Source organism: Streptomyces sp. NPDC003284 (assembly GCF_053589675.1).
Genome location: NZ_JBSFSI010000010.1, coordinates 112,174 through 167,630, shown reverse-complemented (window position 1 = coordinate 167,630; position 55,457 = coordinate 112,174). Strand labels below are relative to the sequence as shown.

Genomic DNA, 55,457 nt, shown 5'->3' with positions numbered 1-55,457 from the left:
ACGACTCGCCGTTCAGCCTGTACCGCACGGACGGCATCACCCTGCACAAGGCGGACGTCAAGACCACGGTCAAGTCGTCGAAGGGGGTGCCGGTCTTCAACGACCACGCCAGCACCTACTACGACGCCTCGAACCCGACCGGCGGTGTCAAGGTCACTGACACCAACACCCGGATCCAGATCACCAAGGAGGCCCACGACGGCTCCACGATCGAGCTGGAAGTCGGCCGCGCGGTGAAGTAAAGGTAAAAAGCCCAGGTCAAAAGCGTATCGGCGGCAACCCCCTGGCGGGTTGCCGCCGATCGTGTTTAGGTGCCTGCTGTGGCTCTCTTATTGACACCGACCGGAACGGGGAAGTGACCGCATGGCCGCAGGAGGCTTCAGCAAACTGCCGAACGGCACCGTCGTGGTCGCCCTCAACCTGCCCAGTCCCGCCCCCGGCGGCACCGGCGGCGTCCGGGTGCTCGTGCTCGCCCGCAACCGCGCCCGCGCCCTGACCCGGCTGCGCAACCTCGGTCTGCGCGCCGTCTACCTGCGGGGCAACGCCGCCCCGCCCACCCCGGACGAGATCACCGCGGTGCTGCACCACCCCGACGGCCTCATCTGGCGCACCTCGCCCGACGACGGCGGCGCCCCCGCCGGCCCCCCGGAGCTGTGGCACCCGATCAGGGCCCTGCTGCGCCCGCGCACGCCCGGAGCGGGCGTCAGCCCCGCTCAGGTCTGAGCACGCCCGGGACCGTACGCCCCTGCGTCACCGCCTAGGCGACGACGGGCTTGCCGGTCAGCTCCACGCCCGCCCGGCGCAGCTCCTCCAGGGCCCGCTCGGTGGTCTCCCCGGCCACGGCGGCGGTGAGGTCCAGCAGCACATGGGTACGGAAGCCCTCGCGGGCCGCGTCCAGGGCGGTGGCGCGCACACAGTGGTCGGTGGCGATCCCGACCACGTCGACCTCGTCGACCTCCCTGGCCCGCAGCCAGTCGGCCAGGGACACGCCGTTCTCGTCGAAGCCCTCGAAACCGCTGTAGGCCGCCGAGTAGGCGCCCTTGTCGAAGACGGCGTCGACCGCGCCGGAGGCGACGGCGGGCGCGAAGTTCGGGTGGAAGCCCACGCCCTCCGTGCCCGCCACGCAGTGCGGGGGCCAGGAGTCGACGTAGTCGGGGTGCTCCGAGAAGTGCCCGCCGGGCGCGATGTGGTGGTCGCGGGTCGCCACCACGTGCCGGTACCCGGCCGGGGCCTGCCCGATCAGCTCGGTGACCGCGGCGGCCACGTCGGCGCCGCCGGTCACCGCGAGGCTGCCTCCCTCGCAGAAGTCGTTCTGCACATCGACGACGATCAGGGCGCGGCGCATGTCGGGTGTCCTTCGGTTCCGGGGATCAGCGGGCTGGGCGGGGTCTGAGGGTCCTGGTCGGGGCGGAGACGGCCATGCGCTCTAGCTACCCGACGCTCCGGTGGCGTACTCCGTCGGAAGGACGGGTTCCCCGCGCGAGAGCTGGGTGGCCGACAGCGGCAGCCCCGCGCGGGCCGCCACATGCCGGTCCCGTACGGCGTCCAGCGGCTCCCGGCGGACCACCTCGCCGCCCTTGACCAGCTCGACCTGGAGCTGCTGGTCCGCCAGTGCGACGGGCACCGGCCCGGTGCCCACCACCTCGGCCTCGGCGACGCCGTACGCGTCCAGGCGCCGGGCCGCCCACTTGCGGCCGCCGATGGAGGTCTTGCCGCCGCTGGACCGTTTCGCCACCGGCTTCAGCGGCGCCCCCGGGTCGGCGGACTCGGCACGGGCGACCAGCTTGTAGACCATGGAGCAGGTCGGGTGGCCGGAGCCGGTGACCAGCTGGGTGCCGACGCCGTAGGCGTCCACGGGCGCGGCGGCCAGCGAGGCGATGGCGTACTCGTCCAGGTCGGAGGTGACGACGATCCGCGTGTCGTGCGCACCCAGCTCGTCGAGCTGCTGGCGCACCCGGTGGGCGACCAGCAGCAGATCGCCGGAGTCGATGCGCACCGCGCCCAGCTCGGGCCCGGCCACCTCCACGGCCGTGCGCACGGCCTCGGCCACGTCGTAGGTGTCCACCAGCAGCGTCGTGTCCCGGCCCAGCGACTCCACCTGGGCGCGGAAGGCGTCCCGCTCGTTGTCGTGGACCAGGGTGAAGGCGTGGGCGGAGGTGCCGACGGTGGGGATGTTGTAGCGGAAGCCCGCGGCCAGGTCGGAGGTGGAGGCGAAGCCGCCCACGTAGGCGGCGCGGGAGGCGGCGACCGCGGCCAGCTCGTGGGTGCGCCGGGCGCCCATCTCGATCAGCGGCCGCTCCCCGGCGGCCGAGGACATCCGGGAGGCGGCGGCCGCGATCGCGGAGTCGTGGTTGAGGATCGACAGGATCACGGTCTCCAGCAGCACACACTCGCCGAAGGAGCCCTCCACCCGCATGACGGGGGAGCCCGGGAAGTAGACCTCGCCCTCGGGATAGCCCCAGATGTCACCGCTGAACCGGTAGTCGGCCAGCCACTGGAGCGTCGGCTCGTCCACGACCTGCTTCTCGCGCAGATAGCCGAGGACGTCCGCGTCGAAGCGGAAGTTCTCCACCGCGTCCAGCACCCGGCCGGTTCCGGCCACGACGCCGTAGCGGCGGCCCTCGGGCAGCCGCCGGGTGAAGACCTCGAAGACGCTGCGCCGCTCGGCCGTCCCGGCCTTCAGGGCGGCCCGCAGCATCGTCAGCTCGTAGTGGTCGGTGAAGAGCGCCGTAGAGGGAACATCCACCGGCAGCCCAAGGTCCGCTGTGTTCATGACCGAGAAGCGTACTCCCATTTCGTCAGTCTGACGATTTAAGGATGCGGCCAGCTCGTTTGTGCTCCCGCGCCCCGGTAGTGGCAGCATGGGCCTTGTGACGTCAGCCGCACCCATCGAGATCGAGAAGACCGAGTCGGCACAGGAGGTCTTCGCCGTACCCGAGCCCGACGTCCCCTGGGTGACGATCGTCCACAACGATCCCGTCAATCTGATGAGCTACGTCACCTATGTCTTCCAGACGTACTTCGGGTACTCGAAGGACAAGGCGACCAAGCTCATGCTCGACGTCCACCACAAGGGCCGGGCGGTCGTCTCCAGCGGCACCCGCGAGGAGATGGAGCGGGACGTTCAGGCCATGCACGGCTACGGCCTGTGGGCCACCCTCCAGCAGGACCGCAAGTAGCCAAGCGGCCGGTGGCGCACGCGCCGACGACGGCCCGGACCGGAAGCAGCGAATCCCCTCCATGCCCGGACACTTCGAACCGCTCCCCGGCGGCGGCGCCGCCGTCGCCCTCGACGACGTCGAGATCTCCATCATCCGCTCGCTGGCGATCCAGCTCCTGGAGCTGATCGGCCCCGGGCCCGCCGAGGAGGAGGGCGCCGACCCGCTCGCCGAGCTGTTCGCCGAGGGCCCGAGCGAGCCGCCCGCCGACCCGGTGCTCAGAAGGCTCTTCCCGGACGCCTACGGCGACCCCGGGCAGCCGCCGGCCAGCGCCGAGGAGGCCGCCGAGCAGCGTGCGCACGCGGCCGAGTTCCGCCGCTTCACCGAGAACGACCTGCGGGCCGGCAAGCGCGAGAACGCCCTCGCGGTGATCCACTCGCTCAACGCCCTCGCCGCCTCCGGTGAGGGCGGCGCGGTGCTGAAGCTGTCCCCGGAGGAGTCCCGGCGCTGGCTCGGCGCCCTGAACGATCTGCGCCTGGCCATCGCCTCCCGGCTGGAGATCGGCGCCGAGGACGACGCCGACGACCTCTACCGGCTGCCGGACGAGGACCCGCGCAAGCCGATGGTGATGGCGTACCTGTGGCTGGGCGGCCTCCAGGAGACCCTGGTCTCCACCTTCATGCCCTGAGGTGTCCCGAGGCGCCCCGGGTGTCCCGGGGTGTCCTGGGCGCTCTTCCCCCGCCTGCCCGGATCGTCCCGTTCCGGGCTGATTTCCCGTCCGCTCAGAGGATGCTCAAATCCGGATAACGATCGCGTCACCGCGACCGGCCCATTTCGGCCGGTCGCTTATGTTTTGTCCGCTTCTCCTGGTGTCGTGAACCACACGTACGTCCTGCGATCAGTGGTTCGAGCGTGATAAATCTTCACGACCGCCCGGCGAACACCACCCACGTTCGCCCGGGTGCGCCACCGAGCCGCCCACCAGCGGCCAGGCACAACTCCATTTCAGTCCGGGGGGATCGCGACCCGATCCGCGGCCGACAGACGGCCCGGGTCGGCATGGAGAAAGGCGCACGACACATGACCTCAGCGCGGGTCGAGAAAGAACGCGCCGGCACGGAGGCCGTGCCGGACGGCGAGGGGTACCAGCGCGGGCTCGGTGCCCGGCAGATCCAGATGATCGCCATCGGCGGTGCGATCGGCACCGGTCTGTTCCTCGGCGCCGGCAAGAGCATCTCCAAGGCCGGACCCAGCATCATCCTGGCGTACGCGGTCGCCGGTTTCGTCATCTTCCTCATCATGCGGGCGCTCGGCGAGCTGCTGATGTACCGCCCGGTCTCCGGTTCCTTCTCGGAGTACGCGCGCCAGTTCATCGGCCCCTTCGCGGGCTTCGTGACCGGCTGGACCTACTGGCTGTTCTGGGTCGTCACCGGCATCACCGAGGTCACCGCGGCGGCGGCGTACATGACGTACTGGTTCGAGATCCCGCAGTGGGTCTCGGCGCTGGTCTTCACCGTCGTGCTCTACGGCGCCAACCTGATCTCCGTGAAGCTCTTCGGCGAGCTGGAGTTCTGGTTCTCCATGGTCAAGGTCACCGCCATCATCGGCATGATCCTGATCTGCGTGGGCGTCCTCACGATCGGCTTCTCCGACGCGGGCGACACCGCCTCCGTCTCGCACCTGTGGAACGAGGGCGGCTTCTTCCCGCACGGCGTCGGCAACACGCTGATGACCCTCCAGATGGTGATGTTCGCCTTCCTCGCCGTCGAGCTGGTCGGTGTGACCGCGGGCGAGTCCAAGGACCCCAAGACCGTGCTGCCCCGGGCGATCAACACCGTGCCGTGGCGCATCGCCGTCTTCTACGTCGGCGCGCTGATCATGATTCTGTCCGTCGTGCCGTGGACCGCCTTCCACGCCGGTGAGAGCCCCTTCGTGGTCGCCTTCCAGAAGATGGGCCTGCCCGCCGGGGCCGGCATCGTGAACTTCGTGGTGCTCACCGCCGCCCTGTCCTCCTGCAACTCGGGCATGTACTCCACCGGCCGCATGCTGCGCGACCTCGCGCTCAACAGCCAGGGCCCGCGCTTCTTCACCAGGCTGACCAGCAGCGGCACCCCGCTGATCGGCACGACGTTCTCCGCCGCGCTGATGCTGGTGGGCGTCTGGATCAACTACCAGTGGCCGGGCAAGGCGTTCGACTACGTGGTGTCCTTCGCGACCATCTCCGGCATGTGGGCCTGGATCGTCATCCTGGTCTGCCAGATCCGCTACCGCCGCAAGTCCGACCGCGGCGAGCTGCCCGTCTCGGAGTTCCGCGCCCCCGGCGGCGTCTGGGCCAGCGTGTTCGCGCTCGCCTTCATCGGCATGGTCATCGTGCTGATGGGCATCGACAAGGACGCCCGGGTCTCGCTGTACTGCGCGCCGGTGTGGGGCCTGGTCCTCGCCGTCGCCTACCTGGTGCTCAAGCGCCGCAACCCGGAGGCCGCCGCCTTCAGCAGGCGCTGACCTCCTCCCGCAGGACGTCCGGCCGGAGCGGCCGCTCGTGGGAACCGCTCCGGCCGCCGCTCAGGGCGTCCGGCATATGGGCCGTCCCGTACCACTCACCGGTACGGGGCGGCCCGTCCGCCTTCCGCCGGGCGTGACCGGCGCGCCGCGGGCCGTTCTGCTTTCCTGCTTATCCTGTGGCCCATGCTGACCATCACCCAGTCGCTCCACGACCAGATCGTCGCCCACGCCCGCGCGGACCACCCCGACGAGGCGTGCGGAGTGGTCGCCGGACCCGCCGGCACCGGCCGCCCCGAGCGGTTCGTCCCGATGCTGAACGCGGCCCGCTCGCCCACCTTCTACGAGTTCGACTCGCAGGATCTGCTCAAGCTCTACCGCGAGCTGGACGACCGCGACGAGGAGCCGGTGATCATCTACCACTCCCACACCGCGACCGAGGCGTACCCCTCGCGCACCGACATCTCCTACGCCAACGAGCCCGGCGCCCACTACGTCCTGGTGTCCACCGCCGACACCGACGAGGCGGGCCCGTTCCAGTTCCGCTCGTTCCGCATCGTGGAGGGCGAGGTCACCGAGGAGGAAGTGACGGTCGTGGCGGCGTACTGACGGGGCGCGTCTCGCACCGCGGATGCCGACCGTCCGAAGGATGAGATCACATTCCAGGGTGCGGACCGGGAATCGATACGATGAGCCCATGGTTCTCCACGACGTGAGCGACGAGATCCCGGGCACGCTGCTCGTGGCGCGGCTGCACGTCGACCTGTGCAGGTTGAACAGCGCCATCTGTTGACGTTCCCTGCCGCCGCCGTACGGCCGTGAGCCGCGGCGCTCCCCGGGGCCGACGCCCGGGGGGACCTCCCTCGCGCGCCCCCCGATCCGACGACATCTTCCTGACAGGAGCCCGCACCCATGGCCATCGAGGTCCGCATCCCGACCATCCTCCGCACCTACACCGACGGGCAGAAGGCCGTGGAGGGCAACGGGGAGACCATCGCCGCGCTCTTCGCCGACCTGGAGGTCCGGCACCCGGGCATCCAGGCGCGCATCGTGGACGGCGAGCAGCTGCGCCGCTTCGTCAACGTCTACCTGAACGACGAGGACGTCCGCTTCCTGGACGGCATCAGCACCAAGCTCGCCGACGGCGACAACGTGACGATCCTGCCGGCGGTCGCCGGCGGCATGCGCTGAACGGCCGCTGAGCAGCGATGCGCTACGACTCCCCGCTGGCCGCGGTGGGCAACACCCCTCTGGTGCGCCTGCCGCGGCTCTCGCCGTCCGCCGACGTCCGTATCTGGGCGAAGCTGGAGGACCGCAACCCGACCGGCTCGGTCAAGGACCGCCCCGCCCTGCACATGATCGAGCAGGCGGAGAAGGACGGCCGGCTCACCCCGGGCTGCACGATCCTCGAACCCACCTCGGGCAACACCGGCATCTCGCTGGCCATGGCGGCGAAGCTCAAGGGCTACCGCATGGTGTGCGTGATGCCCGAGAACACCTCCCAGGAGCGCCGCGACCTGCTCGGCATGTGGGGAGCGGAGATCATCTCCTCCCCGGCGGCGGGCGGCTCCAACACCGCCGTGCGCGTCGCCAAGGAGCTGTCCGCCGAGCACCCCGACTGGGTGATGCTCTACCAGTACGGCAACCCGGACAACGCGGGCGCGCACTACGCGACCACCGGCCCGGAGATCCTGGCCGACCTGCCCTCCGTCACCCACTTCGTGGCGGGCCTGGGCACCACCGGCACCCTGATGGGCGTCGGCCGCTATCTGCGCGAGCACAAGCCGGACGTGCGGATCGTCGCCGCCGAGCCGCGCTACGACGACCTGGTGTACGGCCTGCGCAACCTCGACGAGGGCTTCGTCCCCGAGCTGTACGACGCCTCCGTGCTGACCACCCGCTTCTCGGTCGGCTCCGCCGACGCCGTCACCCGTACCCGGGAACTGCTCCAGCAGGAGGGGATCTTCGCGGGCGTCTCCACCGGCGCCGCGCTGCACGCCGCGATCGGCGTGGGCCGCAAGGCGGTCACGGCGGGGGAGAGCGCCGACATCGTCTTCGTCGTCGCCGACGGCGGCTGGAAGTACCTGTCCACCGGCGTCTACACCGCGGCCACCACACAAGAGGCCATCGAGACGCTCCAGGGCCAGCTCTGGGCCTGACCACCGCGTCGGCGCCCCGCCCGCAGGAGCCGTGAGGCCGGTCCCGCAGGAGTCGTGAGGCCGGTCCCGGAAGGGCCGTGAGCCCGGTCCGGACCGGGCCCGGCCCGTCTCAAGCACGTCCCAGCCCCCTCCCACGAGGGGGCCAATCTCATCCTATGGAGGGGCAAAGAAATCCCTCCGGTACTGCCGTCCCCCGGCGGCCCGGGGCTACGTTCCTGGCGCACCCTGTCATGTCACGATCACGCGGCGTACAGGGTGTGGAGTGTCATGCTCATGACTGCGCGGCTACCGCCGCCACGCGCGTCACGGGCTGCCCGACCAGTGCGATCCCCACGTCAACGGAGGCAGTACCCCCATGCGTGAGTCACGCCCGAGCAGCCGGAGACGGAGTCCGCGCCGACTCCTCGCCGTCGCCTTCCCCGCCCTCGCCCTCACGGTCACCGGGTTCGTCGCGGCACCGACCGCAGGGGCGGCCCAGCCCGCCGCCGCGCACCCGGACACCGGCAGGACCGCCCAGAACGCGCACGCCCTCACCGCCCCCGAGCGGCAGGTCCTGCACAGCACCGGCACGGCCGGACAGAAGGTCCCCACGACCCGGCTGTGCGCCGACGCCCGGCCCGGCGAGGCCAGTTGCTTCGCCCAGCGCCGCACCGACATCCAGCAGCGGCTGGCCTCGGCGCTCGCCGCCGCGCCCTCCGGCCTCTCCCCGGCCAACCTGCACAGCGCCTACAACCTGCCCTCCTCGGGCGGCTCCGGCCTGACGGTCGCGGTGGTCGACGCCTACAACGACCCCAACGCCGAGTCCGACCTGGCCACCTACCGCTCGCAGTTCGGGCTGTCCGCCTGCACCAAGGCCAACGGCTGCTTCAAGCAGGTCAGCCAGACCGGCTCCACCACCTCCCTGCCGACGAACGACAGCGGCTGGGCCGGTGAGGAGGCGCTCGACATCGACATGGTCAGCGCGGTCTGCCCCAACTGCAACATCATCCTGGTGGAGGCCAACTCGCCCACCGACGCCGACCTCGGCACCGCCGAGAACGAGGCCGTCGCGCTCGGCGCCAAGTTCGTCTCCAACAGCTGGGGCGGCGACGAGGAGTCCTCGCAGACCAGCCTGGACAGCCAGTACTTCAAGCACCCCGGCGTCGCGATCACCGTCTCCTCGGGCGACTCCGGCTACGGCGCCGAGTACCCGGCGACCTCCCAGTACGTGACCGCCGTCGGCGGCACCGCGCTCACCACCGCGTCCAACTCCCGCGGCTGGAACGAGACCGTCTGGAACACCAACTCCACCGAGGGCACCGGCTCCGGCTGCTCCGCCTACGACCCGAAGCCGAGCTGGCAGACCGACACCGGCTGCGCCAAGCGCATGGAGGCCGATGTCTCCGCGGTCGCCGACCCGGCCACCGGCGTCGCCGTCTACGACACCTACGGCGGCAGCGGCTGGGCGGTCTACGGCGGCACCAGCGCCTCCGCGCCGATCATCGCCGGCGTCTACGCCCTCGCGGGCACCCCGGGCGCGAGCGACTACCCGGCGAAGTACCCCTACGGCCACACCGCCAACCTGAACGACGTGACCAGCGGCTCCAACGGCTCCTGCTCCACCGCCTACTTCTGCCGGGCGGCCGCCGGCTACGACGGCCCGACCGGCTGGGGCACCCCCAGCGGCACCGCCGCCTTCACCGCGGGCAGCTCGACCGGGAACACGGTCACCGTCACCGACCCCGGCAGCCAGTCCACCACCGTCGGCGGCTCCGTCAGCCTCCAGATACATGCCACCGACAGCGCGGGCGCGGCCCTCACCTACACCGCCACCGGCCTGCCGTCCGGCCTGTCCGTCAACGGCTCCACCGGCCTGATCACCGGCACCGCCTCCACCGCCGGCACCTACCAGGTCACGGTCACCGCGAAGGACTCCACCGGCGCCACCGGCTCCGCCTCCTTCACCTGGACCGTCGGCACCGGCGGGGGCGGCACCTGCACCGCCGCCCAACTGCTCGGCAACCCCGGCTTCGAGTCGGGCGGCTCCTCCTGGACCGCGTCCAGCGGCGTCATCACCACCGACAGCGGTGAGGCCGCGCACGGCGGCTCCTACAAGGCGTGGCTCGACGGCTACGGCGCCACGCACACCGACACCCTGTCCCAGACGGTGACGATCCCGGCCGGCTGCAAGGCCGCCCTCACCTACTACCTGCACGTCGACACGGCGGAGACCAGCCGCACCACCGCCTACGACAAGCTGACGGTGACCGCGGGCAGCAAGACCCTGGCCACCTACTCCAACCTGGACGCGGCCACCGGCTACACCCAGAAGACCGTCGACCTGTCGTCCCTGGCGGGCTCCAGCGTCACGCTGAAGTTCAGCGGCGTCGAGGACGCCTCGCTCCAGACCAGCTTCGTCGTCGACGACGCGGCCCTGACGACCGGCTGACCGTCCCGCCGGTCACCCACCGGCACACCGCTGGTCACGCACCGGCACACCGCTCGTCACGCATCCGTACACCTGCTGGTCACGCACCCGCACACCGCGACCCCGGCCGGAGCCACCGGCCGGGGCCCCGGCGTGCGCGGGGCCGGGGATCCTGATGTGCTGGAGAAACGTCTCATCGGCACCAGGGCACCGGCCACCGGGAACGGGACAGCAGAAAGGCGGCCCCCATGCGCCGTACGACGCTCCACCGCACCACCCTCGCCACCGCCGCGACGGCGACGGCCCTGCTTCTGGCGGGCTGCGGCACATCGCAGGACGGCAAGGGCGGCGGCGGCTCGCCGGGCACCACGGCCCCCGCCTCCTCACCCTCCTCACCGGCCGCGACAGCCCCCACGACCCCCACGACCCCCACGAGCCCCACGGTCTCCGCGAGCGGCGGGAGCACCGCGCCCTCCGCCCCGGCCTCGCCGCCGGTCTCCGCCTCCGCGCCGCCCCCGCCCGGCTGCACCGGCCACGCCGACCTGACCGCCGCCGACTCCGGCCGCACCGTCTGCCTCACCGTGGGCGGCTACCTCCGGCTCACCCTGGACGGCACCAAGGACCGCCCCTGGACCCCCGTGACGGTCAGTGGTGGCGGTGGCGTCCTCAAGGGCGCCGACGCCGGCATCGTGATCCTGCCGGGCGACGCGCTCGCCGCCTACACCGCCACCGCCCCCGGCACGGCCCGCCTGACGTCCTCGCGCCCGATGTGCGCGGCCTCGCCCGGGACCGTGGCCTGCCAGGGCATCGCCCGATGGACGGTCACCGTACGGGTGACCCGGCCGTGAGAGCGTCCCGCGCGGCGCCGGTTCCGGGCCCCGGCCCGCGCCTCACCCGGCCAGGTAGCGCACCTGGTCCCAGAGCACCGGATCCACGACCCCCACCCGGCGCCGGAAGTCCCACACCGGCACCTCCCGCACCTCGTCGGTCTCCAGGAAGCTGGTACGGCCCCGCGCGTCACCCACCGAACCGGGCGGCAGCGGGATCACCCCGGCCCGCTCCTCGTGGTACCGGCTGGTGATCTTGGCGACCCGGGCGCGCTTGCCGTGCACGGACAGCACCAGGCAGGGCCGGTCCTTCGCCCCGGGGCCGTCCTCGTAGGGCACGTTCGCCCACCAGATCTCCGCCGGGCGCGGACGCGCGGGCGCACCCCGGTCCTCCCGGCCCCTCGGCCGCGCCGGCGGACGCGACCTGCGCCCCGCGGGCCGGCGTCCCCGGCCCCACCCGTCGACGAGCGTGGCGACGAGCGCGAGCAGCACCACCGCCGCGAGCGCCAGCCACCAGGACGTGTCCATGAGAACGACGTTACCGGCGCGCGAGCGTCCCTGCGCGCCCTCTTCCGCACCTCGTGCGCCCCACGTCCAGCCGAACCGGTGACACCACAGGTGAGTTCGCCCACAACCCACCTGTGCAAAGGAGCGACCGGCCGTCGCGCGCCGTACTCTCGACGGACCGCACGACCCCCGTCACCTTCTGTATCCACCCGCCAGCGGAGGTTTCTGCTCCATGAAGCTCACCGTCGTCGGCTGCTCGGGGTCGTTCCCGTCCGCGGAATCGGCCTGTTCGAGCTACCTCGTAGAGGCCGACGGCTTCCGGCTGCTCCTCGACATGGGCAACGGCGCCCTCGGCGAGTTGCAGCGCCACTGCGGTCTCTACGACCTCGACGCGATCTTCCTGAGCCATCTGCACGCCGACCACTGCATCGACATGTGCGCCTACTTCGTGGCCCGCTACTACCGGTACGACGGCGGACGCTGCGCCCCGCTGCCGGTCCACGGCCCCGAGGGCACCGAGCACCGGCTGACCACGGCCTACGCCGACACCCCCTCGGCCTCCTCCATGAGCGAGGTCTTCGACTTCCACACGGTCAAGCCGGGCACGTCCGAGATCGGCCCCTTCACCGTGCACACCGAGCGGGTGGCCCACCCGGTGGAGGCGTACGCCATCCGCCTGGAGCACGGCGGCCGGTCCCTCACGTACTCCGGTGACACCGGCGTCAGCGAGGCCCTGGACGAACTGGCCCAGGGCGCGGACCTGTTCCTGTGCGAGGCCGCCTTCACGGACGGCAAGGAGAACATCCCCGACCTCCACCTCAACGGCCGCGAGGCCGGCGAGTCCGCCGCCCGCGCCGGGGCCCGCCGCTTGGTCCTCACCCACGTCCCGCCGTGGACCGACCCGCAGATCAACCTCGCCGACGCCCGCGCGGTCTACGACGGACCGGTGGAACTGGCGGCGCCGGGAGCGGTGTACGAGATCTGACGGACATGATCTGACGGGCATGAGAAGACGGACATGAGAAGGAGGAGGCCCCCCGGCCTGACGGCTCGGGGGGCCTCCTCACGTCCTGCGGACCCTCACGCCTTGGTGAGGTCCTCGACCTCCTCCTCGGGCTCGCGGCCCGGGGTGGGGAGGTTGAACTTGGTGATGGCGAAGCGGAAGGTCACGTAGTAGATCGCCGCGAAGACCAGTCCGATCGGGATGATCAGCCAGGGCTTGGACGCCAGGTGCCAGTTGAGCGCGTAGTCGATGAAGCCGGCCGAGAAGTTGAAGCCGTCGTGCACGCCCAGGCCCCAGGTGATGGCCATCGACGCGGCGGTGAGCACGGCGTGCAGCACGTACAGGATCGGCGCGATGAACATGAACGAGAACTCGATCGGCTCGGTCACACCGGTGACGAACGAGGTCGCGGCCAGCGAGATCATCATGCCGAGGACGGCCTTGCGGCGCTCGGGACGGGCGCAGTGCGCGATGGCGAGCGCGGCGGCCGGCAGACCGAACATCATGATCGGGAAGAAGCCGGACTGGAACAGACCGGCGGACGGGTCGCCGTGCAGGAAGCGCGGGATGTCACCCTGCCAGACCTGGCCGGAGGCGTCGGTGAAGCTGCCGAGCTGGAACCACGAGACGGTGTTGACGAACTGGTGCATGCCGACGGGGATCAGCGCGCGGTTCACACCGCCGAAGAGCGCGGCACCGCCCGAGCCGAGGCCGGTCATCCAGTCGCCGAAGTTGGTGATGCCGGTGCCGATGGGCTTCCAGATCAGGGCGAAGACGACACCCATCACGATGCCGACGAAGGCCATGATGATCGGCACCAGACGGCGGCCGTTGAAGAAGCCGAGCCAGTCCACCAGCTTGGTGCGGTGGAACCGCTGCCACAGGACGGCGGCCAGCAGACCCATGATGATGCCGCCGAGCACCCCCGGGTTGTTGTAGCTGGCCTCGACTATCTTCCCCTTCTCGATGTGCTGCTCGGTGAGGGGGAAGGCCTCCAGGACCTTGCTGTAGACGAGGAAGCCGACCACCGCGGCCAGAGCGGTCGAGCCGTCCGACTTCTTGGCGAATCCGATGGCCACGCCGATGCAGAACAGGATCGGCAGCGAACCGGTCAGCGCGCCGCCCGCGTTGTTGAACACGGCGGCGACCTTGTCCCAGCCCAGGCCGTCCTTGCCGAAGATGTCGTCCTGGCCCAGCCGGACCATGATGCCCGCGGCCGGCAGCACGGCGATCGGGAGCTGCAAGCTGCGGCCGACCTTCTGCAGGCCCTGGAAAAGGCCAGATCCCCGCTTCTTCGCGGGTGCCGCCGTCGATTCGGCGGTGGCGGTGCTCATACGTCCGTCCTCCATCGGGTGGTGGTCTACACCACTCAGTGGTGTAGACCTGTTGTAGCACGATGAAGGTGGCGTAAGGAACCCGCGAAAACGCGACCGGACCACTACGCGCCGTGTGGACTCCGACCGCCGGTGACAAGCCGATTTCACGCCGGTCTCAGACCGATATCAGCCCCTGACAGCCCCTGTCCGAGAGCTGTGCGCATCCCCGCCGAGGGCCCGCCGTGAGCCCCCGCCACCCGCCGCGGACGTCAGGGCTTCGTGGTGTCCTCGACCTCGTCCGCGGGCTCCCGCCCCGGAGTCTTCAGGTCGAACTTCGTGATGGCAAATCGGAAGACCGTGTAATAGACGGCGGCGAAGCACAACCCGATCGGGACGATCGCCCACGGCCGGGTCGCCAGATTCCAGTTGATCACGTAGTCGATCAGCCCCGCCGAGAAGCTGAACCCGTCGTGCACCCCCAGCGCCCACGTCACCGCCATCGACACCCCCGTCAGCACCGCGTGCACCGCGTACAGCACCGGTGCGATGAACAGGAACGAGTACTCCAGCGGCTCCGTGATCCCCGTGACGAACGACGTCAGCGCCACCGACAGCATCAGCCCGCCGACCTCCTTGCGCCGCGCCGGCCGCGCCGTGTGCGTGATCGCCAGCGCCGCCGCGGGCAGCGCGAACATCATGATCGGGAAGAAACCCGAGGTGAACTGCCCCGCGTTCGGATCGCCCGCCAGGAACATGTTGATGTCACCGTGCACCACCGTCCCGTCCGGCTTGGTGTAACTGCCGAACTGGAACCAGATGGGCACGTTCAGGAACTGGTGCAGCCCGATCACCAGCAGCGCCCGGTTGGCCAGCCCGAACACCCCCGCGCCCCACGCGCCCGCGTCGCTCAGCCAGTCGCTGAAACTCTCCAGCCCCCGCCCGACCGGCGGCCACACCCACAGACACAGCGCCGCGAACAGGATCGCCACGAACGCCATGATGATCGGCACCAGCCGGCGCCCGTTGAAGAAGCCCAGCCAGTCCACCAGCCTCGTCCGGTGGAACCGCCGCCAGAAGAAGGCCGACAGCAGCCCCATCACGATCCCGCCGAAGATTCCCGGATTCTGGAAAGCGAACGCCGTCACCGTCCCGTCGGCCGCCCGGCACCCGGCCGCCGTCGCCACCGCACCCGCCCCGCAGCCCACCGGGAACTGATGCAGCACGTTGTAGTAGACGAGGAAGCCCGCCACCGCCGCCAGCGCCGTCGAACCGTCCGCCTTCTTCGCCATGCCGATGGCCACCCCGACACAGAACAGCAGTGGCAGCCCCAGCGAGCCGTCGAGCAGCGCGCCCCCCGCCCCCGCCATCACCTTCGAGACGTCGATCCAGCCCAGCCCGTCCTTGCCGAACACATCCGGCTGCCCCAGCCGGTTCAGGATCCCGGCCGCCGGGAGCACCGCGATCGGCAGCTGAAGACTGCGGCCCATCTTCTGCAACCCCTGGAACAGGCTGTTCCAGTGCTCCCGCAGGGGCGAGACCCCCGTCCCCGCACCACCCGCGCTGTCGGCACTCATGGCGTCCTCCCGAGGCTCCGCTCCGTCGTGCGGCACCGCGTTTGGCCACCGCGCCAACGGTGGTGTAGACCAGTTGACGGACGGTTCCGCTGTCGTGAACGCCATCATCGGCCACCCACGGCACGACCGCTCGCGAAGATGGGCCAACTGTGGGTTACTGCGACAAAGCGGTTCGGATCAGGGAGACAGAACATGGCCAGCAAGGCTGAGAAGATCGTTGCCGGTCTCGGCGGCATCGAGAACATCGAAGAGGTCGAGGGCTGCATCACCCGCCTCCGCACCGAGGTCATCGACCCCAGCAAGGTCGACGAGGCCGCCCTCAAGGCCGCCGGCGCCCACGGCGTCGTCAAGATGGGCACCGCCATCCAGGTCGTCATCGGCACCGACGCCGACCCGATCGCCGCGGACATCGAAGACATGATGTGAACCACCGGTCCCCACGGGACCGCGATTCACCCCCCAAGGGGCTCTTCCCGACGCGGGAGGAGCCCCTTGACCATGGGGCACTACGCTCGACCCCATGTCTCGAACCGACGGCCGCACCGCCGAACAGCTCCGCCCGGTCACCATCGAACGCGGCTGGAGCAAGCACGCCGAAGGCTCCGTCCTCGTCTCCTTCGGCGACACCCGGGTCCTCTGCACCGCCTCCGTCACCGAAGGCGTCCCGCGCTGGCGCAAGGGCAGCGGCGAGGGCTGGGTCACCGCCGAATACTCCATGCTGCCCCGCGCCACCAACACCCGCGGCGACCGCGAGTCCGTCAAGGGCCGCATCGGCGGCCGCACCCACGAGATCAGCCGCCTCATCGGCCGCTCCCTGCGCGCCGTCGTCGACTACAAGGCCCTCGGCGAGAACACCGTCGTCCTGGACTGCGACGTCCTCCAGGCCGACGGCGGCACCCGCACCGCCGCCATCACCGGCGCCTACGTCGCCCTCGCCGACGCCATCACCTGGGCCCAGGGCCGCAAGCTCGTCAAGGCCGGCCGACAGCCCCTCACCGGCACCGTCAGCGCCGTCTCCGTCGGCATCGTCGGCGGCGCCCCCCTCCTCGACCTCTGCTACGAGGAGGACGTCCGCGCCGACACCGACATGAACGTCGTCTGCACCGGCGACGGCCGCTTCGTCGAGGTCCAGGGCACCGCCGAGGCCGAACCCTTCGCCCGCGACGAACTCAACGCCCTGCTCGACCTCGCCGCGGCCGGCTGCACCGACCTCGCCGCCATCCAGCGCGCCGCACTCGACCAGCACCGCGAGAAGTAGAGAACGGACCGAAAGTAAAGAGCAGACCAAGGAAGGGGCCGCCGGGGCGCAACCCGCACCGCACACCCGGCGTCCCTACCGGTACGGGCGTACGGCACGACAGCCGCACGCCCGGCCACCGACCGGGGAGGGAACCCAGCCATGGCCGCGAGCCGACGCCGACGACCGGGCCGCACCACCGCCATCGCCGCCACCACGGCCGCCATCGCACTCGCCACCGCCGCCCTCACCGGCTGCGACGCGGTCGGCAAGGCCCTGGACTGCGTACAGACCGCCGACGCCATCGCCGACAGCGTCACCGACCTCCAGCAGGCCGTGCAGAACGCCGCCGACGACCCGAGCAGGACCGACGACGCCCTCCGCGCGATAGAGGACAAGCTCGGCAAGATCGGCGACAAGACGGACGACACCGACGTCAACAAGGCCGTCGACGACCTCGACAAAGCCGTCGGCAACGTCCGCACCGCCGTCAAGAACGGCGACCACACCCCCGACCTCACCCCCGTCACCGACGCCGCCGGCGAACTCACCAAGGTCTGCACCCCCTGACCCGCCCCCGATACTGGTGACCATGACCCGCCTGATCCTCGCCACCCGCAACCCCGGAAAGATCACCGAACTCCGGGCGATCCTCACCGACGCGGAACTGCCCCACGAACTCATCGGCACCGACGCCTACCCGGAGATCCCCGACGTCAAGGAGACCGGCGTCACCTTCGCCGAGAACGCGCTGCTCAAGGCACACGCCCTGGCCCGCGCCACCGGCCTGCCCGCCGTCGCCGACGACTCCGGCCTCTGCGTCGACGTCCTCGGCGGCGCGCCCGGCATCTTCTCCGCCCGCTGGTCCGGGCGCCACGGCGACGACCAGGCCAACCTGGACCTGCTCCTCGCCCAGCTCTCCGACATCGCCGACGGCCACCGCGCCGCCCACTTCGCCTGCGCCGCCGCCCTCGCCCTCCCCGACGGCACGGAACGCGTCGTCGAGGGCCAGCTCCGCGGCACCCTCCGCCACACCCCCGCCGGCACCGGCGGCTTCGGCTACGACCCGATCCTCCAGCCCGACGGCGACACCCGCACCTGCGCCGAACTGACCCCCGCCGAGAAGAACGCCATCAGCCACCGCGGCAAGGCGTTCCGCGCGCTGGTACCGGTGGTAGGGGAGCTGTTGGGCTGAACTTGCACAGAGGCCCCGCACCTTGGAATCCAAGGTGCGGGGCCTCTTCTGTCTGTGCGCCCGGTCGGATTCGAACCGACAAACACGACCACCTAAAGATCGCCGCTCGGCCGTTGGCGTACGGGCGCGTGAGTCGGGCCCACTCTACTGCGCTGTGCCGGTCGGCGTCCGCCCCTGCACCAGGTACTGGTGACCGCATGGCAGTTGGGACAGAGCAGCCGCAGGTTCTCCCGCCGGTCGTCACTCCAGTCGCCGTTGATGTGGTCGATCTCCAGCGTCATGGGCTTCCCGAGCCACTCGGGTCCGACACCGCATTCGGCGCACTCCTCCGGTACACCGGTCTCGCGGAGCGCGCGGCGCAACGGCGCCGTCCTGGTCCGGCGCCGGCCCTCGTGCTTGACCAGCACCTCCTCCGGGCGTCTGGCAGGCACCGGCCCCGGCTTGCCCCGTCCATGGGCCTGCCCGAGGAAGTGCGCGGTCGACAGCCGCTCCTCGGCGATCCACTGCCGCAGCAGGGAGCGTTGCCTGGAGTTGTCAGGGCACCCCAGGCGGCGGAGCGCCTCCGCGATCGAGACCGATGCGGCGACCGCCGTACGCAACTGCTCAGGCCCGGGACGGCCGCGCCGGGCGCTCACCGGGTGCCCCCACGGGCGCGTCCCTTGCCGCGCCCACGGTAAGTGTCCGTCGTGGAATGGCAGTTGGGGCAGAGCAGGCGCAGGTTCTCGATGCGGTTGTCACGCCAGTCGCCGTCGATGTGATCCACTTCCAGTGGCAGCGGGCGGCCGCGCCATACCGCCTCCGTACCGCACAGGGCGCACCGCTCCCGCACGCCCGTCGTCGTCATCGCCCACTTGAGGCGGTCGCTCGGGATGCGCCGCGCTTGTGCGGCCGGTTGCTCGACGAGAACGTCTTCCGGTGTCCGGGGTCGCCAGGGCCGCCCGCGCCGGGTCGGGATCACGAAGTGCGACGTGTCGATGCCGTACGCCTTGATCCGACGGCTGATGTGGGTGTGGTGCCCGCCGACCACTTCGAGGCCGAGCCGCCGCAGTACCTCGCACATGGTCGTGGAGGCCGCCACCGCCTGCTCGAGGATCTCCCGGGTCCACTTCACGCCCTCCGGCTCGAAGTGGGAGACGTCCACGCCCAGCTTTCTCATCCGCCCCAGCACGTAGCGCCGCGTGGTGCTTCGCGGATCCACCCCCAGTCTCTCCAGCGCCTCCGACAGCGTCCGCGCGCCGCGTGCCGCTTCCTCCAGGCGGTCCCTGGTGTACGCACTGGCCCCCATCGAGTCCCCTCCGGTCCGGTGCCGGGCGTGTGTTCTTCGCCCGTACGGAGCAACGAACCGGATGCCGGGTGGTCACGCACGGCACACGGCAGGGGAACGGCCCGTGCCGGGGTGCCGGGACGGGCCGTTCGGGAAGGGACGGCAAGGGAGGGGTGGGGCGGGGGCCGGGTCAGATGCCCAGGTCTCGGATGATCTTGGCGACGTGGCCGGTGGCCTTGACGTTGTAGAGGGCGCGTTCGACCTTGCCGTGCTCGTCGACGACGACGGTGGAGCGGATGACCCCGGTGACCGTCTTGCCGTAGAGCTTCTTCTCGCCGAAGGCGCCGTACGCCTCCAGGACCTTCTTGTCGGGGTCGGCGAGCAGGGTGACCTTGAGGGACTCGGTGTCGCGGAACTTGGCGAGCTTCTCGGGCTTGTCGGGGGAGATGCCGATGACGTCGTAGCCCGCGCCGGCCAGCACGTCGAGGTTGTCGGTGAAGTCGCAGGCCTGCCTGGTGCAGCCGGGGGTGAGGGCGGCCGGGTAGAAGTAGACGATGACCTTGCGGCCCTGGTGGCCGGCCAGCGACACCTCGTTGCCGTCGGCGTCGGGGAGGGTGAAGGCGGGAGCCGTGTCCCCGGGCTGGAGTCGCTCGCTCATCGAAGGTGCTCTCCTCGTACATGTCCTCGTGGGGCCAATACCGTGTCGGTCCGAGGGTAACCGGGGGTGCCGACGGTGCGGTCGCGGCGAGAGCTGACAGACTGTTCCGGACACGCACCAGTTGACTTCGGAGGCGCTACGGTGGCGGACACGGCGGACACCAGGACCCCGGCTGAGATCGAGGCGGACATCAGGCGTCGCCGCGCAGTGCTGGCCGAGACCCTCGACGAGATCGGGGTGCGCGTGCACCCGAAGACTCTCGTGGGGGACGCCAAGGCCAAGGTCGCCTCGAACGTCGACCACACCCTCGGGCGGGCGTATGTGCAGGTGAACCGGGTGGTGAGCGAGGTGCGGGCGCAGTTCACGGACGAGGCGGGCGCTCCCCGGCTGGAGCGGATCGTGCCGGTCGCGCTCGTCGCCGTGGGTGTCGTGGGCCTGCTCGCGGTGAGCGGGCGCAGGCGCCGGGGCTGACCCGCTGAGCAGGGACATCGGTCGAGGCAGGTAGGTTTCAGGCGTGAGCGCCAACAGAAACGAGCACAGCACCCATCAGGACAAGCTGCCCATCCGCATGCTGCACGACCGGGTGCTCGTCCGGCAGGACACGAGCGAGGGCGAGCGGCGGTCGGGCGGCGGGATCCTGATCCCCGCGACGGCCGCGGTGGGCCGTCGCCTGGCCTGGGCGGAGGTCGTCGCGGTCGGGCAGAACGTACGGACCGTGGAGCCGGGTGACCGGGTGCTGTTCGACCCGGAGGACCGGGCGGAGGTCGAGGTGCGGGGCACCGCGTACGTGCTGATGCGCGAGCGCGATCTGCACGCCGTGGCCGCGGACCGGTTCGAGGGCTCGGAGGACTCCACAGGTCTGTATCTGTGACGGAGTGAGCTGTTTCCCCAAGGGGCCGGTGACCAGGGTCACCGGCCCCTTGGGCGTTCCTTTGCTAGCCTCGGTGGGGAACCCGACGAGACGCGCCGTACCGGGACGAAGGCAAAGACGACGCACCTGGTGTCCGTCGCAACGCCCGCCCGTGGGGCAGGTGTTGCCAGTGTCTCGGAGGTGCCCGTCGTGGCCTGGGTTCTGCTTGTCGTCGCCGGTCTGCTGGAGGTCGGCTGGTCGATCGGGATGAAGTACAGCGAGGGCTTCACCCGTCCGGTGCCCAGCGTCCTGACCGGCGCGGGGATCGTCGTGAGCATGCTGCTGCTGTCCTACGCCGCCCGCTCCCTGCCCATCGGTACCGCCTACGGCGTGTGGGTGGGCATCGGCGCGGCCGGTGCGGCGGTGCTCGGCATGGTGGTGCTGGGGGAGCCGGCGACCGCCGCCCGGATCTTCTTCGTCTGTCTGCTGCTGGTGTCCGTGGTGGGCCTGAAGGTCACCTCGGGGCACTAGCGGCGGGCGTCACCCGGCGTCCTCACCGGCCGGTGCCGGGGTTCGTCCCGGTGTTCGTGCCGGTGCCGCCCGCGGCCGGTCCGGTGCCGGTGCCGCCGTCGGCGCCCGCGCCTCCGCCGCCGGTCCCGCCCGTGGTGGGGGTGCCGCCTCCGCCGGGTGTGCCGCCGCCCTCGGTGGTGCCGCCGGTGGTCGGGGTGCCGCCGGTGCCGTCCGTGGCGCCGGTGTCGCCGCCGCCGGGACCGCCCGGGGTGCCGCCGTCGGTGCCGCGGTCCGTGGGGGTGCCGCCGGTGGAGTCGCCCGGCGTCCCGGTGGTCTGTCCGGGGTCCTGGCTCTGGCCCTGGGTGCTCTGCCCGCGGGTGTCCTGGCCGTCGTCGCCGGTCCCGGGGCCGGTGCCGGTGTCGTCGCCGGTGCCGGGGCTCTGGGCCGAGCCGCTGGGCGGTGCCTGGGACTCGTCGGCGCCGGGCTGGAGCTTGAGGTCGAAGTCGCTGACCGGGGTGCCCTTGAGCGCGTCGCCCATGTACTGCGCCCAGATGCTGCCGGGCGCGCCGCTGCCGTTGATGCGGGGCAGGCCGAGGGCGCCGTAGAGCGGCTTGTGCTTGGCGGTGTCGGGGTCCTGGCCCATGACGGAGACGACGGTGGCGAGGTCGGGTGTGTAGCCGGCGAACCAGGCGGCCTTGTCGTCCTCGGCGGTGCCGGTCTTGGCCGCGGCGGGGCGGTCGATGGCCTGGGCGGGGGCGCCGGTGCCGTTCTGCACGACGCTCTGGAGGACGGCGGTGGTGGTGTCGGCGGCCTCGCGGCTGACGGCCTGCGACTCGGTGCTGCCGTGGCCGGGCAGGGCCACCGCGTTGGCGCCGTCCTTGGTGATCTTCTTGATGATCGTGTAGGTGCCGTGCTTGCCGTGGTTGGCGAGGGTCGCGTACGCCTGGGCCATGTCGAGGACGCTGGCCTGGGCCACGCCGAGCGCGATGGACGGGGAGCCGATCAGCTCGGGGGTGTCGGCGGGCAGGCCGAGGGCGAGCGCGGTCTCCTTGACCTTGTCGGAGCCGACGTCGACGGCCATCTGCGCGTACACGGCGTTGACGGACTTGTCGGTGGCCTCGCGGACGGTGATGTCGCCGTAGGACTGCTGGTCCTCGTTCTCGGGGGCGTAGTGGCCGCCGTTCCAGCCCTGGACCGGCCGCTTGTTGGTGCCGTCGTAGAGGGTGTTCGGGGTGATGGTGCGGGAGTCCTGGGTGGTGGACTCGTTCTGGACGGCGGAGGTGAGCACGAAGGGCTTGAAGGTGGAGCCGACCTGGAAGTCCCGGCGGGTGGCGTTGTTCGTGTACTGCTTGACGTAGTCGATGCCGCCGTACATGGCGACGACCTCGCCGGTCTTCGGGTCGACGGAGGCGCCGCCCGCGCGGACGTAGCGGTCGGTCTTGTTGTTCTTCTTGTCCAGCTTGTCGATCAGCTGTTCGTCGACGGCCTTGACGAAGGCGTCCTGCTTGCTCTTCTGGAGCGTGGTGGTGATGCGGTAGCCGCCCGCGGACAGCTCGTCCTCGTCGAGGATCTTGTTCTTGGCGAGGTAGTCCTTGACCGCGCGCACGAGGTAGCCGCGCTGGCCGGACATGCCGGTGGGCACGGTGGCGGATCTGGGCGCGGGGAACTTCAGCCCGGCCCGTTCGGAGGCGCTGAGCCAGCCCTTCTTGACCATGCCGTCCAGCACGTAGTTCCAGCGGGCCTCGGCGGCGCGCCGGTTCTCCGGGTGGGCGCTGACGTCGTACTCGCTGGGCGCGTTGACGAGGGCGGCGAGGTAGGCGGCGCGGGCCGGGTCGAGGTCCTTGGCGTTGACGCCGTAGTACGCCTGGGCGGCGGCCTGGATGCCGTAGGCGTTGCGGCCGAAGAAGCTGGTGTTGAGGTAGCCCTCCAGGATCTTGTCCTTGGACTCGTTGCGGTCCAGCTTGATCGAGATGAAGAACTCCTTCACCTTGCGGGTGACGGTCTGCTCCTGGCCGAGGTAGTAGTTCTTCACGTACTGCTGGGTGATGGTGGAACCGGACTGCTTGCCCTTGCCGGTGACGGTGCGCCAGCCGCCGCGGAGCACGGCCTTGGGGTCGATGGCGGACTCGCTGTAGAAGTCGCGGTCCTCGGCGGCGAGCACGGCGTGCTGGGCGGCCTGGGAGACCTGGTCCAGCGGGACGCTCTCGCGGTTGACCTCGCCGTCGCGGGCGATCTCGGTGCCGTCGGCGTAGAGGTAGATGTTGGCCTGTTTGACGGCGAGGGCGTTGGCGTCGGGGATCTTCACGAGGGAGTAGCCGAGGAAGAACAGGCCGACACCGACGAGGACCAGGGTGAGGAACCCGCCGAGCGTCATCCGCCAGGTGGGGAACAGCCGCCGCCAGCCGGTCCGCCTGCGCCGGGGCTTCTTGCCCTTGCCGCCCGCGCCGGCCGTGGCGGCGGAGGCGGTGGTGACGTCGCGGTCGGCACGGCCCGCGCCATCCTGGCTCTGGCCCTGGCCCTTGCTCTGGCCCTTGCTCTGGCCCGGGGCGGGGGAGGGCGTGGCGGTGCGGGGGGCCGCGGGTCCGGCGGTGACCTCCCGGCGGCCGGGGGTGCCGGGGGTGCCGGGGGTGCCGGGGGGCGTCGGCGCCGCGCCGGAGCCGGTGCCGGTCTCCTTCGCGGCCCAGGCGGGCGTCGTCGTACGGCGGTCCGCCGCGCCCCCCGCGGCGGTCTCCGACGAGTCCCGGCCCGAGTCCCGGCCCGATCCTCCGTCCGATTCGCCGCCCGTCTCCGGTCCCGCGCCGGGTCGCGCTCCTGACTGCGCCCCCGGCTTCCCCTCGGGTTCCCCGGCGGGACGCGGTGCCTCGGCCTTCGGCTGCGGCTCGTCGCTCATCTCGTGCACGGACTCCGTTTCGCGTGTTCACGTTTCGCGGCATACGTTCGCGTACGCCCTCATGCGCCTTCTGCGCCCCTCGATGAAGACTCTCGCACCAAGCGTTCCGTTCCCGTGCCCGGGAACTTCTCGTCCGCGGAAAATGCGTGGCACATCACGTCCGGCGCGCACTAGGCTCCTGCGCTTCGGTGTCGGCTTGGCGGGAGGGGCGTGGCGTGGGCGCTGGACGGTTGTACGCGGCCGTCGCGGCGGGCGGATTCAGACGGTACGCGACGTATCGGGCGGCCACCGCGGCCGGGGTGTTCACCAACACGGTCTTCGGGCTGATCCTCGTGTACACGTATCTCGCCCTGTGGGACATCCGGCCGCATCTGGGCGGCTACGACCGCTCCCAGGCGGTGACGTACGTATGGCTGGGGCAGGCGTTCCTGGCGACCCTCGCGATCGGGGGCGGCGGGGCCGAGGAAGAGCTGATGGAGCGCATCCGTACGGGGGACATCGCGACCGATCTGCACCGCCCGGCCGACCTCCAGCTGTGGTGGCTGGCGGCGGACGTGGGCCGGGCGACGTTCCAGCTGCTGGGCCGCGGGGTGGTGCCGTTCGTGTTCGGGGCGCTGTTCTTCCCGGTGGCGCTGCCCACGGACCCGGTGACCTGGGCGGCGTTCCTCGGCGCCGTGCTGCTGGCGATGCTGGTGAGCTTCGGGATCCGCTTCCTGGTGGCGCTGAGCGCGTTCTGGCTGCTCGACGGGTCGGGGGTGACCCAGATCGCCTGGCTGGCCGGTGTGTTCTGCTCGGGGATGCTGCTGCCGCTGAACGTCTTCCCGGGCGCCCTCGGCGAGGTCGTCCGGGCACTGCCGTGGGCGTCGCTGCTCCAGGCCCCCGCCGATGTCCTGATGGGGCAGGCGCGGCCGCTGGGCACGTACGCCCTCCAGGGGGCGTGGGCGGTGGTGCTGCTGGCGGCCGGACGGCTGCTCCAGACGGTGGCGACCCGACGGGTGGTGGTCCAGGGTGGCTGAGCGGTCCACCGGGGCAGCGGCGGCCGGAACGACGGCCGGTGCGACAGCTGATACGACGGCCGGAACGGCGGCTGGTACGACGGCTGGTACGACGGCCGGGGCCGGCTTCCGCGCGGAGCACGGCGGGCGGGGCGGCGCGCGCGGGCGGCTGGCGGACGGGCTGCGCGCCTACCGCATGATCGCCGGGATGTGGCTGCGCTCCACGATGGCCTACCGGGCGTCCTTCGCGATGACGACGCTGGGCAACTTCGCGGTGACCGCGCTGGACTTCGTCGCGATCCTGCTCATGTTCTCCCGGGTGGACGCGCTGGGCGGCTACTCGCTGGGGGAGATCGCCCTGCTGTACGGGCTGTCGGGCACGTCCTTCGGCCTGGCGGACCTGGCGATCGGCTCGATGGACCGGCTGGGGCGGCGGGTGCGCGACGGCACGCTGGACACGCTGCTGGTCCGCCCGGTGCCGGTGCTCGCGCAGGTCGCCGCCGACCGGTTCGCGCTGCGTCGCCTCGGCCGGGTGACCCAGGGACTGCTGGTCCTCGGGTACGCGCTGGCCACGCTGGACGTGCACTGGACGGTGCTCAAGGTGGTGCTGATGCCGGTGATGGTGGTGAGCGGCTGCGCGATCTTCGGCGCCGTGTTCGTGGCGGGCGCCGCCTTCCAGTTCGCGGCGCAGGACGCCTCCGAGGTGCAGAACGCGTTCACCTACGGCGGCACCACGCTGCTCCAGTACCCGCCGACGGTGTTCGGCAAGGAGCTGGTGCGCGGGGTGACGTTCGTGCTGCCGCTGGCCTTCGTCAACTGGCTGCCCGCCGCCTATGTGCTGGGGCGGCCGTACCCGCTCGGGCTGCCGCACTGGACGGGGTTCCTCTCGCCGCTGGTGGCGGTGGTCTGCTGCGCGCTGGCGGGGCTGGCCTGGCGGGTGGGCCTCAGGTCGTACCGGAGCACGGGAAGCTGAAGGGACAGGGAGGACGGCATGGTGGCGGACGGACCGGACGGGACGGACGGGACAGGCGGGGCGGACGGGGCGTTCATCGAACTCGACCGGGTCGAGAAGGTCTTCGACGTGCGCAAGAAGACCGGGTTCCTCAAGCGGGAGCGGCGGCAGGTGCGGGCGGTCGACACGATCTCCTTCACCGTGGCGCGCGGCGAGATGGTCGGCTACATCGGCCCGAACGGCGCGGGCAAGTCGACGACGATCAAGATGCTCACGGGCATCCTCACCCCCAGCGGCGGCCGCCTGCGGGTGGCCGGCATCGACCCCGCACGCGAGCGCACCCGGCTCGCGCAACGTATCGGGGTGGTGTTCGGCCAGCGCACGACCTTGTGGTGGGACCTGCCGCTGATCGACTCCTACCGGCTGATGCACCGCATGTACCGGATCCCCGACGCCCGTTACCGGCAGAACCTCGACCGCTGCGTCGAACTCCTCGAACTGGCCGACCTGCTGGACGTCCCGGTGCGCCAGCTCTCGCTGGGCCAGCGCATGCGCGGTGACATCGCGGCGGCGCTGCTGCACGACCCGGAGGTGCTGTATCTGGACGAGCCGACCATCGGCCTGGACGTGATCAGCAAGTCCCGGGTCCGCTCCTTCCTGCGCGACCTGAACGCCGAGCAGGGCACGACGGTGCTGCTGACCACCCACGACCTCCAGGACATCGAGCAGTTGTGCTCGCGGGTGATGGTGATCGACCACGGGCGGCTGATGTACGACGGCTCGCTGCCCGGCCTGCACGAGGCGGCCCAGGGCGAACGCACCCTGGTGGTCGACCTGGAGCGGGAGCTGCCGCCGCTGGAGGTGCCGGGCGCGCGCGTGGTGCGGGTGGAGGGGCCGCGGCAGTGGCTGTCCTTCCCGGCGGGCGAGTCGGCCGCGCCGCTGGTGGCCCGGGTCGCGGAGCACTACCCGCTGGTGGACCTGTCGGTGCGCGAACCGGACATCGAGGCGGTGATCGCCGAGATGTACGCGGCGGGCGCCACTCCCGCGGACGCGGTCGGCGCGGCCGACGGGGACGGTGCGGACGGCGTGGAACGCGCGCTCTCATAGCCTGCGGCGCGGGGATTTCGTAGGCTGCTGCACATGACCGACGATGCCCCCGAACTGCGCGCCTCAGACGCCGATCGCGAACGGGTCGCCGAGACCCTGCGGGACGCCCTCGCCGAAGGCCGCCTGGACATGGCGGAGTTCGAGGAACGGCTGGACGCCACCTACAAGGCACGCACGTACGGCGAGCTGGCGCCGATCACCCGTGACCTGCCCGTCGCGGGGGGCGTGCCGGCGGCGCCCGCGGTGTCCCTGCACAAGGAACCGGCCGAGCCGGGCAGCTGGGCGTCGCGGATCACCGGCGGCGAGGGCTCGTCGTCGTGGGCGGTGGCCGTGATGTCGGGCTTCCAGCGCAAGGGGCGGTGGACGGTCCCGAAGCGGTTCAGCTGCTTCTCCTTCTGGGGCGGCGGCGAGATCGACCTGCGGGAGGCGAACTTCGCGGACCGCGAGGTGGAGATCAACTGCATCGCGATCATGGGCGGCGCGCAGGTGATCGTGCCGCCCGGCGTCGAGGTCGTCGTCCGTGGCATCGGGATCATGGGCGGCTTCGACCACCGCGAGGAGGGCGTACCGGGTGAGCCGGGCGCCCCGCGCGTGATCGTCACCGGGTTCGCCTTCTGGGGCGGGGTGGCCGTCGAGCGCAAGCTCACCAAGGCCGAGCGGCTGCTCCAGAAGGAGCAGCGCCGCCAGGAGAAGCTGGACCGCCGGACGGAGCGCCGCGAGCTTCAGTCCTCCCGGCACGAGGAGATGCGCGACCGCTGGGAGCGGCACTGGGACCGCCAGGAGGAGCGCATGGAGCAGCACCGGCAGCGCCACGAGGAGCGCTGGGAGCAGCACCGCGAGCGCCGGGAGCAGCGCCGGGACCGCCGCGGGCACCGGGACTACTAGCGGGTTTCCGGCGGGCGGGCACGAGGGCTCTCCGGGCCCGTGAAGCTGCCCCGGCCGCCCCCGGGCGCCTGCGGCCCGCCCCCGCGGGAACTCCTGGTCCGTTCCGGGAGTAGGTCAGAGGGGACAATCGGGTACGGGGTGTGCGCCGGGCGCGCGCCGCCCGTGCGGACCGCTCACCGGAGCGGCGCGTACGGGAACGAAGCGGCGCGCACGGGAACACGGAACGGGTGGAGCGGATGGAACGCACGACGGAGGCCGAGCCTCGGACGGATCCCGCGGCGGATCCCGCGGCGGGTCCGGCGGCGGAGCCCGCCACGGCCCGCCGCACGATGACCGTGTTCAGCCCCGCCGACGAGGAGCGCCGGCGCGGGGTGCGCCGGATGAAGCTGACCGCGACCGGACTGCTGCTGTTCGTCGCGGTGGTGTACGTCCTGGCCAAGTGGGCCGGGCACAGCGGCGCGGGCCCCTGGGCGGGCTATGTCGCGGCCGCCGCGGAGGCGGGCATGGTCGGCGCGCTCGCCGACTGGTTCGCGGTCACCGCCCTCTTCCGCCACCCGCTCGGTCTGCCCATCCCGCACACCGCGATCATCCCCACCAAGAAGGACCAGCTCGGTGTCTCGCTGGGCGAGTTCGTCGGCGAGAACTTCCTCTCCGAGGACGTCGTACGCCAGCGGCTGCGCGCCGTCGGCATCGGCGGCCGGCTGGGGACCTGGCTCGCCCGGCCGGAGCACGCCGACCGGGTGACCGCCGAACTGGCCACCGCGCTGCGCGGCGCGCTGACCGTGCTGCGCGACTCCGATGTGCAGGCGGTGGTGGGGGAGGCGATCACCCGCCGGGCCGCCGTGCAGGAGATCGCGCCCGGCCTCGGCAAGATGCTGGAGAAGATCGTCGCCGACGGCGGCCACCGGCGCGTCGTCGACCTGGTCGTCACCCGGGCGCACGACTGGCTGGTGCTGCACGGCGACTCCGTGATGGACGCGGTGCAGGGCGGCGCGCCCGGCTGGACGCCGAGGTTCGTGGACCGCAAGGTCGGCGAGCGCGTCTACAAGGAGCTGCTCCGCTTCGTCACCGAGATGCGCGACATGCCCGGCCACCCCGCGCGCGGGGCGCTGGACCGGTTCCTCGGCGACTTCGCCTCCGACCTCCAGTCCGACAGCGAGACCCGGGCCCGGATCGAACGCCTCAAGAGCGAGGTCCTCGGCCGGGGCGAGGTCCAGGACCTGATCGCCTCCGCCTGGACGGCCGTACGCTCCATGATCGTCTCCGCGGCGGAGGACGAGCACAGCGAGCTGCGCCTGCGGGTGCGGGCCTCGCTGCTCTCCCTGGGCCACCGGATGGCCGAGGACCCCGGGGCGCAGCGCAAGGTGGACCGCTGGGTGGAGGGCGCCGCGGTGTACGTGGTGACGACGTACCGCAAGGAGATCACCTCGCTGATCACCGACACGGTGGCGGGCTGGGACGCCGAGCACACCACCCGGAAGATCGAGGCCCACATCGGCCGTGACCTCCAGTTCATCCGCATCAACGGCACGGTGGTCGGCTCGCTGGCCGGGTTGCTGATCTACACGGTGTCGCGTCTCCTCGGAGCGTAGGCGGACCGCCGCCGTGCGTGACGTCCCCGCTTCGGGGGCACACGCAGGGCGTTCCGCTCGTCGAGGAGGGAGCCCATGGCCAGTGCTGAGACCGCGGGTGCCGGGACCGGCCGCACCGTGACCACCGACATCCCCGCCAGACTCGACCGCCTGCCGTGGTCGCGCTGGCACTGGACCATCGTCGTCGGGCTCGGCACGGTGTGGATCCTCGACGGCCTGGAAGTGACCGTCGTCGGCAACATCGCCGGCCGGCTGTCGGAGCCGGGCAGCGGCCTGGCGATCAGCTCCGGGCAGGTGACCGGTGTGGCCGCCGCGCTGTATGTGGCGGGCGCCTGTGTCGGTGCCCTGTTCTGGGGGCGGCTGACCGACCGCTACGGCCGCCGGAAGCTGTTCATGATCACCCTGGCGGTATATCTCGCGGCCACCGCCCTGACCGCCTTCTCCTTCGAGGCCTGGTGGTTCTTCCTCTTCCGCTTCCTGACCGGCTTCGGCATCGGCGGCGAGTACGCGGCCATCAACTCCGCCATCGACGAACTGATCCCCTCGGACTACCGCGGCCGGGTCGACCTGATCATCAACGGCAGTTTCTGGGTGGGCGCGGTGGGCGGCTCGCTGCTGTCGATCCTCGCCCTCAACACCGATCTGCTCGCCGCCGACCTGGGCTGGCGGCTGACGTTCGCGCTCGGCGCCGTCCTCGCCCTGGTGATCCTCCTCGTGCGGCGGCACGTCCCGGAGAGCCCGCGCTGGCTGCTGATCCACGGCAGGGACCGCGAGGCCGAGGAGGTGGTGGCCGGGATCGAGGAGCGGATCGAGGCCGAGAAGGGCGCGCCGCTGCCCGCGCCGCACGGGGAGATCACCATCCACCAGCGCCGTACCGTCTCCTTCGCGGAGATCGGCCGCACCGTCTTCGCCCGCTATCCCAAGCGGGCCGTCCTCGGCTTCTCCCTCTTCATCGGCCAGGCCTTCCTCTACAACGCCATCACCTTCGGCTTCGGCGCCATCCTGACCGCGTTCTTCCAGGTGCCCTCCGGCCACACCGGCTACTACTTCGCCGTCATCGCGGTCGGCAACTTCCTGGGCCCGCTGCTGCTCGGCCGGCTCTTCGACACGGTCGGGCGCCGGGTGATGATCTCGTCCACGTATCTGCTGTCGGGGCTGCTGCTGTTCGGCACGGCGTGGCTGTTCGACCGGGGCACGCTGGACGCGACCACGCTGACCGCCTGCTGGTGCGCGGTGCTGTTCTTCGCCTCGGCGGGCGCCTCCAGCGCCTATCTGACCGTCTCCGAGATCTTCCCGATGGAGACCAGGGCGATGTCCATCGCCTTCTTCTACGCCCTGGGCACCGCGGCCGGCGGCATCAGCGGACCGCTGCTCTTCGCCGACCTCACCGGCACCGGCGAGGTCGGCGACACGGTCCTCGCGTTCTGCATCGGGGCGGCGCTGATGTGCGCGGCGGGCCTGGTGGCCGCGTTCCTGGCGGTGAACGCCGAGCGCCGCTCCCTGGAGGACATCGCCACCCCGCTGACGGCGGTGCCGGGCAAGCCGGGCCCGGCCGCGCAGAACGGCCGCCCCGACGTCACGCCCCCGTCGTCGAGCCCGGCGTGAGGTGACGCCGGTCCTCCTGGCGGGGCGTGCGTGTCAGGGGCGGTCGCTTGCGTGGCGCGCGGGGCGCGTGCGCGGGATGGGGCGCGCGGGGCGCGTGCGCGGCGCGTGGTGGGTCGCGCGGCGCGCGTGACTCGCGCAGGCCGTACGCAACTCACTCACGCCGTACGCAGCGCGCGCACGCCGTACCCGGCTCGCCTACGCCTACGCCTACGCGGCGTGCCGGTCGGCGACGGCCCAGGAGGCGAGGGCGACCGCGCCGGCCACGCCGAACACGGACGGCCAGGCGCCCACCTTCTTGGCCAGCGGGTGCGACCCGGCGAACGCGGCGACGTAGGCCGCCGTGAGGGCGCCCGCCGCCCTGCCGCCCGCCTGCCGCCGCCACTGCTGCGCGGCTGCGGCACCGGCGACGGCCAGCACGGCCCCGCCGAGCTGCCGCTTCTTGGTCCAGCGGGCCACCCCGTACCCGCCGACGAGCCCGGTCGCGGCGACCGCCGCCGTAGGAATCCTCGCCATCACTGTCTCCCTGTCTCCCCCGATGACCTGCGGACGCCCGGGTGCGGACGTCGAATGGACCGAGGCTAACTCCCGTCCGCACGGCGGATCGGACCGGCCCGCGAGGACGGAGCCGCCCGAGGACGCACGGGCACGCGGATGAGACCCAGGTCACACCACAAACATCTCCGGACCCGTCACACATGGCTCCCGCGCTCCGTCATGTCTGTGCAACCGAGCGAGCGAACGACGAGCGCACCAGCGCACCAGCGCAGCGCAGCACCAAGACCAAGACCATGACCAAGACCATGACCAAGGAGCCCATGATGGAAGCCCGCCTCAGCCTTTTCGGAAACCCCGTCGCCGGCAAGTTCATGCGCCATGTCAACTCCGCGGGCAAGGTCCTCACGGACTCGACGCTCCCGGCCGCGACCCAGGAACTGGTGAAGATCCGCGCCAGCCAGATCAACGGCTGCGGTTTCTGCACCGACATGCACACCAAGGACGCCACGGCCGCCGGTGAGACCGCCGACCGTCTGAACCTGATCGCGGTGTGGCGGGAGGCGAAGATCTTCACCGAGGCCGAGCGCGCCGCCCTGGAACTGACGGAACAGGGCACCCGTATCGCGGACGCGGCCGGCGGCGTCACCGACGAGGCGTGGGAGAACGCCGCCAAGCACTACGACGAGGACCAACTCGCCGCCCTCGTGAGCCTGATCGCCCTGATCAACGCCTACAACCGCCTGAACGTCATCGTCCGCCAGCCCGCGGGCGACTACCGGCCGGGCATGTTCGGCTGACCGGCCCGCGCCCCGGGGGGAGAGAGAGACGGCGACCCTCGGGGCGTAGGTGGAGGGACCCCCTGGCCTAGGCTGACGCCGGACCGAACGGCAGCAGTGACGACGCGCTGGGGGACGAACGGACGATGCCCGAGGGACGACCGGACACGCCCCCCGCCGCCGCACCCACCCGTCCGGGCCGGCTGCCCCGCCCGGACGGCACATATCTCGCCTACGAGGACCACGCGCCCCCGCCGCCCTCGTCCCCGCCCGTCCTGCTCCTGCACGGACTGGCGGGCCACCGGGGCGAGTGGGACGACCTGGCCGCGCGGCTGCGGGCGGACGGCCACCGGGTGGTGGCGTACGACGCCCGGGGGCACGGCGGGAGCACCCGCCGCCCCGGGGACGTGACCCGCGAGGCACATGTCGCGGACGCGGCGGCCCTGGCGGACGAACTGGCCCTCGCCCCGGCCTTGGTCGTGGGCCAGTCCTTCGGCGGCCACACCGCCCTCCTGCTGGCCGCCGCCCGCCCCGACCTGGTGCGGTCCCTGGTCCTTGTCGAGGCGGGCCCCTCGATCGCGCCCCCGGACCTCCCCGCCCGGATCGGAGCCTGGCTGGACTCCTGGCCGGTCCCGTTCCCCACCGCCGAGGCGGCGGCCCGCTTCCTCGGCCACGAGGCGTGGGCGCGGGGCCTGGAGCAGCGGGCGGACGGCTGGTGGCCGAGGACCGACAAGGACGTCATCGTCTCCACGATCGCCGAACTGACCCGGCGCGACCACTGGCGGGAGTGGCAGGCGATCACCTGCCCCGTTCTGGTGGTGCGGGGCACCGACGGCACGATGCGTGAGGCGGAGTCCACGGGGATGCACGCCCGCCGCCCCGCCGCGACCCGCCTCCTGACCCTCCCCGCCGCGGGCCACGACGTCCACCTGGACCAGCCGGAAGCCCTGTACGAGGCGGTGCGGGCGTTCCTCGCCGACCAGACCTGAGTCGTCTTCGGCCCCGCCCGGCCCGGCGCCATGCCCACGGACGCCTGTCGCTCGGGAGACGACTCCGTCGTCCACTTCGACCTCCCCGGGGCCGACCCGGAGACCATCGACCCGGACGTCGAGCGAAACGTGCTGAACATCCACGCCGAGCGGATCCACGCAACCCACGCAACCCACGCGACCCACGCGGAGGAGACCCCCGCAGCCAGGCTCATCGCCGCCCGGTGTACGCCCTGCTGTTCGGACGAGCACAAGTGAACTGAACGGCAGCCGACCGCCCGCACACCGAGTGGGGTGATCTGGCCGGATCTTCCCCCTCCGTGCCGAAGTGCGTTGTTCCTGCGATCGCCGCCCTGATAGAGATGAGGGCCTTCTGCGCCGGTCCGCCGCGGCCTGCCCGGACCGGCGAAGGGAACGGTGGGCTCCGCGCCCGTCGGTCCGGTCGGTGCCGCGGTGGCGGACTTCGTCGCCGACACCGAGTCGCAGATCACGTTCATGGCGGCCCGTATCAAGAAGACGACGGACGGAACCGTCGACGCCACCACCGCGTACATCGACGGTGATCTGACCATGGCAGCGCGTGCCCAGCGTGCAGCGGCGAAGGTCCCCTCGTCCGCCGACCTGCGCGCGGTGGTCGAGCAGACCGGCCGGCACGGGGAGCGGCCGAGGTGATCGAACCCGGGAGAATCCCGCAGTACACCGGTGACTTCGCCAAACTGTCCAAGGCCGTCTCCCAGCTTCGCACCCGCGCGGTCGGTATCCGCAACGACGGCCAGGACGTCCACTCCCGCTTCCAGGCGACGGCTGCCTACTACAAGGCGCCGGAGGCCGACCAGCTCCTCTCCACCACCCGGCCGGTGATGGACACGGCGGACGAGTTCGCCGCGCACATCGAGTCCCTGGCCGACGCCCTGGAGACCTTCGCCGCGGAGGCGAAGCCGCACGCGGACCGCTTGAAGGAACTGCGGGAGAAAGCGTCGACCTTCGTGGACAGCGTGCGGGGCGACGACGACTGGACCAAGGACCAGGACAAGATCGCCGCGCACGACGCGCTGATGGACGGTGTCGCGGAGGCCGTCGACGGGTTCCAGACCGCGGAGCGCGACGCCGCGAACAAGATCAGCCGCATCAGCCCGGGGGCGTGCCGCCCCAGTTGGGTGGTCGACGACGGCAGCCACGCACCCGGCATGTACGGGGTCCACGCCGACACGCTGACGTCCATGGGCGACCTGCCGTGGGGCAGTCCGGAGAGCCGTTCCTACGAGCGGTGGAGCCTGGACTGGTGGGGGCACGGCGCCAAGAGCTGGGCCTGGGACGGCATCGTCAAGGACAGCGTCTGGGGCGGATTCGTCGGCCTGGGCGTCCTTGAGGACAACCTCCTGGGCATCAACGGCGCCCAGGCCCGGAGCGACACCTGGGACGGCCTCAGACGTACCGTCGTCGGGACCTACGCCTACGGCATGGACGCGGTCGGCCTCGGCGGCCGTCTCTCGGACTGGCAGCGGGACAGCGAGGCGTACGCCGACGAGTTCGGCAAGGGGTTCGTCGCCTACGACACCTGGGACGAGGATCCGGCACGTGCCCATGCCGTCACCACATTCAGCCTCCTCACCCTGTTCGGAGGGGCCGCCGGCGGCCTCGCCAGGGTGAGCAAGGCAGGCCGGGTGGCCGAGACCGCCGGTGCCCTGGCCAGGGCAGGCGACGTCCTCGACCCCGTCTCGGGCGGCACGAGGGCGGCCAAGGCCCTGTCCGACCTGCCGAAGGTCTCCGAGACCCTCACCCGCGTCAGCGACCACCTCAAGCTCCCCAAGCCCCACCTCCCCGACACCGCCCTCGACCTGAACGACCGCTACCGGATCACCAAGGACGGCAACCTGGTTCCACTGCACGCGGACGGCACACCGGACATGACCCTGCCCGAGCGTGAACCGGCGGCCACCGACCGTGCAGCCACCCCACAGCCCAGCGATCACCAGCTGCTCACTGCCGGAGCGCGACGCGGCGGGTCTACGGCAATGCATGCGGGTGACGCACCGCCGTCGAGTCCGGCACAGCATTCCGCAGGGCCCCATGGCTCTGAAGCAGTACGGCGTACGCACGAAGGGACTCACGCGGGACCGCCCCATGACGGCGGTAGCGAGCCCCATGACGGTGGTCACCGAGCGGGCGGAGATCATTCCGCGTCTTCGCACTCGGACTCGGACAGGGGTGAGGTCCCGCGCGGTACCGATGGGAACGATCCGTTCTCCGACGGTACGCCTCACCAGGAGACTGTCCCGTCAGGGCCCGATCACGGTCCTGCGGATCACGCCTCGAACCGAGAGCGCCCGCCACGTGAGGGTGACACCAATTACATCGTGGACAATCCCGAAAACTGGGCCGACACCATCACGGACATCGACCGGATCGATGGCGGTGTTCTTTGGGAGGAGAAGACTGCGACGGGGCGTGATCCACGCGTGAATGTGAACAAGTGGATTGCAAAACACGTCTTCAAGAAACTGGACTCCTATGTTCGAGCCCGGCACTGCATGAGCGGCTATGAGGAAGCTCCGCTCGGTCTTGACTTCACAGAGCCTGGGGCGACGTCGGAGTTCAGGGCTGCGGTAGAGTCCGGCGTAGCCGAGTGGGTTACCAGAAATCCCGGCGTGGATGTGCGAGTGAGGTGGGCGGAGTGAGCTGTTACTTCCAGATGGGTGACCAGGAGTTGTGGAACCCATCGAACTCTTTGGCTAAAGTTTTCCTGGGGCAGGCTGAGGTGCTGTCTGAGCTGGTCAGGAAGGATTCGGGGTTGGCGGGGGTCATTGAGGATGAATGTCAGGTCGATCCCTCGCTTTTCGTTCCATTCGTGGATGAAGTCGTGAAGGTTTACCAAGATTCCAACAATGAGGCGCTCAGGGCACTCCTCAAGGGGTTTGCCTCCGTCGCGCTGGTGCTGGTGGATCGCATGGGTATGGAAGTGGCGGAAATCGCACCGGAATTCTCTGAAATGTGGGCGACTGAACAGGAATTCCGAGCCAGGTACATGCCGACGGGTTGAAAAAGGGGTGCTGGAGATTTCCTGTGCCGGCCCGTCGAACGCGAGGAGAGTGCATTCCTGACGAGGTTTGCTGTTGTCAGGTCTTGCTGTAGAAGTGTCGCAAGCGTGCACATCCAGGGTGAATTCACTTCCGGTTGTGCCGTGATTTCGAGGAATCAGTGCATGCCCTGTAGCACATTCGCTCTCACCGCGAGAATGCCGGACCCCGTCTCCCTGCTGGCCGCCCTCCACGCAGGCGGCCCCGATCTGCGCGTCGACCGGGCGGGTCAAGGGGCCGTGGTGCGACTGTGCACGGAGGAAGGGCGTCAGGTGGTCGCGGTCGAGGCACCTCGCTACCTCCAGGTCCCGGGGGAGGCGGCGCGGTTGCTGGGCCCTGCGGCGGCCACGGAGAGTCCGGTCTGGTGGACGGAGGTCCGCGCGGCCTCCGCCGTCCCCGAGGCCCCCAGGCTGTCGGCCTCCGTAGCCGGACGCCTGGCCTCCTTGCTCGACGGCACCACCTGGCCGCGCGAGACCGCCGCCCACACCGATGTCGTCACGGTCGAGGCATCCGGCGAACCGGCGCCCGCCCTCGCAGCCGGCGATGACGTACTCACCGAAGCAGACATGCTCACGGACCGAGCGGCGATCGTCCTCCCCGACATCCCGGTCCTGGCCGCCACCACCTGGCTGACCGAACTCCTGCGTACCACCGCACGGACCGGCCGGCACCTGTACCTGGTCACCCCGCCGACGACCCGCCTCACGCTGCCCGCCCGCACGCTTCTCGACCGTGCCCCCGCCCGCTGGGTCGTCAGGGACCCCGGGACCGGCTACTACGACGGGCTGACAGGTCTGGAACTGGTCTGGCACGGCGACCACTTCGCACCGCCGGCCGGTCGGAATCCCACCGTCGTGGACGCCTACCGACCGCCGCCGACCGGCCGATCCGGCGAGCGCCAGTTCCTCCTGTCGGCGCGCACCATCCACCCTGCCGACGAACAACTCCTCCTGGGCGGCACCCTGGAATGCGCCTGGCAGACCCTGACCGGCGAACCGCCCGCAGGCTGGTCCACAGCGGAACCTGTCAACGTCCCTTGGTCCCGCCGCCAGTTGACCGACCTCGCCCGTAGCCGTGCCCGCCGCGGCTCACCGACCTGGCTCGTGGCAGTCGGCAGCCCCGGCCGACCGGCCATCGCCACCCAGTGGGTGACCCACACCCGCCTGGGCGTGGAGGAGCACATCACGCTCGCCCTCGGCCACACCGCCGACAGTCCCGTCCCCTTGGACCGCCTGCCCCACCTGGCGGAGGTCCTGGCCGCTCAACACCACCTGGCCACCATGGTCACCGAGGTACGAGCAGCCCGCGCGGACCTCATGGCCCCGGCGCACTACGAGCCACCGGCCCTCCCCGTCTCTCTCACCTTCGGCCCCGACACCGTTGCGGACACCGGCCTCAGCCGTGTGGAGGAAGCCCTACCGGACACACCCGTCGTACGCCTCGGCCCGACAGCCCGCCCCACCCTCCACTGCACACTCGGAGACGGAACGGATCCCGCAGCGTGGAGGCGCCTCCGGCGCGCCACAGCCCACCTGCACGTAGCCCCCGCAACTCAGGCCGTACTCGGCCGGCCAGGCGGCTGAGCCCCTCCAGCCCGCTGCGCCAGGCGCCCCCCGAGCCGCCCGCCGAGGTGGAGCGAACTCCTCGCCCTCCCGCCGGAACTCGCGGCACGGGCCGCCCTGACCTGGTGGAGCTTCACCACCCCACCTCGCGACGGCGCTCGCGGTGGCCGGTCCGGTCACCGCGAACACGACACGGGGGGTGTTCCGGCAGCGCCACGGGCGAGGGTGCTGTCTCTCCGTACGTCAGCTTGCTGTGATAGCTGCATACGTCGAGACGTCGGCCGGGAGGGCGTGTTCCAGGCGCCAGGTGATTGCCATGGGCTTGCTGCCGGTGTGGTGCTCATAAGTGGCTGGGCCGAGCAACATCCAGGGCTGCGATTTACCTATGTCGGAGTTCTTGTAGCGGCGTAGAAACAGGAGGATGTGGGTACCGCGCTGCTCGTGCTTCTGATAGCGCACGCCGGTAGGGGAGTTCTCTCCTGTTGCATTCTGGGATTCCCAGTGAAAGAGCCTCGGGCTGAGGGCGTAGTCCTTGTAGCGGACGGTGGGCGAGAAATCCTTCTCGTTTTTCTCCGACGTGATGAACAGGGCGTCCGCCTGAAACTCTTGGGCCCACTGAACGCCTTGCGACCAGGAGCGTGGCATCTGGCCACCGAAGCGGGCCACACCTAGTGCGGCCAGGATTTCGGAGCGGTTGTAGGAGCTGTGTACCTTCAGCGGGATACGGCTCAGGTCTCCAGTCAAGGTGACGGGGAAATGATCGGCTTGCTCGACTACGTAGGACAAGACTTGGCGGAGCTCGCTCCGGAAGGCGTGCTGCTGGCGCAGCGACTCGAGCCCTTGTTCAAAACTAGTGAAACCACCTCCGTTGTCCCACAGGTTGAAGAACAGCATGCGGGCGTAGGACTGACCCAGGGGGTCCAGGTCTTCGTACCTGGGCGCGTCGTCCTGGAGAAGTCGAAGGTATGCCTGCGTTCGATCCAAGTCATCCACGTGGAGGAATGCGTGAACGCGCTTCAGTAGTGCTGATTCTTCGGAGGAGGTGGATTCCTCCAAGAGGCCAGCGCGGCGCAGGAGCGCTGTCCACGAGTTGTCGCTCTTGTACAGTTCCTTGATCGATCGGCGGCTCTCCCGAAGGTAGTCGGCCAGACGCGGTGTGCTGTAGGTCTTCACCTCCTTGGCCAACGTCTTTACCGTGGCGTTCACTTGTGTGCGAATGTTGTTGAGAACGAGGTCCTTGGACTTCCCCTCCAGGATGATCTGGCAGCCGGACGGCAGTTGCGGGAAGTCATGCTCGATATGCTCGATGAGCCGGTTGCGTGACAGGTTAGTCAAGGCGCGGAACTGCTCCTCGAAGCGGAACTCCGCTCGATGCTGTCCGATGAAGTCGAGGACCGTCAGGACCGGCTTGCTCTCAGTGCGCCGCAGACCCCGGCCCAACTGCTGGAGGAAGATTGTGGCACTGCTGGTGGGGCGGAGAAGGAGCAAGGTGTCGACGTCTGGGACATCGAGACCTTCGTTGAAGAGGTCGACCGAGAAGATCACTTGGATTTTCCCGTCTCGCAGGTCGCGCAAGGCCTGGGCGCGTAGTTCGGCGGGTGAGTCGCTGTCCAGTGCCACGGCCTGGAGATTGGCCTTGCGGAAAAAGTCCGCCATGAAGTGGGCATGGGCTTTGCTCACACAGAAGCCCAGCGCTCGCATGGTTCCCGGATCAGAAACCTTGTCCTGGACCTGCTTCACGATGATCCGTGCGCGGGGTTCGTTGTCCGTGTAGAGGTTGTCCAGGTCTTGGTCGGTGTAGGTGCCGCGCTGCCAACCCAAGTTCGTCAGGTTCGTGCCATCCGGTACACCGAAGTAGTGGAAGGGGCAGAGCAGGTCATTCTCCAGCGCCTCCCAGAGGCGCATTTCGGCGGCGATCCGTCCGTCGAAGAACTCATCTTGGACGTTACAACCGTCCGTCCGCTCCGGAGTGGCGGTCAGGCCCAGCAACTCCTTGGGCTGGAAGTGGTCGATCACCCTTCGGTAGGTGGGAGCGGTGGAGTGGTGGAACTCATCGATGACGATGACGTCGAAATGGTCCCGTGCCAGTTGTTCCAGCCGGCGCACGTTGAGCGATTGCACGCTGGCGAAGACATGATTCCACTCGCGCGGCTCCTGACCGGCGTGCAGCAACTCTCCGAACGAGGCATCGACCAGCACTTCCTGGTAGGTGCGCAGGGACTGGGCGAGGATCTCCTTGCGGTGCGCGACGAAGAGCAACCTTGGTCGTTCACCGTCTCCAGGCCTGCACAGATCGCGATAGTCAAGGGCGGCCATCACGGTTTTGCCTGTACCGGTCGCCGCGACGAGCAGGTTCCGATGCCTATTGCGAATCTCTCGCTCGATACGAAGCCGTTCCAGCATGTCCCGCTGGTGCGGGAAGGGGCGTACGTCGAGCCCCGACAGGTTGATCTTTCGCTCAGTGGTGGGCGCGCTGCCACTTGCCTGCGCAAGTGCCTCGTCGAGACGTTGGCTGTCTCGATCAGGGTCGTACGGCTCGAAGGCGATGTCATTCCAGTATGCGTCGAAGGTTGCCTCGAACTTGTCCACGACTGCCGGGGTGGCGATTGACGACAGGCGTACGTTCCACTCCAGGCCATCGAGCAACGCGGCCCTGGACAGGTTCGAGCTGCCGACGTAGGCGGTGTCGAAACCAGTGTCGCGCCGGAACAGCCATGCCTTGGCGTGCAGACGTGTCGAGCGGGTCTCGTAGTTGACTTTGACGCTGGCGCCGAAGTCGCGGACCAGGCGATCGAGTGCGCGGCGATCCGTGGCGCCCATGTATGTGGTGGTGATGACCCGGAGCTGTACGTTTTTCTTTTTGGCCGCGCGCAGTGCGTCCTCTAGGACTCTTATCCCGTACCACTTCACAAAGGCGCAGAGCAGGTCGACGCGGTTGGCCGTTGCGAGCTCTGCCCGCAATTCAGTGCCCAGATTCAGGTCTTCTGGCGAGTTGGTCAGCAGGGAAGTCTCGGACAGCGGAGTGAGGGGACGGATTGCGTAGGCGCCTGGCGCCTCCTGCTCGGCCAGAGCTAGCAGTTGACGTGGGCCCTCGATCACCTGGCTGATCGCTTCGGCGTCGTCCTGGTCTGGAGCGCCGGAGGCCAGGGACTCCAGGATCCTGTTGGCGAAAGGTACCTGCTGCTGGGGAGGCAGTTGAGCGAGCCTGCGGGCAGCCGCTTCGGCGATGTGCCGCGCCAGCACGTGCGAGCTGGACTCGGCGCTCACCGGCGCGTCGATGGCCTTCCAGCCCAGGGTTTCCAACTGGCCCAGCTCATCGTGCAGGCTCTGGGTGATCAGCTTTTCGTAGACACCAGCGACTGGCTGACTCCGCCCGTCCGTACCGCTCACTGCGACCCCCTTGATCACACGACCTCGTGCATCTGTTGTAACAGGAGCCACTGACAGCCCCCGCCCCCGCTCGATCCTTACGCCTCGACCGTCACCCCCACCACCCCGTCCTCCCCGTCGAACCGCACCGCAGGCCAGTAGCCGTCCGGGAGGTGGGTGCCGCAGGAGTCGGTCAGGTGGAGGGTCAGGTCGGTGGGGCTGGTGGCTTCGATGGTGTCGAGGAGGAGGTCGGTGTGGGCCTCGGTGAGGTCGGCGGGGGTCGGGGGGCCGTCGCCGAGGGTGTGGACGACGGCGGTGACGGCTCGGCGGTGCAGGTCCGCGTGGTGGGTGACCGCGTGGTGGAGGCGGGGGAGGAGGCGGTGGGCCTCGGCCGGGTCGGTGGTGGCCAGTTGGAGGGTGACGGTCCGGCCGCCGAGGTCGCGGGTGAGGCTGTACGAGGAGTCGTACAGGAGGGTGCCGTCGGAGAGGGCGAAGGAGCCTCGGGTGAAGACGCCGAGGACCCCGTCCGTGAGGTGCGGGGGCTCGGCGGGGTGTGAAGGGGTGGTCACGGTGGTCACTCCAGGGGCGAGGCAGGAGCGGTGGCGGGGGCGAGGCATCCCGCGTCCCGCCCCCGCCGGATGTGCGTGCGGCTCAGGCCGTCCCGCCGTGGCATTCCCCGTACGTCCGGCCCGAGCCGCACCAGCAGGTCGCCGTCTGCTGCGGGGGCCAGGCCACCGCGCGTCCCCGGGCCGCCAGGGTCGTCGCGTACTGGGGGAGGAGGGCGGTGTCGGTGGGGGAGGTGCCCTCGGAGGCGGCGAAGGCCTCGTAGGAGGGGACCGTGCCGGTGACGATGCCGAGGTTGGGGGTGCCGGAGGCGGACAGTTCGCGCAGGGAGCGCTCTATCGTCGCGAGGTGGGTCTCGTGGGAGGGGTACTCCGCCGCGAGGCCGTCGTACGCCGCGACCAGTTCCTCCAGTTCCGGGGCGGGCCAGTGCAGGACCGCCACCGGGAAGGGACGGGAGAGGGCCTCGCGGTAGGCGCCCAGCTCCGCGCGCAGGCGGACCAGTTCGGCCTGGAGCTCGGCCGGGTTCTCCGAGCCGAGGGACCAGACCCGCTTGGGGTCGTGCAGCTCGTCCAGGGAGACGGACGAGGAGTGGAGGGTGTCGGCGAGCGCGTCCCAGGTGTCGTGGGACGCCCCGAGCATGCGGCGGACGCGGTGCCGGCCGAGGAGGAGGGGACGGGTCGCGTACGGAGGTTCCTCGACGCCGGTCAGCAGCAGCGTCACCGCCTCCGTGAACGTCTCGTGCGCCGCCTCCAGCTCGTCGTGCGACTCCAGGGACTCCGCGACGATCACCCAGGGCGCCGGGTCCCGCGGGGCGGCGGTGCGGACGCCGTCGATGATCGCCCTGGCCTCGGCCTCGTGGTCGTACTCCCACAGGTTGGCCGCCTTCAGGGCGCGCACCAGCGTGGCGTTCTCCAGGGCGTCCGCGGTGGCCAGCAGGCGGTCGTAGAGCGTCGTCGCCGCGGGGCGGTCCCCGGCCAGTTCCAGGTGGGCGGCGGCGCGCAGCAGCAGGGCCTCGGCGTCCTCCGGGTACAGGCCGGCGGCCCGTTCCAGACGGGCCGCCTCGGCGGTGTGGTCGGCGTTCTCGGTCCAGCCGGTGGGGCCGGGGGCACCCGCACGGCCGGCGCGGCCGGTGGGTTCCGGGGTCTCGACGTTCACGGCGGCTTCTGCGTGCACGGCGGCTTTGGCGTCTTCGGCGTTTTCGGCGGGCGTGTCGGGGCGCATGGGGGACACCGTACTGCCGGTCCGTGACGAAGGTGAGGCACCCGCGGGCCGGACGCCCCGACGGGTGGTCCTGTATAACCGTGGGGAAGAAACGGGGAAGAAGCCGTCGGGGAGAGCAGGGGAGGGCCGGTCGTGATCCGTCGCGTTCGCCAGCGGGCCGGTGCTCCGCTCGTGCCCCTGCTGCTGCCAGTACTGCTGTCGCTGCTCTTCGTGGTCTTCCTGGTCCTCCAGTTGTCGCTGCTCGACTCGGGCAGCCTCGCCGCGACCGTCGCCGCCGGTGCCGCGCTCGTCGCGTGCGCGCTGCTCGGCTCGCGCTGCGCGCCCGCCGTGGCGCCCACACGGGTGCGTACGGCGATCCGGGACCGCGACCGGCGTACGGCCTTCCTGCCGCAGCGCGATCCCGACGCGGCGGGCCGGCGACGGCCCCGCGCACCCGGACGGGCCCTTCCGGCGACCGCCGCCGCGTAGGGCACACTTCCGGACCCGTCACCCGGCACCCGCCGCCCGGCACCTTCCGACGCTCTCAGGGCCTCAGGGCCTGAGGTTCCGGGTTCCGCGTTCACCGCGTCCACTCCACTTCGTGACCCTGCGCCGCGGGTCGTCATGCCGCCATGCCCCGCTTCCGGCACGACGAGACCCTGAAGGGCTCCTCCACCATGTCCGTCTCCATGTCTGTCTCCATGTCCGTCTTCTCTGCCGTCCTCACCGGCTTCGCCGCTCTGGTCGAACGACTCGCCGATCTGATCCAGCCGCTGTTCCACGCCTCCGCGGCCGCCGCCGCGATCGTCCTGGTCACCCTGCTCGTACGGCTGCTCGTCCATCCGCTGTCCCGGGCCGCCGCGCGCGGGCAGCGGGCGCGGGCCGCGCTCCAGCCGCGCCTGGCCGAACTGCGCAGGAAGCACCGCAGGGATCCGCGGCGCCTCCAGCAGGCCGTACTGGCGCTACACGCCGAGGAGAAGGTGTCGCCGCTGTCCGGCTGCCTGCCGGGGCTGCTCCAGATGCCCGCCTTCTTCCTCCTCTACCACCTGTTCTCCAGCTCGACGCTCGGCGGGAGCGCCAACGGCCTGCTCGGCCACCGGCTGCTGGCCGCGCCGCTGGGCGGGCGGTGGAGCGACGCCCTCGCGGACGGCGGGGTCTTCGGGGCGGCCGGGCTGGTGTACGTCGCGCTGTTCGCGGTCGTGACCGTCGTCGCCGGGTTCAACTTCGCGCGCGCCCGGCGGGCCCAGGCAGCGGCCACCGCCGCCGGTGCGGGCGAGGCGGCGCAGGTCCCCGGGCTCGCGGCCGTGGGCAAGGTGGTGCCCTTCCTGTCCTTCGCCACGCTCGTCACCGTGGCCGTCGTACCGCTGGCGGCCGCGCTGTACGTGGTGACCAGCTCCGCCTGGAGCGCCGTGGAGCGGGCCGTGCTCCAGGGCTGAACGCGCGCCCGTCCGGCGGCCCTACGGTCCAGTACGTGAACGGGGTATTGCGGAGTGGACGCGGACCTTGGAGGATCGACCAGTCCTCCGATGGCTGTGTCCGCCGCACCCGGACGCCGTCCCACCGGACGGGCTTCCCGCGAATCGAGGGAGTTGGGGAACATGAAGCTGCTGCGAGTCGGTACGGCCGGGGCTGAGCGGCCCGCACTGCTGGACGCCGAGGGCACCGTGCGCGACCTGTCGGGCGTCGTCGCGGACATCGACGGCGCCCTGCTCGCCGACGAGGCGGCACTCGGCCGGATCCGGGCCGCCGCCGACGCGGGCGAGCTGCCCGTGCTGGACGCGGACGGCCTGCGGATCGGACCGCCGCTGGCCCGGATCGGCAAGGTGGTGTGCATCGGCCTGAACTACCACGACCACGCCCGCGAGACCGGCGCCGAGCCGCCCGCCGAGCCCGTCGTCTTCTTCAAGGCGGCCGACACGGTCGTCGGGCCGAACGACACCGTGCTGGTGCCGCGCGGCTCCGCCAAGACCGACTGGGAGGTGGAGCTGGCGGTCGTCATCGGCCGTACGGCCCGCTATCTGGAGACCGACGAGGACGCCCTCGCGCACGTCGCCGGGTACGCGGTGGCGCACGACGTCTCCGAGCGGGAGTTCCAGATCGAGCGCGGCGGCACCTGGGACAAGGGGAAGAACTGCGAGACGTTCAACCCGCTCGGGCCCTGGCTGGTCACCGCCGACGAGGTGCCCGACCCGCAGAACCTCGCCCTGAGGCTGTGGGTCAACGGCGAGCTGAAGCAGGACGGGACGACCGCCGAGCAGATCTTCCCGGTCGCCGAAGTGGTGCGCTACGTCAGCCACTTCATGACCCTCTACCCCGGCGACGTCATCAACACCGGTACGCCCGCCGGGGTCGCCCTCGGCCAGCCGGAGCCGAAGCCGTATCTGCGCTCCGGTGACGTGGTCGAGCTGGAGGTCGAGGGGCTGGGGCGGCAGCGGCAGGAGCTGAAGGACGCGTAGGCGCTCCGCCGTTCGCCGGGGAGGGGGCGGGGAACCGCGGTGCGCTTCCGCGTGCCGCGCCGCGCACGGGGGCGGCCGCGCGGTTCCCCGCGCCCCTCTTCGGCGGGCCCTAGCCGAGAAGCGAGGCCAGGCGGCGCCACTCCTCCCTGGGGAGTTCGTCCGGGTCCGTCGTGCCGGTGACGACCTGGAGCGCCAGGTGGTCGGCGCCCGCCGCCAGGTACTCCTCCACCCGGGCCCGGATCCGGTCCTCGTCGCCCCAGGCGTACACCGCGTCGATCAGGCGGTCGCTGCCGCCGTCCCTGACGTCGTCCTCGGTGAAGCCGAGCCGGAGGAAGTTGTCGGTGTAGTTGGGGAGCTGGAGGTACATCGCCAGATAGCCGCGGGCGGTGGCGCGGGCCCGCTCGGGGTCCTCGTCCAGCACGACCTTCAGCTCGGGGGCGAGCAGCGGGCCCTCGCCCAGGATCTCGCGGGCCTGCGCGGTGTGTTCGGTGGTGACCAGGTACGGGATCGCGCCCGCGGCCCGGTCCCGGGACAGTCCGAGGGTCCTGGGGCCGAGCGCGGCCAGGACCCGGCGCCCGGCGGGCACCTTGGCGGCGTCCAGCTCGTCCAGGTAGGAGACCAGCGCCGAGTACGGGCGGCGGTACTGCTCGGCGAGCTTGGCGTGGCTCACCCCGAGGCCCAGCACGAAGCGGCCGGGGTGGGCCGCGTCCAGCTCGGCGAAGCCGGCCGCGCTCGATCCGGCGTCGTGCTGCCAGATGCTCTGGATGCTGGTGCCGACGGTGAGTGTCCGGGTCGCGCCGAGCAGGGGCGCGGCGTTGGCGGGGGCGCTGTTGCCGCCGAGCCACGCGGTGCCGTAGCCCAGCTCCTCCAGTTCGGCGGCGGCCTCGGCGATGGCGCCGCGCCGGTCCGCCTTCTCCGAGCGGAGGCCGATGCTCCAGACGCCGTAGCGTCCGACCGCCTCCTTCAGCGGGGCGGTGGTGTCCCGTGGGGCTGCCGTGTCGCTCATTCGGTTCCGATCCTTCCGGCGGTTTCCGTCCGTCACGCGTGACCGCGTCCGCGCAGCACCGCTGCCCCGCATGACCATTTCGCGTACAGCCAACCCCAACCGGTCCGGCGGGCCCGGTCATTCCCGCTTTCCGGCGGGTCCGGCCTTCCGGTCCTTCCGGCGGGTCCGCCCTTCCGGTCCTTCCGGCCCCGGCCCGGCTACCGCTCCAGATACGCCTCCAGCGCCTCCACCACCAGCCGGTGGTCCTCGGCCTGCGGCAGGCCCGACACCGTCACCGCGCCGATCACACCGGCGCCCTCGACGGCGATCGGGAAGGAGCCGCCGTGGGCCGCGTAGCTGCCGGGGTCCAGGCGGGAGGAGTCCTCGAAGGTCGTGCCCTTGGCCCGGAACCGGGCGCCGACCAGGTAGGAGGCGCAGCCGTAGCGCTCCACGACCCGGCGCTTGCGGGCGATCCAGGCGTCGTTGTCGGGAGTGGAGCCGGGCAGCGCCGCGTGGAACAACTGCTGTCCGGCGCGGTGGATGTCGACGGCGACCGGGGCCCGCCGCTCGCGCGCCCGAGCGACCAGGAGCGAGCCGAGCGCCCAGGCGTCCTCGTGGGTGAACCGGGGGAGGACCAGCCGACGCTCCTGCGCCTCCAACTCCCCGATCAGCTCGCGCACCCTCTCCTCGCGCACTGTCTCCACACTCACCGTCACCTCACCCACCGTCTTCTCGCCCGCCCCGCCCCGTCCGGCTCCGGCTTCCCGGCCTTCGCCGTGCTCGTCCTCTCGGTGCGTCCGGCCGTCACAGCCGCACCGCCACGCCGTCGCGGGCCGAGCGGCGGGCCGCCTCCAGGACGTCCAGCGCGGCGGCGGCCTCGTGCGCGGTCACCGGGTTCGGGGCGCCCTCGCGCAGCGCGGCGGCCACGGCCGCGTAGTACGCCGGGTAGTCGCCGGGCCGCGTCGGTACGGGGCTGCCGCCGCCGGTCAGCGGGGACTCTCCCGCGCCGAGACGGCCCCACAGCGACTCCTCCTCGACACCCCAGCCCTCCGGCCCGGAGCCGGACCCCGTTCCGGTTCCGGTTCCGGTTCCGGGACGCGCGCCCGCCCGCAGCGCCGCCTCCTGCGGATCGAGGCCGTACTTGACGTAACCGGCCCGCGAGCCCAGCACCCGGAAGCGCGGGCCCAGTTGGGCGGCCGTGGAAGAGACATGGAGGTGGGAGCGGACCCCGCCGGTGTGCGTCAGCGCGAGGAACGTGTCGTCGTCCGCCTCGGCGCCCGCGCGCCGGACCACCGACTCGGCGTACACCTGCGTGACCGGGCCGAAGAGGACCAGGGCCTGGTCGACGACATGGCTCCCGAGGTCGTAGAGCAGACCTCCGATCTCTGCGGGGTCGCCGGACTCGCGCCAGCCGCCCTTGGGCCGCGGCCGCCAGCGCTCGAAGCGGGACTCGAAGCGCCAGACGTCGCCGAGTCCGCCGCGCTCGACCAGGTCGCGCAGGGTCAGGAAGTCGTTGTCCCAGCGGCGGTTCTGGAAGACGGAGAGCAGCAGACCGCGCTCCTCGGCGAGGGCGGCGAGGGCGCGTGCCTCGGCCGCGGTGGCGGCGACCGGCTTGTCCACGACCACCGGCAGGCCCGACTCCAGCGCCCGGGTGGCGAGCGGGACGTGGGTCTTGTTCGGGGAGGCGACGACGATCAGGTCCAGCTCGTCGGCGCGGGCGAACAGGTCGTCGGGGCCGGCCGCGAGGCGGACGTCCGGGAACTCCGCGCGGGCCTGCGCCCGGCGCTCCTCGTCCGAGGTGACGACCGTGTCGAGGGCCAGGCCCTCGGTGGCGGCGATCAGCGGGGCGTGGAAGACGGAACCGGCGAGGCCGTAGCCGATGAGTCCCACACGGAGGTCGCGGCGGGGGGTGCTAGTCATGGCTCCTACTTTCACAACGCTGTTGCCTAAGTGCAAGCGCGGGGGAGAATGAGGAGACGGCGCCGCACGGGCGGCGGCGGGTGGACGGACGGGGAGCGACGAGGGTGGAGATGGCCGGGACGGTACGCGGCTCCGGCGCGGGCGCGCGCACCCGCGCGGGCGGGGAGGCGGATGTGGGCGGTGCGGGCTCGGGCGCGAACCTGCTCGCGCTGCGCAGCCACAACACCGCGCTCGTGCTCGACCTGCTGCGCCGGGCGGGCGCGGCCGGGATCAGCAGGCTCGAACTGGCCGAGCGGACCGGCCTCACCCCGCAGGCGGTCAGCAAGATCACGGCGCGGCTGCGGGACCGCGGGCTGGCGGCCGAGGCGGGGCGCCGGGCCTCCACCGGGGGCAAGCCGCGCACGGTGCTGCGGCTGGTCCCGGAGGCGGGCCGCGCGGTGGGCGTGCACGTCGAGCGGGACGAGGTGCGGGCCGTCCTGGTGGACCTGGACGGCACCGTGACCGGCGAGCGCCGCCGCCCGCTGGACCTGGGGGCGGAGCCGGGTGCCGTCGTGGCGGCGGTGGCGGAGCAGACCGAGGCGCTGGTGGCGGAGGCGTTCGGGACGGGCCCCCGGGAGGCGGGTGCCGCCTCGCTGCTCGGGGCCGGGGTGGCGCTGCCCGGTCCGCTCGACCACGAAAGCGGGGTGCTGCACCGCGTCACCGGCTTCCCCGGCTGGGACGGCTTCCCGCTGCGGGACGCGCTGGAGCGGCGGCTCGGGGTGCCGGTCGTCGTGGACAAGGACACCAACGCGGCCGCCCTCGGCCTCGCGGTCGCGGGCGAGGGGCGCGGCGGCTCCTTCGCCTATCTGCACCTCGGTACGGGGCTGGGGGCCGGGCTGGTCGTCGGCGGGAGCGTGCACCGGGGCGCGCGCACCGGCGCGGGCGAGTTCGGGCACCAGGTGATCCAGCTGGACGGGCCGCCGTGCGCGTGCGGGGACCGGGGGTGCGTCGAGGCGCTGTGCCTGGCGGCGGTCGCGCGCGGGGACACGGCGGAGGCGGCGCGGGTGCTGGGCGCGGGCGCCGCCAATCTGGTGGGGCTCCTGGACATCGACCTGGTGCTGCTCGGCGGGCGTACGGTCGCGGCGGACCCGGAGGCGTTCGAGGCCGGGGTGGGCGCGGTGGTCGCCGCGCGCGTCCGGCGCAACGGGCTGCCGGAGGGCGCGGTCCCGGTCCGCCGGGCGCCGACCGGAGCGCGCGGGGTCGCGGAGGGCGCGGCGCAGTTGCTGCTGGCGCCGCTGTTCGGGCGAGGGGACGGATAGGCAGGGAGGCGGCGGGAGAGCCTCACCCCGGCGGGAGTTGCCCCGCCCCCGGCGGGCGCGACCCCGCCCCCGTCCGCCGTCGCCCCACCCCTGTCGCACCCATAGGCGACTTTGAGCCACCCCGCCCCCGGCGGCGGCGCCGAGCACGCGTCCGGGTCTGCGAACATTCCCCGGTGGACTACCCGAACGACCAGGCCCCCGGCGCGCCGGTCCGCTCCGGCATCCCGGAGCACGGCCGGATCCCCAAGTACTACGCGGTGAAGGCGCGGATCGACCGCCTCATCGGCGAACTGGGCGAGGGCGGCGCGATCCCCACCGAACGCGATCTGTCCGAGGAGTACGGCGTCGCCCGCGAGACCGTGCGCCAGGCGCTGCGCGAACTGCTCCTGGAGGGCAAGCTCAGGCGCCGGGGGCGCGGGACGGTCGTCGCGGGCCCCAAGCTGGAGCAGCCGCTGTCGCTGGCCAGCTACACCGAGGGCGTGCGCCGCCAGGGCCGTACGCCGGGGCGTACGCTCGTCGGTCTCGACCGCTTCCCGTGCCCCGACGCGCTGGCCGCCGAGACCGGGCTCACCCGGGGCGAGCCGGTCTGGCACCTGGAGCGGATCCTGCTCGCGGACGACGAGCGGGTCGGCCTGGAGAGCACCTATGTGGCCGTGGCGCGCGTGCCGCGCCTGGACGCCGACTTCGACCCGGACTCGTCCTTCTACGGCTACCTCCAGAGTCTGGGCCTGTCCTGCGGCGACGCCGACGAGCGCATCGAGACCGTGCTCGCCACCCCGCGCGAGGCGCTGCTCATCGGCACCCCGCCCGCGCTGCCCATGCTGCTGATCCACCGTGTCTCGCGGGACGCGGCGGGCGGGGCGCTGGAGCGGGTGCGGAGCCTGTACCGGGGGGACCGGTTCTCCTTCACCGCCCGGCTGGACGGCTGACCGCCCCCGCGAACCGTGGCGCCTTTCACGCCCTCTTCGAATAACGAAAAGATAACGGGTCTAGCCCATTTTTGGCGCCTCGTTCAGGCTCTCGTTGTCAGCAGGACTCTTCCGGTTCGTTGTTCGAGAGGAACGTTGCCGTCGTGAAAGTGACAGTCGTCGGAGCCGGCGTGGTGGGAACCATGCACGCCTGGCAAGCAGTGGAACGCGGCCACGAGGTCGTGCAGATCGAACGCGAGGCCGAGGCCCGCGGCGCCTCGCTGCGCAACTTCGGGCAGATCTGGGTGAGCGGGCGCGCCGGTGGCGAGGAGCTGGAGACCGCGCTGCGCGCCCGGGAGCTGTGGGAGGAGATCGGTGGCCGGGTGCCCGCGCTGGGCTTCCGCGCCAACGGCTCCCTCACCCCCGTACGCGGCGCCCTGGAGCTCGCCGTGGCCGAGGCCGCCGCCGCTGCCCCGGACGCGGCCGTACGCGGTCGCAAACTGCTCACCCCGGACGAGGCCCGCGCCCTCAACCCCGCGCTGCGCGGGGACTTCGACGCGGCCCTCTTCTGCGAGCGGGACGCGGCCGTCGAGCCGCGGACCGCCCAGCTCGCCCTGCGGGCCGAACTGCTCAAGCGGCCGGGCTACACCTTCCTGCCGGGCCGCGAGGTGCGCGAGGTCGTCGGCGCGGGCGCCGTCCGCGACGACCACGGCGACGTGCACACCGCCGACGTGGTGGTGCTCGCCACCGGCGCCTGGCTCGGCGGACTCGTGCGCGAGCTGGCCGGGCCCGGCCTGCCCGTGCGCCGCGTGCGGCTCCAGATGATGCAGACCGACCCGCTGGGCGAGCCGCTGCCCACCTCGGTCGCGGACGCCGACAGCTTCCGCTACTACCCGGCGTACGCCTCCCCGGCCCTGGACGCGCTCAACGCGGGCCAGGCCCAGACCGAGACGGCCGCCGCGCACCGGATGCAGCTGCTCATGGTGCAGCGCGCCGACGGCGGACTGACCATCGGCGACACCCACGAGTACGAGCACCCCTTCGCCTTCGACACCGTCGAGGACCCCTACGAGCACCTGACGGCCGTCGTCGAGTCGCTGCTGGGCCGCCCGCTGCCGAAGATCCGCCGCCGCTGGGCCGGGGTGTACGCGCAGTGCACCGACACCAGCAGGGTCGTCCACCGCCAGCAGGTCCGCGAGGGCGTCTGGCTGGTCACCGGGCCCGGCGGCCGCGGCATGACCTGCTCCCCGGCGATAGCCGAACGCACCGCGAACGAACTGGGCTGGTGACAGAACCCATGACCGAGACACCCACCACCGCCACCGACGCCTCGACGGCCACCACCGCCGCCACCCCGCAGGCCGGTCCCGCCGGCATCCGCCTGGTCGTCCTCGACATGGCCGGGACCACCGTCGCCGACGGCGGCCTGGTCGAGCGCGCCTTCGCCGCGGCCGCCGCCGAACTGGGCGTCGAGCCCGGCTCCGCCGAGCACACCGAGCAGCTCGCCTACGTCCGCGCCACCATGGGCGAGTCGAAGATCTCCGTCTTCCGGCACCTGTTCGGCACCGAGGAGGCCGCCCAGCGGGCCAACGCCGCCTTCGAGAAGGCGTACGGCGCACTCGTCGACGACGGGCTGATCGAGCCCGTGCCCGGCGCCCGCGAGACCATCGAGGCGATCCGGGCGAGCGGCCGCACCGTCGTCCTCTCGACCGGGTTCGCACGTGTCACCCAGGACGCCATCCTCGACGCGCTCGGCTGGCGCGACCTGGTCGCGCTCACCCTGTGCCCCGCCGACGCGGGCGGGCGCGGACGCCCCTACCCGGACATGGTGCTGGAGGCGTTCCTGCGCACCGGGGCGGCCGACTCCCTGGACCAGGTGGCCGTCGTCGGGGACACCTCCTACGACATGCTCAGCGGCGTCCGCGCCGGTGCCGGTCTCGTCGCCGGCGTGCTGACCGGGGCGCACCGCGAGCCCGACCTGCGCGCCGCAGGCGCCACCCACGTCCTCCCGTCCGTCGCCGACCTGCCCGCCCTGCTCGAGGGAGCCCGGTGAGATGAGCATCCGCTTCGACTCCGTCACGGTTGCCTACGACGGCAACGTCGTCCTCGACTCGCTCGACCTCACCGTCGCGCCCGGCGAGGTGATGGCGCTCCTCGGACCGTCCGGTTCCGGCAAGACCACCGCGCTGCGGGCGGTCGCCGGGTTCGTGCGGCCCGTGTCGGGACGGGTGCTTCTCGGGGAGCGGGACGTGACGGACCTGCCTCCCCACCGCCGGGGCATCGGCATGGTCGTCCAGCAGTACGCCCTCTTCCCGCACCTGCGGGTCGAGGACAACGTGGCCTTCGGTCTGAAGGCCCGCAAGACCCCCCGGTCCGAGATCCGCGCCCGGGTGGGCGAGGCCCTGGAGATGACCGGCATGGCCGCCTACGCGCGCCGCTACCCCCGGGAGCTCTCCGGCGGCCAGCAGCAGCGCGTGGCCATCGCCCGCGCGCTCGCCATCCGGCCCGCGGTGCTGCTGCTGGACGAACCGCTGTCCGCGCTGGACGCCCGGCTGCGCTCGGGCATGCTCGCCGAACTCGCGCGCCTGCACCGCGAACTGCCCGACGTGTCCATCCTGTACGTCACCCACGACCAGATCGAGGCGCTGACCCTGGCCGACCGGATCGCGGTCATGGACAAGGCCCGGCTGCGCGCCTGCGGGACACCGCAGGAGCTGTACCGGGCCCCGGCCGACGCCTTCACGGCGTCCTTCGTCGGCAACGCCAACCTGCTGCCGGTCACCGTGACCCCCGGCGGCGCCGCCCTCGGCGCCGCCGAGCTGACGGTCGACACGGCGGGCGCGGCGTCCGGCGCGCGGGCCACCCTGTGCGTACGCCCGCACCTGGTCGGGCTCGGCGACGGACCCAACCGGCTCACCGGCACCGTCAGCGAGATCCAGTGGCGCGGCTCCACCCACCGGCTCTACGTCGACGTCGACGGCCACCCGGTGATGGCCGACCTGCCCGAGCTGCGCGAGCCGCCCGCGCACGGCGCCGAGGTCAGCCTGCACTTCGCCGCCGAGGACGCGGTGCTGCTGGCCGCGGGGGTGAGCGGCGATGAGCACTGAGCCGCTGACCGCCCCGGCGCCCGCCCGCGCGGCGGGCCCCGGCGCCGCCCCGGCGCCCCCGGCCGCGGTGCGCGGCGGCGCGGCCCCCCGCACGGCCCGCCGCCTGCTGTGGGCGCTGCCCCCGGTCGCGCTGCTCGCCGTCTTCTTCCTCTACCCGCTCGCCCTGGTCGTGCGGCAGTCCTTCCAGCCGGACGCGGGCGGCACCTCGGTGCAGCCGTACGCCGACGTGTTCGCCTCGGACGCCTTCCGCGAGGCGCTGTGGACCACCGTGTGGCTCGCGCTCGCCTCGACGGCGGGATGCCTGGTGCTGGGCTTCGTGCTCGCGCTGGTCATCGCCTTCGTGCCGTTCCCCGGCGCGAAGGGCGTGGCGAAGTTCATCGACGTCTTCCTCTCCTTCCCGTCCTTCCTGATCACCCTGGCGCTGCTGTTCGTCTACGGCCGCACCGGACTGGCCAACGGGCTGTGGACCCAGGTCACCGGCTCCGCCGACGGGCCCTTCGAGTTCCTGACCACGCCCTGGGGCGTGCTGCTCGCGGAGATCACCTACTTCACGCCGTTCGTGATGCGCCCGCTGCTCGCCGCGTTCACCCAGCTGGACACCGCGCAGCTGGAGGCGGCCGGTTCGCTGGGCGCCCGCGCCCCGCGCATCGTCCGGCAGGTGATCCTGCCCGAGGCGCTGCCCGCGCTCGGGGCCGGCGGGAGCCTGGTGCTCGTGCTGTGCCTCAACGAGTTCGGCATCGTCCTGTTCACCGGCGCCAAGGGCGTCACCACCCTGCCGATGCTCGTCTACAGCAAGGCGATCCTGGAGTCCGACTACCCGGGGGCCTGCGTGGTCGCCGTCGTCAACGTCCTGATCTCCGTGGGCCTCTACGGCCTCTACCGGGTGGTGAGCCGCCGTGCTGGTGCATAGCCGCAAGGGCCGCTGGGCCGTGTGGGCGGTGTTCCTCGTCCTCTTCCTGCCCCTGTTCGCGCTGCCCCTCCTCGTCGTCCTCGGCGCCTCCTTCGCCACCCACTGGTCCGGTGTGCTGCCCTCGGGCCTGACCACCGGCAACTACCGCACCGCCACCCGCGGCGACGCCCTCCAGGCGCTGACCACCAGCCTGGTCACCGCCGTGACCGCGAGCCTGCTCGCGCTGGCCGTGGGCACCTGGGCCGCGCTGGCCGGATCAGCGCTCAGGAAGAGCCACCGCCGGGTGCTGGACGCGCTGTTCGTGCTGCCGGTCGCCGTGCCCTCGGTGGTGGTCGGCCTGTCGGTCCTGGTGGCCTTCTCCAAGCCGCCGATGCTGCTCAACGGCACCAGCTGGATCGTGATCCTCGCGCACACCGTGCTGGTCACCGCCTTCGCCCACCAGTCCGTGTCGGCGGCGATCGTCCGCCTCGACCCGGCCTACGAGCAGGCCGCCGCCTCGCTCGGCGCCCGCCCCTCCCACGTCCTGTGGCGGGTGCGGCTGCCGCTGCTGCTGCCCTCGCTCACGGCCGCCGCCGGGCTCTGCTTCGCCCTGTCCATGGGCGAGCTGAGCGCCACGATGATGCTCTACCCGCCCGACTGGACCCCGCTGCC

At 71.6% G+C, this 55,457-nt stretch carries 57 protein-coding genes, 1 tRNA gene, 1 pseudogene and 1 riboswitch (2 of these 60 only partly in view); of the genes and pseudogenes, 42 read left to right on the top strand and 17 right to left on the bottom strand.

What is annotated here, in order from left to right:
• Positions 1-242, top strand: partial view of an immune inhibitor A domain-containing protein gene (locus tag ACWDYF_RS22175; protein WP_381740661.1) — the end only. Its footprint begins 2,110 nt before the window's first position; the window shows 242 of its 2,352 coding nt (coding positions 2,111-2,352); its start codon lies off the left edge, out of view; the stop codon is at positions 240-242.
• A gap of 121 nt (positions 243-363) precedes the next feature.
• Positions 364-723, top strand: coding sequence for a hypothetical protein (locus ACWDYF_RS22170; protein WP_381740663.1), 360 nt, complete (start codon positions 364-366; stop codon positions 721-723).
• Between the two features lie 34 nt (positions 724-757).
• Here ACWDYF_RS22170 and ACWDYF_RS22165 read toward each other — a convergent pair whose 3' ends face one another.
• Positions 758-1,345: a nicotinamidase gene (locus ACWDYF_RS22165; protein WP_389465910.1), complete on the bottom strand. Its 588-nt coding sequence runs from the start codon at positions 1,343-1,345 to the stop codon at positions 758-760.
• An 81-nt stretch (positions 1,346-1,426) separates the two neighbouring features.
• Complete coding sequence (locus ACWDYF_RS22160) at positions 1,427-2,773, bottom strand: nicotinate phosphoribosyltransferase (RefSeq protein ID WP_026252158.1); 1,347 nt, start codon at positions 2,771-2,773, stop codon at positions 1,427-1,429.
• A gap of 88 nt (positions 2,774-2,861) precedes the next feature.
• Here ACWDYF_RS22160 and clpS point away from each other — a divergent pair, with 88 nt between their 5' ends.
• From clpS to ACWDYF_RS22115, 9 genes are all read left to right on the top strand, one after another.
• Complete coding sequence (gene clpS / locus ACWDYF_RS22155) at positions 2,862-3,179, top strand: ATP-dependent Clp protease adapter ClpS (RefSeq protein ID WP_026252159.1); 318 nt, start codon at positions 2,862-2,864, stop codon at positions 3,177-3,179.
• A gap of 61 nt (positions 3,180-3,240) precedes the next feature.
• Positions 3,241-3,846 carry a DUF2017 domain-containing protein gene (locus ACWDYF_RS22150; protein ID WP_381738675.1) on the top strand — a complete coding sequence of 202 codons (606 nt, stop codon included), beginning with the start codon at positions 3,241-3,243 and terminating at the stop codon, positions 3,844-3,846.
• 392 nt (positions 3,847-4,238) lie between these two features.
• Positions 4,239-5,660 carry an amino acid permease gene (locus tag ACWDYF_RS22145; protein WP_018565566.1) on the top strand — a complete coding sequence of 474 codons (1,422 nt, stop codon included), beginning with the start codon at positions 4,239-4,241 and terminating at the stop codon, positions 5,658-5,660.
• Between the two features lie 183 nt (positions 5,661-5,843).
• Positions 5,844-6,266, top strand: coding sequence for a Mov34/MPN/PAD-1 family protein (locus tag ACWDYF_RS22140; protein ID WP_389465915.1), 423 nt, complete (start codon positions 5,844-5,846; stop codon positions 6,264-6,266).
• An 88-nt stretch (positions 6,267-6,354) separates the two neighbouring features.
• Complete coding sequence (locus ACWDYF_RS22135) at positions 6,355-6,450, top strand: putative leader peptide (protein WP_018565569.1); 96 nt, start codon at positions 6,355-6,357, stop codon at positions 6,448-6,450.
• Between the two features lie 119 nt (positions 6,451-6,569).
• Positions 6,570-6,848: a MoaD/ThiS family protein gene (locus ACWDYF_RS22130; protein WP_018565570.1), complete on the top strand. Its 279-nt coding sequence runs from the start codon at positions 6,570-6,572 to the stop codon at positions 6,846-6,848.
• Between the two features lie 17 nt (positions 6,849-6,865).
• A complete protein-coding gene (locus tag ACWDYF_RS22125; RefSeq protein WP_018565571.1) occupies positions 6,866-7,816 on the top strand; it encodes a PLP-dependent cysteine synthase family protein in 951 nt (316 codons plus the stop codon).
• A 355-nt stretch (positions 7,817-8,171) separates the two neighbouring features.
• Positions 8,172-10,244: a putative Ig domain-containing protein gene (locus ACWDYF_RS22120; RefSeq protein ID WP_389465919.1), complete on the top strand. Its 2,073-nt coding sequence runs from the start codon at positions 8,172-8,174 to the stop codon at positions 10,242-10,244.
• Positions 10,245-10,471: 227 nt separating this feature from the next.
• On the top strand, positions 10,472-11,071 hold the full coding sequence (locus ACWDYF_RS22115; protein ID WP_389465922.1) for a hypothetical protein: 600 nt from the start codon (positions 10,472-10,474) through the stop codon (positions 11,069-11,071).
• Positions 11,072-11,113: 42 nt separating this feature from the next.
• Here the strand turns inward: ACWDYF_RS22115 and ACWDYF_RS22110 are convergent, their stop codons facing one another.
• Positions 11,114-11,578 carry a type II toxin-antitoxin system PemK/MazF family toxin gene (locus ACWDYF_RS22110; protein WP_018565574.1) on the bottom strand — a complete coding sequence of 155 codons (465 nt, stop codon included), beginning with the start codon at positions 11,576-11,578 and terminating at the stop codon, positions 11,114-11,116.
• A 211-nt stretch (positions 11,579-11,789) separates the two neighbouring features.
• On the opposite strand from ACWDYF_RS22110, the gene ACWDYF_RS22105 reads away from it, so the two are divergent.
• Positions 11,790-12,542 (top strand): MBL fold metallo-hydrolase, encoded by a 753-nt coding sequence (locus ACWDYF_RS22105; protein ID WP_381738666.1) that lies wholly within the window; start codon positions 11,790-11,792, stop codon positions 12,540-12,542.
• A gap of 95 nt (positions 12,543-12,637) precedes the next feature.
• On the opposite strand, the gene ACWDYF_RS22100 is transcribed toward ACWDYF_RS22105, so the two are convergent.
• Entirely contained in the window at positions 12,638-13,894 is a 1,257-nt protein-coding gene (locus ACWDYF_RS22100) for a PTS transporter subunit EIIC (RefSeq protein ID WP_018565576.1), read from the bottom strand.
• 251 nt (positions 13,895-14,145) lie between these two features.
• Entirely contained in the window at positions 14,146-15,450 is a 1,305-nt protein-coding gene (locus ACWDYF_RS22095) for a PTS transporter subunit EIIC (RefSeq protein WP_381738664.1), read from the bottom strand.
• A 192-nt stretch (positions 15,451-15,642) separates the two neighbouring features.
• Between ACWDYF_RS22095 and ACWDYF_RS22090 the strand changes: the two genes are divergently transcribed.
• The 4 genes from ACWDYF_RS22090 (at position 15,643) to rdgB (ending at position 17,882) form a co-directional block, all read left to right on the top strand.
• Positions 15,643-15,876: a glucose PTS transporter subunit EIIB gene (locus ACWDYF_RS22090; protein WP_018517946.1), complete on the top strand. Its 234-nt coding sequence runs from the start codon at positions 15,643-15,645 to the stop codon at positions 15,874-15,876.
• A gap of 94 nt (positions 15,877-15,970) precedes the next feature.
• On the top strand, positions 15,971-16,708 hold the full coding sequence (gene rph / locus ACWDYF_RS22085; RefSeq protein WP_037896838.1) for a ribonuclease PH: 738 nt from the start codon (positions 15,971-15,973) through the stop codon (positions 16,706-16,708).
• Between the two features lie 141 nt (positions 16,709-16,849).
• Positions 16,850-17,257, top strand: a complete 408-nt coding sequence (locus ACWDYF_RS22080; RefSeq protein WP_389465928.1) for a hypothetical protein — start codon at positions 16,850-16,852, stop codon at positions 17,255-17,257.
• A 22-nt stretch (positions 17,258-17,279) separates the two neighbouring features.
• Entirely contained in the window at positions 17,280-17,882 is a 603-nt protein-coding gene (gene rdgB, locus ACWDYF_RS22075; RefSeq protein WP_389465931.1) for an RdgB/HAM1 family non-canonical purine NTP pyrophosphatase, read from the top strand.
• A gap of 55 nt (positions 17,883-17,937) precedes the next feature.
• Here rdgB and ACWDYF_RS22070 read toward each other — a convergent pair.
• The 4 genes from ACWDYF_RS22070 to bcp all read right to left on the bottom strand — a co-directional run bounded on the left by ACWDYF_RS22070 (position 17,938) and on the right by bcp (position 19,804).
• A tRNA-Leu gene (locus ACWDYF_RS22070) sits at positions 17,938-18,010 on the bottom strand.
• Entirely contained in the window at positions 17,975-18,517 is a 543-nt protein-coding gene (locus ACWDYF_RS22065) for an HNH endonuclease signature motif containing protein (protein ID WP_381738659.1), read from the bottom strand. Before ACWDYF_RS22065 ends, ACWDYF_RS22070 begins: the two co-directional genes overlap by 36 nt.
• Positions 18,514-19,167 carry an HNH endonuclease signature motif containing protein gene (locus ACWDYF_RS22060; protein ID WP_389465934.1) on the bottom strand — a complete coding sequence of 218 codons (654 nt, stop codon included), beginning with the start codon at positions 19,165-19,167 and terminating at the stop codon, positions 18,514-18,516. The genes ACWDYF_RS22065 and ACWDYF_RS22060 overlap by 4 nt, the downstream gene beginning before the upstream one ends.
• A 169-nt stretch (positions 19,168-19,336) precedes the next feature.
• Positions 19,337-19,804: a thioredoxin-dependent thiol peroxidase gene (gene bcp / locus ACWDYF_RS22055; protein WP_389465936.1), complete on the bottom strand. Its 468-nt coding sequence runs from the start codon at positions 19,802-19,804 to the stop codon at positions 19,337-19,339.
• Between the two features lie 141 nt (positions 19,805-19,945).
• Here bcp and ACWDYF_RS22050 point away from each other — a divergent pair, with 141 nt between their 5' ends.
• The 3 genes from ACWDYF_RS22050 (at position 19,946) to sugE (ending at position 21,185) form a co-directional block, all read left to right on the top strand.
• Positions 19,946-20,275 (top strand): DUF3618 domain-containing protein, encoded by a 330-nt coding sequence (locus ACWDYF_RS22050; protein WP_018565583.1) that lies wholly within the window; start codon positions 19,946-19,948, stop codon positions 20,273-20,275.
• Between the two features lie 43 nt (positions 20,276-20,318).
• Complete coding sequence (locus ACWDYF_RS22045) at positions 20,319-20,675, top strand: GroES family chaperonin (RefSeq protein WP_018565584.1); 357 nt, start codon at positions 20,319-20,321, stop codon at positions 20,673-20,675.
• 63 nt (positions 20,676-20,738) lie between these two features.
• Positions 20,739-20,802, top strand: a riboswitch (guanidine-III (ykkC-III) riboswitch).
• Positions 20,803-20,864: 62 nt separating this feature from the next.
• Positions 20,865-21,185: a quaternary ammonium compound efflux SMR transporter SugE gene (gene sugE, locus ACWDYF_RS22040; RefSeq protein ID WP_018565585.1), complete on the top strand. Its 321-nt coding sequence runs from the start codon at positions 20,865-20,867 to the stop codon at positions 21,183-21,185.
• Between the two features lie 22 nt (positions 21,186-21,207).
• Here sugE and ACWDYF_RS22035 read toward each other — a convergent pair whose 3' ends face one another.
• Positions 21,208-24,054 (bottom strand): transglycosylase domain-containing protein, encoded by a 2,847-nt coding sequence (locus tag ACWDYF_RS22035; protein WP_389465942.1) that lies wholly within the window; start codon positions 24,052-24,054, stop codon positions 21,208-21,210.
• A 215-nt stretch (positions 24,055-24,269) separates the two neighbouring features.
• Here ACWDYF_RS22035 and ACWDYF_RS22030 point away from each other — a divergent pair, with 215 nt between their 5' ends.
• The 6 genes from ACWDYF_RS22030 to ACWDYF_RS22005 all read left to right on the top strand — a co-directional run bounded on the left by ACWDYF_RS22030 (position 24,270) and on the right by ACWDYF_RS22005 (position 31,190).
• Positions 24,270-25,070 carry an ABC transporter permease gene (locus ACWDYF_RS22030; protein WP_389465943.1) on the top strand — a complete coding sequence of 267 codons (801 nt, stop codon included), beginning with the start codon at positions 24,270-24,272 and terminating at the stop codon, positions 25,068-25,070.
• Between the two features lie 148 nt (positions 25,071-25,218).
• On the top strand, positions 25,219-26,022 hold the full coding sequence (locus tag ACWDYF_RS22025) for an ABC transporter permease (protein WP_389466205.1): 804 nt from the start codon (positions 25,219-25,221) through the stop codon (positions 26,020-26,022).
• A gap of 18 nt (positions 26,023-26,040) precedes the next feature.
• The gene (locus ACWDYF_RS22020) at positions 26,041-27,108 is read left to right on the top strand and encodes an ABC transporter ATP-binding protein (RefSeq protein ID WP_389465945.1); all 1,068 of its coding nucleotides are present in this window, start codon (positions 26,041-26,043) and stop codon (positions 27,106-27,108) included.
• 33 nt (positions 27,109-27,141) lie between these two features.
• Entirely contained in the window at positions 27,142-27,993 is an 852-nt protein-coding gene (locus tag ACWDYF_RS22015; protein ID WP_018565590.1) for a DUF1707 domain-containing protein, read from the top strand.
• A 236-nt stretch (positions 27,994-28,229) separates the two neighbouring features.
• On the top strand, positions 28,230-29,585 hold the full coding sequence (locus ACWDYF_RS22010; RefSeq protein ID WP_389465948.1) for a DUF445 domain-containing protein: 1,356 nt from the start codon (positions 28,230-28,232) through the stop codon (positions 29,583-29,585).
• A 75-nt stretch (positions 29,586-29,660) separates the two neighbouring features.
• A complete protein-coding gene (locus ACWDYF_RS22005; RefSeq protein WP_381738652.1) occupies positions 29,661-31,190 on the top strand; it encodes an MFS transporter in 1,530 nt (509 codons plus the stop codon).
• 207 nt (positions 31,191-31,397) lie between these two features.
• Here ACWDYF_RS22005 and ACWDYF_RS22000 read toward each other — a convergent pair whose 3' ends face one another.
• On the bottom strand, positions 31,398-31,703 hold the full coding sequence (locus ACWDYF_RS22000) for a hypothetical protein (protein WP_037896848.1): 306 nt from the start codon (positions 31,701-31,703) through the stop codon (positions 31,398-31,400).
• A 305-nt stretch (positions 31,704-32,008) separates the two neighbouring features.
• Between ACWDYF_RS22000 and ACWDYF_RS21995 the strand changes: the two genes are divergently transcribed.
• From ACWDYF_RS21995 to ACWDYF_RS21965, 7 genes and pseudogenes are all read left to right on the top strand, one after another.
• Complete coding sequence (locus ACWDYF_RS21995; protein WP_389466210.1) at positions 32,009-32,482, top strand: carboxymuconolactone decarboxylase family protein; 474 nt, start codon at positions 32,009-32,011, stop codon at positions 32,480-32,482.
• Between the two features lie 125 nt (positions 32,483-32,607).
• Positions 32,608-33,450, top strand: coding sequence for an alpha/beta fold hydrolase (locus tag ACWDYF_RS21990; RefSeq protein ID WP_389465951.1), 843 nt, complete (start codon positions 32,608-32,610; stop codon positions 33,448-33,450).
• Positions 33,451-33,453: 3 nt separating this feature from the next.
• Positions 33,454-33,603: pseudogene (locus tag ACWDYF_RS21985) on the top strand (Hsp20/alpha crystallin family protein); the annotation flags it as partial.
• A 264-nt stretch (positions 33,604-33,867) separates the two neighbouring features.
• The gene (locus ACWDYF_RS21980; RefSeq protein WP_389465954.1) at positions 33,868-34,122 is read left to right on the top strand and encodes a DUF6507 family protein; all 255 of its coding nucleotides are present in this window, start codon (positions 33,868-33,870) and stop codon (positions 34,120-34,122) included.
• Positions 34,119-36,128, top strand: coding sequence for a hypothetical protein (locus ACWDYF_RS21975; protein ID WP_389465957.1), 2,010 nt, complete (start codon positions 34,119-34,121; stop codon positions 36,126-36,128). The genes ACWDYF_RS21980 and ACWDYF_RS21975 overlap by 4 nt, the downstream gene beginning before the upstream one ends.
• On the top strand, positions 36,125-36,490 hold the full coding sequence (locus ACWDYF_RS21970) for a DUF6086 family protein (protein ID WP_381738644.1): 366 nt from the start codon (positions 36,125-36,127) through the stop codon (positions 36,488-36,490). The genes ACWDYF_RS21975 and ACWDYF_RS21970 overlap by 4 nt, the downstream gene beginning before the upstream one ends.
• Positions 36,491-36,652: 162 nt before the next feature.
• Positions 36,653-38,110 carry a DUF6177 family protein gene (locus ACWDYF_RS21965; protein WP_389465960.1) on the top strand — a complete coding sequence of 486 codons (1,458 nt, stop codon included), beginning with the start codon at positions 36,653-36,655 and terminating at the stop codon, positions 38,108-38,110.
• Between the two features lie 222 nt (positions 38,111-38,332).
• Here ACWDYF_RS21965 and ACWDYF_RS21960 read toward each other — a convergent pair whose 3' ends face one another.
• From ACWDYF_RS21960 to ACWDYF_RS21950, 3 genes are all read right to left on the bottom strand, one after another.
• Positions 38,333-41,479: a DUF3427 domain-containing protein gene (locus ACWDYF_RS21960; RefSeq protein ID WP_389465963.1), complete on the bottom strand. Its 3,147-nt coding sequence runs from the start codon at positions 41,477-41,479 to the stop codon at positions 38,333-38,335.
• 77 nt (positions 41,480-41,556) lie between these two features.
• Positions 41,557-42,027 carry a hypothetical protein gene (locus ACWDYF_RS21955; RefSeq protein WP_389465966.1) on the bottom strand — a complete coding sequence of 157 codons (471 nt, stop codon included), beginning with the start codon at positions 42,025-42,027 and terminating at the stop codon, positions 41,557-41,559.
• Between the two features lie 82 nt (positions 42,028-42,109).
• Positions 42,110-43,243, bottom strand: coding sequence for an SEC-C domain-containing protein (locus ACWDYF_RS21950; protein ID WP_018565614.1), 1,134 nt, complete (start codon positions 43,241-43,243; stop codon positions 42,110-42,112).
• 171 nt (positions 43,244-43,414) lie between these two features.
• On the opposite strand from ACWDYF_RS21950, the gene ACWDYF_RS21945 reads away from it, so the two are divergent.
• From ACWDYF_RS21945 to ACWDYF_RS21935, 3 genes are all read left to right on the top strand, one after another.
• Complete coding sequence (locus tag ACWDYF_RS21945) at positions 43,415-43,711, top strand: DUF6412 domain-containing protein (protein ID WP_018565615.1); 297 nt, start codon at positions 43,415-43,417, stop codon at positions 43,709-43,711.
• A 200-nt stretch (positions 43,712-43,911) separates the two neighbouring features.
• Entirely contained in the window at positions 43,912-44,658 is a 747-nt protein-coding gene (gene yidC / locus ACWDYF_RS21940) for a membrane protein insertase YidC (RefSeq protein ID WP_389466214.1), read from the top strand.
• Between the two features lie 162 nt (positions 44,659-44,820).
• Complete coding sequence (locus ACWDYF_RS21935; protein WP_389465969.1) at positions 44,821-45,678, top strand: fumarylacetoacetate hydrolase family protein; 858 nt, start codon at positions 44,821-44,823, stop codon at positions 45,676-45,678.
• Between the two features lie 109 nt (positions 45,679-45,787).
• Here ACWDYF_RS21935 and ACWDYF_RS21930 read toward each other — a convergent pair whose 3' ends face one another.
• The 3 genes from ACWDYF_RS21930 to ACWDYF_RS21920 all read right to left on the bottom strand — a co-directional run bounded on the left by ACWDYF_RS21930 (position 45,788) and on the right by ACWDYF_RS21920 (position 48,583).
• The gene (locus tag ACWDYF_RS21930; RefSeq protein ID WP_389465972.1) at positions 45,788-46,684 is read right to left on the bottom strand and encodes an LLM class F420-dependent oxidoreductase; all 897 of its coding nucleotides are present in this window, start codon (positions 46,682-46,684) and stop codon (positions 45,788-45,790) included.
• Between the two features lie 197 nt (positions 46,685-46,881).
• Positions 46,882-47,373, bottom strand: a complete 492-nt coding sequence (locus ACWDYF_RS21925) for a heme-degrading domain-containing protein (protein WP_389465975.1) — start codon at positions 47,371-47,373, stop codon at positions 46,882-46,884.
• Between the two features lie 94 nt (positions 47,374-47,467).
• Positions 47,468-48,583 (bottom strand): Gfo/Idh/MocA family oxidoreductase, encoded by a 1,116-nt coding sequence (locus tag ACWDYF_RS21920; RefSeq protein ID WP_389465978.1) that lies wholly within the window; start codon positions 48,581-48,583, stop codon positions 47,468-47,470.
• A 110-nt stretch (positions 48,584-48,693) separates the two neighbouring features.
• Between ACWDYF_RS21920 and ACWDYF_RS21915 the strand changes: the two genes are divergently transcribed.
• The 7 genes from ACWDYF_RS21915 to ACWDYF_RS21885 form a co-directional block, all read left to right on the top strand.
• Entirely contained in the window at positions 48,694-49,881 is a 1,188-nt protein-coding gene (locus tag ACWDYF_RS21915) for an ROK family transcriptional regulator (RefSeq protein ID WP_381738679.1), read from the top strand.
• Positions 49,882-50,054: 173 nt separating this feature from the next.
• Positions 50,055-50,810: a GntR family transcriptional regulator gene (locus ACWDYF_RS21910; protein ID WP_381738632.1), complete on the top strand. Its 756-nt coding sequence runs from the start codon at positions 50,055-50,057 to the stop codon at positions 50,808-50,810.
• 143 nt (positions 50,811-50,953) lie between these two features.
• The gene (locus ACWDYF_RS21905; protein ID WP_381738631.1) at positions 50,954-52,078 is read left to right on the top strand and encodes a TIGR03364 family FAD-dependent oxidoreductase; all 1,125 of its coding nucleotides are present in this window, start codon (positions 50,954-50,956) and stop codon (positions 52,076-52,078) included.
• A gap of 8 nt (positions 52,079-52,086) precedes the next feature.
• A complete protein-coding gene (locus tag ACWDYF_RS21900; protein ID WP_389465986.1) occupies positions 52,087-52,842 on the top strand; it encodes a phosphonatase-like hydrolase in 756 nt (251 codons plus the stop codon).
• Between the two features lies 1 nt (position 52,843).
• A complete protein-coding gene (locus tag ACWDYF_RS21895; protein ID WP_381738627.1) occupies positions 52,844-53,896 on the top strand; it encodes an ABC transporter ATP-binding protein in 1,053 nt (350 codons plus the stop codon).
• Complete coding sequence (locus ACWDYF_RS21890; protein WP_381738625.1) at positions 53,886-54,806, top strand: 2-aminoethylphosphonate ABC transporter permease subunit; 921 nt, start codon at positions 53,886-53,888, stop codon at positions 54,804-54,806. The genes ACWDYF_RS21895 and ACWDYF_RS21890 overlap by 11 nt, the downstream gene beginning before the upstream one ends.
• Positions 54,793-55,457 carry the 5' portion of an ABC transporter permease gene (locus ACWDYF_RS21885; protein ID WP_018565627.1) on the top strand. Its footprint extends 133 nt past the window's final position, so only the first 665 of its 798 coding nucleotides appear in the window; its start codon is at positions 54,793-54,795; its stop codon lies off the right edge, out of view. Before ACWDYF_RS21890 ends, ACWDYF_RS21885 begins: the two co-directional genes overlap by 14 nt.

Coding starts and splice junctions, on each gene's coding strand:
- ACWDYF_RS22170 (WP_381740663.1), top strand. CDS start 364: ATGGCCGCAGGAGGCTTCAGCAAACTGCCGAACGGCACCGTCGTGGTC.
- ACWDYF_RS22165 (WP_389465910.1), bottom strand. CDS start 1,345: ATGCGCCGCGCCCTGATCGTCGTCGATGTGCAGAACGACTTCTGCGAG.
- ACWDYF_RS22160 (WP_026252158.1), bottom strand. CDS start 2,773: ATGAACACAGCGGACCTTGGGCTGCCGGTGGATGTTCCCTCTACGGCG.
- clpS (WP_026252159.1), top strand. CDS start 2,862: ATGGGCCTTGTGACGTCAGCCGCACCCATCGAGATCGAGAAGACCGAG.
- ACWDYF_RS22150 (WP_381738675.1), top strand. CDS start 3,241: ATGCCCGGACACTTCGAACCGCTCCCCGGCGGCGGCGCCGCCGTCGCC.
- ACWDYF_RS22145 (WP_018565566.1), top strand. CDS start 4,239: ATGACCTCAGCGCGGGTCGAGAAAGAACGCGCCGGCACGGAGGCCGTG.
- ACWDYF_RS22140 (WP_389465915.1), top strand. CDS start 5,844: ATGCTGACCATCACCCAGTCGCTCCACGACCAGATCGTCGCCCACGCC.
- ACWDYF_RS22135 (WP_018565569.1), top strand. CDS start 6,355: ATGGTTCTCCACGACGTGAGCGACGAGATCCCGGGCACGCTGCTCGTG.
- ACWDYF_RS22130 (WP_018565570.1), top strand. CDS start 6,570: ATGGCCATCGAGGTCCGCATCCCGACCATCCTCCGCACCTACACCGAC.
- ACWDYF_RS22125 (WP_018565571.1), top strand. CDS start 6,866: ATGCGCTACGACTCCCCGCTGGCCGCGGTGGGCAACACCCCTCTGGTG.
- ACWDYF_RS22120 (WP_389465919.1), top strand. CDS start 8,172: ATGCGTGAGTCACGCCCGAGCAGCCGGAGACGGAGTCCGCGCCGACTC.
- ACWDYF_RS22115 (WP_389465922.1), top strand. CDS start 10,472: ATGCGCCGTACGACGCTCCACCGCACCACCCTCGCCACCGCCGCGACG.
- ACWDYF_RS22110 (WP_018565574.1), bottom strand. CDS start 11,578: ATGGACACGTCCTGGTGGCTGGCGCTCGCGGCGGTGGTGCTGCTCGCG.
- ACWDYF_RS22105 (WP_381738666.1), top strand. CDS start 11,790: ATGAAGCTCACCGTCGTCGGCTGCTCGGGGTCGTTCCCGTCCGCGGAA.
- ACWDYF_RS22100 (WP_018565576.1), bottom strand. CDS start 13,894: ATGAGCACCGCCACCGCCGAATCGACGGCGGCACCCGCGAAGAAGCGG.
- ACWDYF_RS22095 (WP_381738664.1), bottom strand. CDS start 15,450: ATGAGTGCCGACAGCGCGGGTGGTGCGGGGACGGGGGTCTCGCCCCTG.
- ACWDYF_RS22090 (WP_018517946.1), top strand. CDS start 15,643: ATGGCCAGCAAGGCTGAGAAGATCGTTGCCGGTCTCGGCGGCATCGAG.
- rph (WP_037896838.1), top strand. CDS start 15,971: ATGTCTCGAACCGACGGCCGCACCGCCGAACAGCTCCGCCCGGTCACC.
- ACWDYF_RS22080 (WP_389465928.1), top strand. CDS start 16,850: ATGGCCGCGAGCCGACGCCGACGACCGGGCCGCACCACCGCCATCGCC.
- rdgB (WP_389465931.1), top strand. CDS start 17,280: ATGACCCGCCTGATCCTCGCCACCCGCAACCCCGGAAAGATCACCGAA.
- ACWDYF_RS22060 (WP_389465934.1), bottom strand. CDS start 19,167: ATGGGGGCCAGTGCGTACACCAGGGACCGCCTGGAGGAAGCGGCACGC.
- bcp (WP_389465936.1), bottom strand. CDS start 19,804: ATGAGCGAGCGACTCCAGCCCGGGGACACGGCTCCCGCCTTCACCCTC.
- ACWDYF_RS22035 (WP_389465942.1), bottom strand. CDS start 24,054: ATGAGCGACGAGCCGCAGCCGAAGGCCGAGGCACCGCGTCCCGCCGGG.
- ACWDYF_RS22020 (WP_389465945.1), top strand. CDS start 26,041: ATGGTGGCGGACGGACCGGACGGGACGGACGGGACAGGCGGGGCGGAC.
- ACWDYF_RS22015 (WP_018565590.1), top strand. CDS start 27,142: ATGACCGACGATGCCCCCGAACTGCGCGCCTCAGACGCCGATCGCGAA.
- ACWDYF_RS22010 (WP_389465948.1), top strand. CDS start 28,230: ATGGAACGCACGACGGAGGCCGAGCCTCGGACGGATCCCGCGGCGGAT.
- ACWDYF_RS22005 (WP_381738652.1), top strand. CDS start 29,661: ATGGCCAGTGCTGAGACCGCGGGTGCCGGGACCGGCCGCACCGTGACC.
- ACWDYF_RS22000 (WP_037896848.1), bottom strand. CDS start 31,703: ATGGCGAGGATTCCTACGGCGGCGGTCGCCGCGACCGGGCTCGTCGGC.
- ACWDYF_RS21995 (WP_389466210.1), top strand. CDS start 32,009: ATGGAAGCCCGCCTCAGCCTTTTCGGAAACCCCGTCGCCGGCAAGTTC.
- ACWDYF_RS21990 (WP_389465951.1), top strand. CDS start 32,608: ATGCCCGAGGGACGACCGGACACGCCCCCCGCCGCCGCACCCACCCGT.
- ACWDYF_RS21965 (WP_389465960.1), top strand. CDS start 36,653: ATGCCCTGTAGCACATTCGCTCTCACCGCGAGAATGCCGGACCCCGTC.
- ACWDYF_RS21950 (WP_018565614.1), bottom strand. CDS start 43,243: ATGCGCCCCGACACGCCCGCCGAAAACGCCGAAGACGCCAAAGCCGCC.
- yidC (WP_389466214.1), top strand. CDS start 43,912: ATGTCTGTCTCCATGTCCGTCTTCTCTGCCGTCCTCACCGGCTTCGCC.
- ACWDYF_RS21935 (WP_389465969.1), top strand. CDS start 44,821: ATGAAGCTGCTGCGAGTCGGTACGGCCGGGGCTGAGCGGCCCGCACTG.
- ACWDYF_RS21930 (WP_389465972.1), bottom strand. CDS start 46,684: ATGAGCGACACGGCAGCCCCACGGGACACCACCGCCCCGCTGAAGGAG.
- ACWDYF_RS21920 (WP_389465978.1), bottom strand. CDS start 48,583: ATGACTAGCACCCCCCGCCGCGACCTCCGTGTGGGACTCATCGGCTAC.
- ACWDYF_RS21915 (WP_381738679.1), top strand. CDS start 48,694: ATGGCCGGGACGGTACGCGGCTCCGGCGCGGGCGCGCGCACCCGCGCG.
- ACWDYF_RS21900 (WP_389465986.1), top strand. CDS start 52,087: ATGACCGAGACACCCACCACCGCCACCGACGCCTCGACGGCCACCACC.
- ACWDYF_RS21895 (WP_381738627.1), top strand. CDS start 52,844: ATGAGCATCCGCTTCGACTCCGTCACGGTTGCCTACGACGGCAACGTC.
- ACWDYF_RS21890 (WP_381738625.1), top strand. CDS start 53,886: ATGAGCACTGAGCCGCTGACCGCCCCGGCGCCCGCCCGCGCGGCGGGC.